Here is a 53,021-nt window from a genome sequence, read left to right on the forward strand (position 1 = left end):
GCCACATCCGCACCGGGCGCGGCCAGTCGTCGGCCGTCGGCACCGGCGCGGCACGGGCCACCGGGGTGGGGACCGTGTCGAGGCGGCGCGGCGGCGCGAGGTCGGGGTTCTTGCGGCGGCGCAGTTCGAGCGCCTCGAAGGCCATCAGCGCCGCGGCCACGTGCTTGCAGTTCAGGCCGACCGGGCATGAGCAGACGCCGCGCACTTGCAGGCCGAGCCGCCGGTCGATCGGCAACTCGATGCGCTGCTCGTACACGTGGGCACCGCTGCCGCGCATTCGCGTGAGCAGCGCCTCGCCGTCGATCTGCATCGCCAGCAGGGCCTGCTCGGGTTGGAGCGCCATCGCCCGCGTCAGCGTCACGCGGTCGAACTGCTGGCCGAAATCGAACTCGGGGGGAATGGAAAATTCGGTCATGGGCTGCGGGCCATTGTCGTTCAGCCGGCGGGCTCATCCATGCGATGCTCGCGCCCCATGCAAAGACGCGAATTCATCGCTGCGGCCGGGGCCGCGGTGTCGTCAGCTGGGTGGCCCGGGCTGGCCTTCGCCGCGCCGACTGAGACCAGCGTGCGCCCGCGTCCGCTGGTCTTCCCGGCCGACTTCGGCGCCCACCCGCAGACGCGCACCGAGTGGTGGTATGTCACCGGCTGGCTGCAGGCGCAAACGCAGGCCGCAGCCGGCGCGGCGCCCGCGCTGTACGGCTTCCAGGTGACCTTCTTCCGCTCGGCCACCGGGCTGGCGGCGTCGCCGAGCCGCTTCGGCGCGCAGCAACTGGTGTTCGCGCATGCGGTGCTCGGCGACGTGGCGGGCAAGCGCCAGCGGCACGACCAGCGCATCGCGCGCGCCGGCTTCGGCATCGCCGACACCACCGAGGGCGACACCGGCGTGCTGCTGCGCGACTGGTCCCTGCGCCGCGAGGGCGCTGCCGACGCGAGCCGCTACACGACCCGCGTGGCCAGCGAGCGCGGCGGCTTCGCCTTCGAGCTCACGTTCGCGGCCACGCAGCCGGTGCTGCTGCAGGGCGAGGCCGGCTTCTCGCGCAAGGGCCCGAAGCCCTGGCAGGCGAGCCACTACTACAGCGAGCCGCAGCTGCGCGCCAGCGGCACGCTGACGCTCGACGGCCGAGCGCTCGCGGTGCAGGGCCGCGCCTGGTTCGACCATGAATGGAGCGACCACGCGCTGGCCGAAGAGGCGGTCGGGTGGGACTGGATCGGCATCAACCTCGACGACGGCAGCGCGCTGATGGCGGTGCGGCACCGTCGCGCCGACGGCTCGCAGTTCTATGCCGGCGGCAGCTTCCGCGCAGCGGGTGGGGCGGTGCGCAACTTCGGGACCGACGAGGTGCGCTTCGTCGCCGGCCGCCGCTGGGCGAGCCCGGCGTCGCAGGCGAGCTACCCGGTCGAGTGGACGGTCGAGACGCCGGCCGGGCGCTACCGGGTGCGGGCCCTGTTCGACGAGCAGGAACTCGACAGCCGCGCCAGCACCGGCGGCTTCTACTGGGAAGGGCTCAGCGAGGTGATGGACGAGTCCGGCCGCAGGGTCGGACTCGGCTACCTCGAGATGACCGGCTACGCCGGCCGCCTGCGCACTTGAAGAAACTCAGAGTTTCTGAGCCTGCATGAAGTCGTCGAACGCGGCTTCGGCGAAGCGGAACCACAGCACCTGGTCGGCGCGGAACTTGGTGTAGTCCTCGTAGACCTTCTTCCACGCCGGGTTCTTGCCCGACAGCTCGCTGTAGTAGTCCATCGACACCTTGAAGCAGGCTTCCATCACGTCCTTCGGGAAGCGATGCAGCTTGGTGCCGGCACCGACCAGTTGCTTCAGCGCGCCCGGGTTGCGGGCGTCGTACTTGGCCTGCATGTCGACGTGCGCGTGCGACGACGCGGCTTCGACGATGGCCTTGTACTCCGGCGTCAGCGCGTCGTACGCCTTGGTGTTGATGAACAGGTCGACCTGCGGGCCGCCTTCCCACCAGCCGGGGTAGTAGTAGTGCGGCGCGACCTTGTTGAAGCCGAGCTTCTGGTCGTCGTACGGGCCGACCCATTCGGCGGCGTCGATCGTGCCCTTCTCGAGCGCGGGGTAGATGTCGCCGCCCGGCAGGTTCTGCGGCACCGCGCCCAGGCGTTCGATGATGCGGCCGGCAAAGCCGCCGATGCGGAACTTCAGGCCCTTCATGTCGGCGACGGTGTTGATCTCCTTGCGGAACCAGCCGCCCATCTGCGCACCGGTGTTGCCGCCGGGGAAGTTGATGATGTTGTAGTTGCGATAGAAATCGCGCATCAGCTTCAGGCCGTTGCCTTCGAGCATCCATGCCGTCATCTGGCGCGAGTTCAGCCCGAACGGGATCGACGCGCCGATCGCGAAGGTCTCGTCCTTGCCGAAGAAGTAGTACGGCACGGTGTGCGCCATCTCGACGGTGCCGTTCTGCACGCCGTCGACCACGCCGAAGGCCGGCATGATCTCGCCGGCCGCGTGCACCGAGATCTGGAACTTGCCGCCGGTCATCTCGCCGACCTTCTTCGCGAACACTTCGCCGCCGCCGTAGATGGTGTCGAGCGATTTCGGGAAGCTGGAGGCCAGGCGCCAGCGCAGCGCCTGCTGTGCGTGCACCACGGCCGGCGCCATGCCGGCGGCCAGCACGCCGGCGAGGCCGGTCTGACGGATGAAGGAACGGCGTTCCATGCGGTGTCTCCTTTGGAATGGGGTGATGCGGGTGATCCGGGCGATTCTAGAAGTCGCCCCGTGTCCGGAACTGCGGTGTTTCCCCGTCAGCGAAACTACGCACGCGCGCGGCGTGCCGCAGGCATCACAGGCCCGCGATCTTCATCTCGGGGATCAGCACCGAGCCGATGGTCTTGGTGCCCATCGTGTACGCATCGGAACCGACCGCGACGATGTTCTTCAGCATCTGCTTCAGGTTGCCGGCGATCGTGATCTCGTGCACCGGGTAGGCGATGCGGCCGTTCTCGACCCAGAAGCCGGCGGCACCGCGCGAGTAGTCGCCGGTCACGTAGTTCACGCCCTGCCCCATCAGCTCGATCACGAACAGCCCGCGGCCGAGCTTGCGCAGCATCTCGTCGAGGTTGTCGCCAGGCTTCGTCAGCCGGCTGCTGAAGGTGAGGTTCTGCGAGCCGCCGGCGTGGCCGGTGGTCTTCATGCCGAGCTTGCGCGCCGAGTAGCTCGACAGGAAATAGCCCTGCACGACGCCGCCCGAGACGACATCGCGCACGCGGGTGACGACGCCTTCGTCGTCGAACGGCGCGCTGCCCTTGCCGCCGCGCACGTGCGGGTTCTCGCGCAGGTCGATGTGCGGCGCGAGCACTTCCTTGCCGAGGCTGTCGAGCAGGAAGCTGGAGTTGCGGTACAGCGCGCCGCCGCTGGTGGCCTGCACGTAGCCGCCGAGCAGCCCGGTGGCGAGCGTCGACTCGAACAGCACCGGCACCACGCAGGTCTTGATCTTGCGCGACTTCAGGCGCGACAGCGCGCGCTCGGCGGCGTAGCGGCCGATGGCCTCGGGGCTCGCCAGGTCAGCGGGTGAGCGCATCGAGCTGTACCAGGCGTCGCGCTGCATGTCATCGCCGCCGCGTCCGGGCAGCGACGCGATCGGCGCCACCGACACCGAATGCCGCGAACTCGCATAGCCGCCGCGAAAGCCGCGGCTGTTGCCGGCGAAGAAGTGCGATTGCTGCGCCGACACGCCGGCGCCTTCGGAATTGGTGATGCGGCGGTCGGTGCTGATGGCCGCGCCCTCGCAGCGCTGCGCGATCTCGGCCGCCTGGGCGGCGTCGATGTCCCACGGGTGGAACAGGTCGAGGTCGCGGGTGGCGGCCTCGCCGAGCGCCAGGTCGGCGTCATCGGGCAGGCCGGCGGCCGGGTCTTCGGCGGTGAAGCGGGCGATGTCGTAGGCCGCCTTGACCGTCTGCTCGAGCGCGGCGGGCGAAAAATCGGAGGTGCTGGCGTTGCCGCGGCGCTGGCCGAGGTACACGGTGACGCCGATCGACTTGTCGCGGTTGCGCTCGACGTTCTCGATCTCGCCCTTGCGCACCGACACCGACAGGCCCGCGCCTTCGGACACCTCGACCCCCATGTCGCTCGCGCCGAGCGTCTTGCCGAGCGACAACGCGTCTTCGACGAGTTGCTGGAAGCGCTCGCGCGAGTACGCGAAACCGTGGGTGGTGAGTGCGGGCTGGGTCATGGGATGGGGGGGTTTTAGCGAGGGCTATCATACCGACGCCCTTGCCTGCGCATCCCTCGTTTCCCCTCATGGCCCCTCGAACTCCCAAGAATCACGTGCCCGACCCCGCCGCCTCCGATGAGAGCGACGACGACTACGACGGCCCGAGCAAGACGCAGCTCAAGAAGGAGATGCACGAACTGCAGACGCTGGGCGAGGCTTTCGCGGCGCTGCCCGAGAGCCGCATCGTCGGCGTGGCGATCTCCGAGACGCTGATCGACGCGGTGATGCAATACCGCCGCACCCGCTCGCACGAGGGCCGGCGCCGCCAGATGCAGTACATCGGCAAGCTGATGCGGCGCAACGACGTCGATGCGATCCGGGAGGCGGTCACCGCGATGCAGCTCGGCCAGGCCAAGGATTCGCTGGCGCTGCACGAGGCCGAGCGCTTGCGCGCCGAGCTGATCGCGAGCGACGACGCGCTGACCGCCTGGACCCAGAAGCACCCCGGCGGCGACCTGCAGCAGCTGCGCAGCCTGATCCGCGCGGCCCGCAAGGATGCCGCGGTGGCGCCGGAGCAGCGCAGCGGCCGCGCCTACCGCGAGCTGTTCCAGTTCATCAAGTCGCAGGAGCTGGCGAATGACGACCACGGCGGCGAATGACGCGACCGGCGGCGGTGGCGCGCGCGCCCCGCTCGGCACGGTGCGCATCGGCCTGGTGTCCATCAGCGACCGGGCCTCGACCGGCGTCTACGAGGACAAGGGCCTGCCGGCGCTGCAGGCCTGGCTGAGCCGGGCGCTGCGCAACCCGATCGAGTGGGAAACGCGGCTGATCCCGGATGAACAGGCGGTGATCAGCGCGGCGCTGGTCGAGCTGGTCGACCGGCGCGAATGCCACCTGGTGCTGACGACCGGCGGCACCGGCCCGTCGCCGCGCGACGTGACGCCGGAGGCCACGCTCGCGGTGGCCGACCGCGAAATGCCGGGCTTCGGCGAGCAGATGCGCCAGATCAGCCTGCGCTTCGTGCCGACGGCGATCCTGTCGCGGCAGGTCGCGGTGCTGCGCGGCAAGGCGCTGATCATCAACCTGCCGGGGCAGCCGAAGTCGATCGCCGAGACGCTGGAAGGCCTGCCGAACGCGCAGCCGCCGGCGCCGGGGATCTTTGCGGCGGTGCCGTATTGCATCGACCTGATCGGCGGGCCGTACCTGGAGACGGACGAGTCGGTGTGCCGCGCCTTCCGGCCGAAGCGGTAAACCGGGCTACTTGACCAGCTGATTCATCCGCTCGGCATCGAAGTGCTCGGTCTTCTGCGCATCCGTCGGCACGCAATCCGCCTTCGTCGGCGACAGCTTCTCGATCGCCGCCCACAGCAGCGCGATCTGGTGCTCATGCCCCGACGCGTTGTCGATCAGCCCCTTCATCGCCTGCGACACCGGGTCGTCGCCCTGCGTCACGCCGTAGGCCGAGAAGCCCTTCTTCGCCGTGCCGTCGTCGGCAGCAGCGACGTCCTTCGCGAGGATGATGCGCGCCGGGTTGCCGACCGCGGTCGCGCCCGCCGGCACCGGCTTGGTCACCACCGCGCCCGAACCGACCCGCGCGCCCTCGCCGACCGTGAAGCCGCCGAGCACGCAGGCGTTGGCGCCGAGGATCACGCCACGCCCGAGCGTCGGATGCCGCTTGGCGCCCTTCACCAGCGAGGTGCCGCCGAGCGTCACGCCCTGGTAGATCGTGCATTCGTCGCCGATCTCGGCCATCTCGCCGATCACGACGCCCATGCCATGGTCGATGAAGACGCGCCGGCCGATGGTCGCGCCGGGGTGGATCTCGATGCCGGAGAAGAAGCGCCCGAGGTGCGAGATGAAGCGCGCCGGCCAGTGCCAGCCGTGCGTCCAGCAGGCGTGCGACCAGCGGTGCATCAGCAGCGCATGCAGGCCGGGGTAACAGGTGAGGACCTCCCAGGTGCTGCGCGCGGCGGGGTCGCGCTCGAGGATGCAGGCGATGTCTTCTCGGAGGCGGTCGAACATGGGGGTGGGGGTGAGACCGGGGCGGGCCAGTTTATCTGGCAGCTTGAAAGTCGGTGGGCATCAGGGGCAAGCGCGAACGATCGAGCCGGCGCTCAGCGGCGGCGCTGCATCGCGCGGGCCATGCCGCGCAGGATGTGCACTTCTTCCGCGCTGAGCCCGGCCCGGTTGATCAGCTGGTTCAGCCGCGGCATCAGCTTCTTCGGCGCCGCCGGGTCGAGGAAGCCGATGTCGGCGAGCGCCTGCTGCCAGTGCGCGAGCAGGCCCTGCACCTGCGCACCGTCGGCGAGGGTCGGGTCGGGCACGCGCGGCACCACGTCGAAGCCGCCGAGCGCCTGGCGCCAGTCGTAGGCCAGCAGCTGCACCGCCTGCGCGAGGTTCAGCGAGCCGTAGTCGGGGTGGGTCGGGATGCTGATGCAGGCGTGGCAGCGGTAGACGTCGTCGTTCGACATGCCGAAGCGCTCGGAGCCGAACACGAAGGCCACGCGGTGCTCGCTGCGCGCCAGCTCGGCGAACAGCGGCCGCGGCGCGTGCGTCGCCGGGCCGAAATCGCGCGGCGTCATCGCGGTGGCGCAGGCGTAGCTGACACCGTCGAGCGCCTCGGCCAGGCTCGCGACCACGCGGGCGCGCACCAGCACGTCGGCCGCGCCGCTGGCCATCGCGACGGTGTCCTCGTGCACCAGCGCATCGGCAAAACGCGGCGCGACCAGCACCAGGTCCGAGAAGCCCATCGTCTTCATCGCGCGCGCGGTGGCGCCGATGTTGCCGTAGTGGCTGGTGTTGAGCAGGATGAAGCGGGTGCTGTCAGCGGGCATTGGTGACTCGGGGATTTCCCCAGGGACGAACGGCTAAAATCCGCGATTATCCGCAGCGCCCCGCGCGCCGCACGCTCTTTCTCACCTCCGTCTGCCTCTCACCCTTCAGGGCGCCTCATGTCGCAAGCACTGCATCCCATGCTCAACGTGGCCATCAAGGCCGCACGCGCCGCCGGCGCGATCATCAACCGGGCCTCGCTCGACCTCGACCTGCTGAAGGTGAACACCAAGTCGCCGAACGACTTCGTGACCGAGGTGGACCAGATGGCCGAGCAGGTCATCATCGAGACGCTGCTCACGGCCTACCCCGGCCACGGCATCCTGGCCGAAGAATCCGGCCGCACGCACGGTGCGAAGAACAGCGAATACGTCTGGATCATCGACCCGCTGGACGGCACCACCAACTTCATCCACGGCTTCCCGGTCTATGCGGTCTCGATCGCGCTGGCGTTCCGCGACCAGATCCAGCAGGCGGTGGTCTACGACCCGACCCGCAACGACCTGTTCTACGCCTCGAAGGGCCGCGGCGCGTTCCTGAACGACAAGCGGCTGCGCGTCTCCAAGCGCACGCGCATGCAGGAATCGCTGATCGGCACCGGCTTCCCGTTCCGCAAGGGCGACAACTTCAAGCGCTACGTGAAGATGTTCGAGGAGGTGATGCAGAACTGCGCCGGCCTGCGCCGCCCGGGTGCCGCGGCACTCGACCTGTGCTACGTGGCGGCCGGCTTCTACGACGGCTTCTTCGAGACCGGCCTGAACCCCTGGGACATCGCCGCCGGCTCGCTGCTGATCACCGAGGCGGGCGGGCTGATCGGCAACTTCACCGGCGAATCCGACTTCATGTACCAGCGCGAGGTGGTCGCAGGCAACCCGAAGATCTACGGGCAGATGGTCGGGATCCTGGCGCCGTACACGCGGGTGATCAAGGCGGACGGCACCGCCGCGGCGGCGGTGGCGGCAGACGGTGTGCCCGAGCATGCGCTGACGCCCGAATCGGCGCTGGCGGCGACGGCGAAGCCGGCCGAGCCGGAGAAGAAGAAGGCCGTGCGGATCCGCAAGGCCGATCTGAAGGACTGACCGGCAGTCAATCCCAGGCGGTCCACTTCGCGGTGGACCGGCTCGACTCCACCGTCTTCTCCATGAACTTCACCCCGCGCGCGCCATCGGCGAGCGTCGGGAAATCGCCTTCCAACGCTCCGAGCGCCCGCCCCTCCTCCTTCGCGAGGATCGCCTCGGCCACCCCCAGGTAAAGGTTCGCGAACGCCTCGATGAACGCCTCCGGGTGGCCGGTCGGCAGCCGCGTGGCCTTCTTCGCCGCATCGCACAGCCACGGCGACCCGCGCGTCAGCAGGCGCTTCGGCCCGTCGAGCGAGGCGTGCACCAGCAGGTTCGGATCCTCCTGGTGCCAGGCGAGCGACCCCTGCGTGCCGAACACCCGCAGCCGCAGGTCGTTCTCGCCGCCGATCTCGATCTGCGACGCGATCATCACGCCGCGCGCACCACCGCGGTAGCGCAGCAGCAGGTTGCCGTCGTCGTCCAATCGCCGCCCCGGCACGAAGGCGGTCAGGTCGGCGCACAGCGATTCGATCTCGAGCCCGCAGACGCTGGCCACCAGGTTCTCGGCGTGCGTGCCGATGTCGCCCATCGCGCCGACGATGCCGCTCCTCGCCGGGTCGACCCGCCAGTCGGCCTGCTTGTGGTCGCCGGCCTCCAGCTGCGTCGCGAGCCAGCCCTGGTTGTATTCGACGATCACCTTGCGGATCGGGCCGAGCTCGCCGCTGCGCACCATCTCGCGCGCCTGCCGCACCATCGGGTACCCGGTGTAGTTGTGCGTGACGCCGAACACCGTGCCGCTGCGCTCGCGCGCCGCGACCAGCGCCTGCGCCTGCTCGCTGGTGTGCACCAGCGGCTTGTCGCACACCACGTGGATGCCGGCCTCGGTGAAGGCCTTCGCCACCTCGAAGTGCACATGGTTGGGCGTCACGATGCTGACGAAATCGATGCGCTCGCCGCGCGGGCGTTTCAGCTCGTCATCGAGCAGCGCCTGCCAGCTGCCGTGGTTGCGTGCCTCGGCCAGGCCGAGGTCGCGCCCCGACGCGCGCGCCCGCTCGGCATCGGCCGACAGCGCGCCCGCCACCAGCTCGATCTGCCCGTCCAGCGCCATCGCCTTGCGGTGCACCGCACCGATGAACGCGCCCCGGCCGCCACCGACCATCGCATATCGCAGCTTGCGCATCAGCAGCCCCTCATTTCTCGAACGACGCGTCGAACGCACGCGCCGACGGCTTGAAATCGAGCCGGCGCGAGAACGCCGCGCTCTCGGTCGCACCGTGCACGCGGTCCATGCGGCTGTCTTCCCACTCGACGCTCAGCGGCCCGGCATAGCGGATGTCATTGAGCGCGACGATGATCCCCTCGAAGTCGATCATCCCGCGCCCGACGCTGCGGAAATCCCAGAAGCGCCGCGCATCGCCGAAGCTGGTGTGGCCGCCGAACACGCCAACCGTGCCGTCGCCCTTGCCCCACCAGACGTCCTTCATGTGCACGTTGAAGATGCGCGGCCCGAAGCTGCGCAGGAACTTGACGTAGTCGACGCCCTGGTAGCCCAGGTGGCTCGGGTCGAAGTTGAAGCCGAAGCGCGCATGGCCCTTCACCGCGTCGATCGCGCGCTGGCTGCTCGCGATGTCGAACGCGATCTCGGTCGGGTGCACCTCGAGCGCGAAGTTCACGTCGACCTCCTCGAACATGTCGAGGATCGGCGTCCAGCGCGTCGCGAAGTCCTCGAAGCCTTTGTTCCAGAACGCCTGGTTGGTGGGCGGGAAGGCATACAGCGCATGCCAGATCGACGAGCCGGTGAAGCCGGTCACCGTCTTCGCGCCGAACTTCGCGGCGGCGCGCGCGGTGTCCTGCATCTCCTTCGCGGCGCGCCGGCGCACGCCCTCGGGCTCGCCGTCGCCCCACACATGGGCCGGCAGGATCGCCTTGTGCCGCTCGTCTACAGGATCGCACACCGCCTGGCCGGTCAGGTGGTTGCCGATCGCGAAGCACTGCAGGCCGTGCTGCTCCAGCAGCCGGCGCTTGTCGGCCACGTAGCGCTCCGACTGCAGTGCCTCCTGCACGTTGAAATGGTCGCCCCAGCAGGCGAGCTCCAGCCCGTCGTAGCCCATCGCTTTCGCGAGGGGCGCCAGTTCGGCGAGCGACAGGTCGGCCCACTGGCCGGTGAACAGGGTGACGGGTCTGGCCATGGTCAGCTCTCCTTAGAAGGGGGAATCCGGCACGTAGTACTTGGCCGCGTTGTCCTTGGTGATCAGCACCGACGGGATGATGGTCGTGGCCGGCATCGCCGCGCCCTTCACGCGCGCCTCGGCCGTCATCTTCATCGCGTCGGCGATCATGCTGGGCGAGTAGGTCACGTCGGCGCTGACGATCTTGTCGCCGTCCATCACCTTCTTGATGTAGTCCTTCGAGCCGGCGCCGCCGATCACCAGCTTCACGTCGCTGCGCTTGGCCTGCTCGATGGCCTTCTGAACGCCCACCGCCATGTCGTCGTCCGAGGCCCACACCGCGTCGATCTGCTTGAAGCGGGTCAGGTAGTCCTGCATCACCTTGAACGCATCGTCGCGGTTCCAGTTGCCGTGCTTGGCGTCCAGCACCTTGATGCCCGGGTTCGCCTTCATCACCGCGTTGAACGCGTCGACGCGCTGGTTGTCGATCACCGTCGGGATGCCGCGCAGGATCACCACGTTGCCCTTGCCGCCCATCGCCTTGGCCATGTACTCGCCGGCCACCTTGCCGAAGCCGGGGTTGTCACCGGCCACGTAGGCGTTCTGCGCGCTGGTGTCGGTCAGGCCGCGGTCGACCACGGTCACGAACACGCCCTTGGCCTTGACCTGCGCGACCGGCTGCGTCAGCGGCGCCGATTCGAACGGCAGGATCACCAGCGTGTTGATCTTGTTGACGGTCTGCAGGTCCTGCACCTGGTTGGCCTGCTCCGAGGCCGAGCCGGCCGTCTTCACGATCACCTGCAGGCCGGGGTGCGCCTTTTCCAGTTCGGCCTTGGTGCGGTTGGCCCAATAGACGACGCCGCCGGCCCAGCCGTGCGTGGCGGCCGGGATGGACACGCCCATCACGACCTTGTCTTGCGCGAACGCGCCGGCGCCTGCGGCCAGCGCCGCCAGCGTCACGAGGATGCGGGGAATGAACTTCATGGAACTCGTCTCCTGTTGTGTGTCGATCGGGACTCGATCGGGGTCTCTGCGGAACATGACCGTTGCCGGCCGGGTGAAAATTTTCTAGCGCCGCCCCCTCTGGAGGAACGCGACGATGATGATCACGACGCCCTGCACGGCGGCGTTCAGGTACACGCTGATGATGCTGGTGAGGTTCAGGATGTTGCTGATCACCGAGAGCAGGATTGCGCCGATCACGGTGCCGGTGATGCGGCCTTCGCCGCCCTTCAGCGCGGTGCCGCCGACGATCACCGCGGCGATCRCCTCCAGCTCCCACAGTAGTCCGGTGGTCGGCGAGGCCGAGCCCAGCCGCGGCACGTACAGCACGGTGGCGACGCCGACGCACACGCCCAGCAGCATGTAGGTCAGCACCTTGATGCGGTCGACGTTGACCGCCGCATAGCGCGCCACCTGCTCGTTCGAGCCGATCGCCTGCACGTAGCGGCCGTAGCCGGTGCGGTTCAGGATCAGCGCGCCGATCAGCGCGACCGCGGCGAACACCCAGATCGGGAACGGCACGCCCAACAGGCTGCCGTAGTAGACCGGGCTGTAGGCGTCGGACAGCTTGCCGTCGAGCGTGATCGCGCCGCCGTTGGCCAGGTACGTGAGGTACGCGCGGAAGATACCCAGCGTGCCCAGCGTCACGATGAAGGGCTCGATGCGCCCCTTGGTGACGAGCAGCCCGTGCGCGAGGCCGAAGATCGCGCCGAGCGCGAGCGCGAACACGATGCCGATAGCGACCGTCAGCAGCGGCGAGCCGACCTGCGCGGCGATGCCGTTCATCAGCAGGATCATGCTGCCGGCGATCAGCGCCGCCATCGAGCCGACCGACAGATCGATGCCGCCGCTGATGATCACGAAGCACATGCCGACCGCGATGATGCCGATGAAGGCGGTGCGGGTCAGCACGTTCATCGCGTTGTCCCAGGTCGCGAAATCGCCGTTCAGCAGCGTGCCGGCGATGCACAGCAGCACGAGGCCGAGCCATGGGCCGGCGGCCTGCAGCTTCACGCTCCAGCGGCGGGCGCTCGTCGTGGCGGGCTTTTCCGCCGCTGCGTCAATGGGTGCCTGTGGCATGAGCGATGAGCTCCTCTTCGGAAAGTTGTTCAGCCGACAGCGTGGTCTGCAGGCGCCCTGCGCGCATCACGGCAACGCGGTGGCACAGACCGATCAGCTCGATCAGCTCGGATGAAATGACGACCACGCCGCGGCCCTGCTCGGCCAGGCGCTGGATCAGGAAATAGATGTCGCGCTTGGCGCCGACGTCGACGCCGCGCGTCGGCTCGTCGAGCACCACGACGCGCGGCTGCGGCTGCAGCACCTTCGCGATCGCGAGCTTCTGCTGGTTGCCGCCCGACAGCGACGACGCCTTGCTGCCGAGTTCGCGCGTGCGGATGCCGAAATCCGCCACCGCCTGCTCCAGCGCGCGCTGCTCCGATGCCGGGTCGAGCAGCGGGTGCGTGTGGCGCGCCAGGTCCATCAGCGTCAGGTTGTCGCGCAGCGAGAGCCGCACGTGCAGGCCCTTGCCCTTGCGGTCTTCGCTGAGGTAGGTGAGGCCGTGCTGCGCCGCCTCGCGCGGGCTGCGCAGCTGGAGCTCTTTTCCATTCAACTCGATGCGGCCGGCGCTGCGCGGGCGCAAGCCCAGCAGGCCTTCGAACATCTCGGTGCGGCCGGCGCCGACCAGGCCGGCGAAGCCGAGGATCTCGCCCGGGCGCACTTCGAAGCTCACGTCGTGCGCCCAGCCGGGCACGCTGAGGCCGTCCACCTTCAGCAGCGGTGCCGGCGCGCCGACCACCGGCAGCTTCACGGGGAACATGTCCGACAGCTCGCGGCCGACCATCAGGTTGGCCATCTGCTGGCGCGACAGCCCGGCGGTGGGGGCGCGGGTGACGAAGCGGCCGTCGCGCATCACGACGATCTCGTCGGTGATGCGCTCCACCTCGTCGAGCTTGTGCGAGATGTAGACGATGGTCACGCCGTCGGCCTTCAGCTGCGAGATCAGCGCGAACAGGCGCTGCGTCTCGCCGGGCGTCAGCGTCGCGGTCGGCTCGTCCATGATCAGCAGCCGCGCCTTGCGCGACAGCGCCTTCGCGATCTCGACCAGCTGCTTCTCGGCGACGATCAGCTCGCGCACCCGGGTGTCGGGATCGGCCTGCAGGCCCACCTGCTGCAGCACGCGGCGCGCTTCGTCGCGCATCGCCGCGTCGTCGAGCAGCCAGCCGCGCCGGCGCTCGTGGCCGAGGAAGATGTTCTGCGCGATGCTCAGGTCTTCGGCGAGGTTGAACTCCTGGTGAATCAGCACGATGCCGCAGCGCTCGGCATCGCGCGAGTTCGTGAAGCGCTGCGGCGTGCCGTCGATGCGCAGTTCGCCGTCGCTCAGGGCTTCGTAGCCGGACAGGATCTTCATCAGCGTCGACTTGCCGGCGCCGTTCTCGCCGAGCAGGCCGACGACGCGGCCGGGTTCGAGCTCGAAGCTGACGCCGTGCAGCACCCGCACCGGACCGAAGTCCTTGGTCACGTCGGCGAAGGCCACCTGGAGGCTCATGTCACGGCCTCCGGAACGCCGCCGCGTGCGCGCATCGTCTCCTGCAGCGCCAGCACGCCCGCGCCGATCACCCCGGTGCGCTCGCCGAGCGGCGCGTACTGGATGTCCAGGTGCCGCGTCGACAGCGCCAGCGACCGGTGGTACACGCTCTGCCGGATCGACGCCAGCAGCAGCGGCCCGATGCCGGTGATGCCGCCGCCGATGAACACATGCGACGGGTTGAAGAAGTTGACGATGGAGGCCAGCATCTGCCCGATCCGCGTGCCGGCCTTCTGCACGATGCCGTGCGCGGCCGCATCGCCGGCGCGGCTCGCCTGGCCCACGTCGACCGGCGAGATGCTGCCTTGCGTCTTCAGCACCTCGGCCAGCAAGGCGCTCTGCCCCGACTGCGCCGCCTCGACCGCCATGCGCGAGATCGCCGGCCCGGCCGCCATCGCCTCGACGCAGCCGAGGTTGCCGCAGTGGCAGCGCGGGCCGTCGGGGTCGACGCAGATGTGGCCGACGTCGCCGGCCGAGCCGTCGGCACCGCGGTAGACCTCGCCATGGCAGACGATGCCGCAGCCGATGCCGGTGCCGATCTTGACCACCAGGAAGTTCGGCAGCTGCCGGTGCAGCCGCCACAGCTCGCCGAGCGCCATCACGTTGACGTCGTTGTCGATGAAGACCGGCGCGGCGTAGTCCTCGCCCAGCACGTCGCGGATCGACAAACCTTCCCAGCCCGGCATCAGCGGCGGGTTGACGAGCAGGCCGCTGCTGAACGCGACCGGCCCGGGCACGCCCATGCCGATGCCGATCACCTCCTTGCGGGTCGCGCCGCAGCGCTGCAGCAGCTCGCGCAGCAGGTCGCGGATGCGCGACAGCAGCACCGCGGGGCTGGCCCGCACGTCGGCCGGCTCGGCATGGTGGGCCAGCACGCCCATGTCGGGCGACAGGATCGCCACGTCGAGGCTGGTCGCACCGAGGTCGATGCAGGCCAGCACGCCGACCGACCGGCTCATGCGCAGCGCCTCGGGCCGGCGCCCGCCGGACGAGGCCTGCAGGCCGATCTCTTCCAGCAGCCCGCGCTCGACCAGGCCGGCGACGGCCGCGTTGGCCTTGCTCTTCGAGAAGGTGGATGCGGCGGCCAGCGCACTGCGCGAGCTGCTGGCCGACCAGAACACGGTCTCCAGCACAGCCAGTTCACCCGGCGACAGATCGTCCCAGCGGATCACCTTGCTTGTCTCCTTGCGGCCGTGGTCGGCCTGCCTGTGGTCGTCTTCGAGCCGGAACGTCCGGGCCGAGCGCCTTGGAGCGGATGCTAAGAACAGCACTTCGGCGCCGCAAGCGCGATCTTTGACCAAATTCAGGCCGAAGGCGCCAGGATCTTGCGCACCAGCCGCAGCAACTCCTCCATCGTGTTCTGCTTGCGCATCAGGCCGCGCACGCCGGCAGCGGCGGCCTGGGCCTGCAGTTCCTCGGTGATGTAGCCGGAGCTGATCACCACCGGCAGGTCGGCGCGGACCTCGTGCAGTGCCAGCGCGACGTCCAGGCCCGAGTAGCCGGGCATGTTGAAGTCGGTGATCACCAGGTCGAAGTCGAACGGCCGGCCGGCGATGGCCGCCACCGCCTCGTGCCCCTCGCGGAACGCGGTGACGCGGTAGCCGGCCTGCTGCAGCAGCCGCTCCACCATCAGCACGATGACCTCGTCGTCGTCGACATAGGCCACGTGCTGCCCGGCGCCCTGCAGCGCACCGGGCGCGGTGACCGGCGCAGCCTCCTCGACGGGTGCCGCATCGGTGGTCGGCAGGTAGAGGTGCATCGTCGTGCCCAAGCCGGGCTGGCTGTCGACGCGGATCGCGCCGTGGTGCGCCGCGACGATGCCGTGCACCACCGACAAGCCGAGCCCGGTGCCCTGCCCGGTCGGCTTGGTGGTGAAGAACGGCTCGAAGATGCGCGCCTGCGTGGCCGCGTCCATGCCGCAGCCCTGGTCCTGCACCCAGAGGTGCGCATAGTGGCCGGCGGCCAGCGGCGGCGTGGTGCCGACGGCGCGCTCTTCGCCCGGCGCCACCTCGTGCGGCTCCAGCCCGACCTCGATGCGCCCCGGCCGCCCCTGCAGCGCATGCCAGGCGTTGGTGCACAGGTTCATCAACACCTGCTGCACCTGGGTGCCGTCGGCGTTGACGTGCAGCGGCTGCGCCGCGACCCGGCATTCCAGCGACACCGCGGCCGGCAGCGTGGAGCGCAGCAGCCGCACCGATTCCTCCACCAGCGGCTGCAGCGGCTGGTTGACCAGCGCCTGCGGCTGGCGGCGGCCGAACGCGAGGATCTGCTGCACCAGGTCGCGGGCGCGCACGCTGGCCTTGTGGATCTGCTCGATGCTCGCGAGCGCCGGGTGGCCGGCGCCAATGTCCTCGCGCGCCAGCGCCACGTTGCCGAGGATCGCCGCCAGGATGTTGTTGAAATCGTGCGCGATGCCGCCGGCCAGCGTGCCGATCGATTCGATGCGCTGCGACTCGCGCAGCTGCGCCTCGAGCGAGCGGCGCTCGCGGTCGCTGCGCCACAGCCGGCGGAACATCACGATGATCAGCACGTGCAGCAGCAGCCAGGCCAGCGTGGTGAACAGCGCCAGGCGGCGCCAGCTGGCGAGCACGTCGTCGTGGCTGAGCGCCACCGTCAGGAAGAACGGGTAGCCCTTCACGACGACGGTGCCCGAGATGCGCCGCACGCCGTCGGTGAAGGCGACGTACTCGTTCACCGCCTCCTGCTGCCCCGAGCGAACCGCCAGCAGGATCGGCTGGCTCGGCGGCATCGGCTTGTTGACCTCGGCGTCGATCTGCGGCCAGCGCAGCACCAGTTGCCCGGCCTCCACGCGGCGCAGGAACACCGTGCCGTTGCGGCCGATGTCGAGCTTGCGGAACTGCTGCTGGAAGTAGCTGAGGTCCAGCGGCGCCAGCGCGGCGCCGACGAACCGGCCTTGCGCATCGCGCAGCGGGCGCGTCATCACGATCGTCTGGCGTTGGCTGACGCGGCCGGTCACCACATCGGTGAACAGCAGTTCCGCCTGAGCGTCGCGCTGGTAGGCCTTGAAGAACGAGCGGTCGGCGTAGTTCGCCATCGGCGTGCTGGCCGACGCAGTCACGTAGCGCTGGTCGCCGCGAGCATCGATGATGCGCAGCGCGATCAGCTCGTCGAAATCGCGCAGCATCGCGTCGAGCTCGCCGTTGACCTGTTTGGCGTAGGCCAGCTCGCCCTGCGGCGCGAGCGCCTCGGGCGGCACCAGCTGCGTCAGCGTGCGCAGCACGGCATCGGTGCGGCGGAAGGTGCCGTCCATGCGCACCTCCAGCGTGCGGGCGTAGTTCAACGCGGTGGTCTGGGCGGACTGGATGGCGTCCTGCCGTGCCGTCCACAGCAGCCAGCCGATCAGCACCGAGGCGGCCAGCGCGGCGCCGGCCAGCAAGGCGGCGAACTTGCGGCGCGGCGGATGCAGGGCGGCGTTCGCCGGCGGGGTGGTGGGCATGGGATGGCTTGTAGCCCGGCGCGGCGGGCGGCGCAATTGGGGGGACCCGATCCAACAAATGAAACCCCGTTGTGCCGCGCTGAAGTGGGCGCGAAGCACGGCCGCCCCACAGTGGCGGTCCCTCTCCGAAACCACCCGCCATGCCCTCGTTCCGCGCACTGCGCCCTGCCCTGTCCCTGGCCCGACTCACCCTTGCCGGCCTGCACCGCCTGCTGCCCGCCCCGCCCCGGCGCGACGACCTCCTGGCCGAGGCCACGGACATGGTCGACCTGGAACGGCGCTTGCACCACCTGGATCGCCTTGCCACCCTGGACGCGCACGTCCGGCTGAACTTCCTGCGCCATCGCCACTGACGCACCGGCCGCTTCCGGCACTTTCCAACGCATCCGACGCCAGCCCTCAAGGCACCGTCACCACGGCCGATAAGCACCGGATACCCTGCTCCCCCGGTTTGTCCACGCCGCGACATTCCGCACACATTCAAGCCTTCGGCTCTCCCGTGACGAAAGACCGAGCGTGATCAAGAAGATTTCCGTTGGACAGCTGCGCATGGGCATGCACGTCCACGAGTTCTGCGGCTCGTGGATGGATCACCCGTTCTGGCGTTCCAAATTCACGCTGAAGAGCGACGCCGACTTCGAACGCATCAAGTCCGGCGGCGTGGCCGAGCTCTGGATCGACACCGACAAGGGCCTGGATGTCGAAGGGCCCGCGGCCACGGTACGGGCCATCACCCAGGAAGCGGTCGCCGACGAGGTCGAGCGCGAGCTGGAATTCGTCGCGTCGATGCCGATGGAGTTCGACGCGCTCGACAGCGGCGACGCCGCGATGGCCAAGGCCGCTGCGCTGTACCGCCGCTCGGTGCCGAAGATCGCGTCGATGTTCGGCGAAGCCCGCCTCGGCAAGGCGATCGACGCCGGCCAGTGCGAGGAACTCGTCGAGGAAATCTCCGAATCGGTGCTGCGCAACCCTGGCGCGCTGATCAGCGTCGCACGGCTCAAGCGCGCCGACGAATACACCTACATGCATTCGGTGGCGGTGTGCGCGCTGATGGTGTCGCTCGGCCGCCAGCTCGGCCTGCAGGGCGAGCAGCTGAAGAAGGCGGGCCTCGCCGGCATGCTGCACGACCTGGGCAAGGCGGTGATGCCGCTGGACGTGCTGAACAAGCCCGGCAAGCTCACCGACGCCGAGTTCGACATCATGAAGAGCCACCCCGAGCGCGGCCACGAGATGCTGCTCGAAGGCGGCAGCGCCGGCGCGGTGGTGCTCGACGTGTGCCTGCACCACCATGAGAAGGTCGACGGCAGCGGCTACCCGCACAAGCTCTCGGGCCAGCAGATCAGCCTGTTCGCGAAGATGGGCGCGGTGTGCGACGTGTACGACGCGGTCACCTCGGTGCGGCCGTACAAGAGCGGCTGGGATCCGGGCGAAGCGCTGCGCCGCATGGCGCAGTGGAAGGGCCACTTCGAGCCGCGCGTGTTCCAGGCCTTCGTCAAGACGGTGGGCATCTACCCGGTCGGCTCGTTGCTGCGGCTGCAGTCCGGCAAGCTCGCGGTGGTGACGGCGCAGAACGCGCAGAACCTGCTGCAGCCGAAGGTGAAGGCCTTCTTCAGCACCAAGTCCAACATGCGCATCGAGCCGCTGGAGATGGACCTGGGCAGCGCTTACTGCCAGGACAAGGTGCTGCGCTGCGAATCGCCGGACGAGTGGCAGTTCAAGGATCTGGACATCCTGGCGGGCGTGAAACGCAATGGATGACCCACCCCCGAGGCGCTGACGCGCCTCCCCCTCGAGGGGGCGCCTCCAGTGGCCCGGCAAAGCCGGTTCCACGGAGGCTGCTGGATCGGGGACAACGCATCAAGGACAGCCGCTGCTTGATGCCCGCTACGCCGCTCCGGCGTGGTTGGCCAAGCGCGCGGTTGGCTCATACCGGGAGAGCCTCCGCGAGCACGCTGGCGCGCAAACGCTGCGGCAGATCCGCCGGCGTCAGCAGGTCAACGCGGACACCGAGCAATTCCTCGAGTTCGGCGTGTAATCCCCCCAGATCGAAGAGTGTCGCCCCCGGCAGCGCATCCACCAGAAGATCGAGATCACTTCCCTCCTCATCGGTCCCCAACAGCACCGAGCCGAATACCCTCGGATTGGTCGCACGGAACTTGCCGACAGTCGCTCGAACGGCACCTCGCTGGCGGTCCAGGGCAATCGATGGTCGCATCTTGCTGGCATGAGTAAGCGGTGAGTGTTGCCGTTCTATCACAGCGACCCATTCTCATGCGATCTGCAGCGCCGGTCACGGCCGGTTGAAGAACTCCCACATCAGCGCGTTGGCCGACACCGCCTGGCTCGGCGCCTCGCCGCGTGCCTTCTGCCCGCCCGGCCAGGAGTGGCCGCCGGTCTCGGTGACGCACAGCTGCACCTGCGCACCGCCGCTGCACGACGGGTAGGCCTCGCAGTGGGCGCCCGGCACCGCAAGCACCGTCTGCGGCGTGGCGGAGCAGGCGTCATGGCGGACCCAGCGCGCCATCGTGTCGGACACCGACGTGAACTCGGAGGTCGCCGCGCGCAGCCGCGTGTTGCTGCTGAACCCACCGTCGAACGGCACCATCGGGTCGTTGCGCGCGTGGATGTGCAGCACTCGCACCGGCCGCGCCGGCGCGCAGCGGCGCGTGTTGTCGGTGCCGGCCACCGCGGCGATCGCGCTGAACACGTCGCTCGCCTCGCACGCGAGGCGGTAGGCCATCATCGCGCCGTTGGACATGCCGGTCGCGAAGATGCGGCTGCGGTCGACCACCATCTGCTGCTGCAGGTTCGCGACCACCTGCCGGATGAAGCCGACATCATCGACATCACGGTCGCGTGCGGTGCCGCAGCAGGTGCCGGCGTTCCAGGTGGCGAGCGTGCCGCGGCGCAGCCGGCTGAAACCGTTCGGGAACACCAGCACCACGCCTTCGCGCTCCGACAGGCTGATCAGCCCGTAGTTCGCGTCGTCGGCCTGGTAGTCCATGCTGCCGCCGCCACCGTGCAGCGCGACGATCAGCGTCTGCGGCTTCGCGGCATCGAAGCCCTTCGGCACGTGCACGCGAACCATGCGGTCGAGCCCGCCGTGGCGGATCGTGTAGCGGTAGTCGCCCGGCGCGGCGATGCGGGCCGTCATGTCGTCCTGCGCGTGGCACAGGCTGTTGCACAACAGCAGCCCCAGGGCCACGGCAAAGCGGGTCAGGCAGCGCATAGTTTCCCTTCGCTGAAAGATCTCGCGCCGAGCTTACGACCCTGGCCCGGGCGCGGATCGCCGCATCTGCTAGGTTCCACATCAAATTCGTCACAGGAGAGACTCCCATGTTCAAGCTCACGTCCTGCCTCGGCGCCATCGCACTGGCCGCCTGCGCCTCGCAACCGGCCAGCGTCGCGGTGCCGTCCAACCTGGTGCCGAGCGGCGAACGGGCCGTCGAACGGCTGGCCGCCCGCGGCGTGCAGATCTACGAATGCCGCAACAAGGTGGGCGGCACCGGCACCGAATGGGTGTTCGTCGCGCCCGAGGCCGAGCTGTTCGACACGCAGGGCGCGCCCGCCGGCAGGCACTACGCCGGCCCGCACTGGGAAGTGGCCGACGGCAGCCGCATCGTCGGCACCGTGAAGGCCCGCGCCGATGCACCGCTGGCCGGCGCGATCCCGTGGCTGCTGCTGTCGGCACGCTCGGTGGGCGGGCCGGGCCGCCTGACGAAGATCACCAGCGTTCAGCGCGTCAACACCGCCGGTGGCGCGGCGCCTGCAACCGGCTGCGATGCCACGAGCCTGGGCCGCACCGAGCGGGTGCAGTACACCGCGGACTACATCCTGCTGGCGCCCTGAGGAAGCTCGCGGATGTGTGGCTGAAAAGGTCAGGCTGAAAAGGTCAGGCTGAACTCGGCCCCGCCCTGCGCATTCGCGGCCGCCAGCGTCCACCCATGCGCCCGCGCGATCTCGCGGCAGATCGACAGCCCGAGCCCCGCCCCCTGGTGCGCGCTGCCGTTGCCGCGCCAGAAGCGCTCGAACAGCCGCGGCAGGTCGGCCGCGGCGATGCCCGGGCCCTGGTCGCGCACGCGCAGCCCCTGCGCATCGACGGCGAGCGTCACCACCGCGCCCGGCGGTGAATGCAGGATCGCGTTCTCGGCCAGGTTCTTCACCAGGATGAACAAGGCCCCGGCATCGGCCTGCATCCGCACCGCCGCGGCCGGCCGCTCCACCTGCAATGCCACCGCGTGCCGTCCGGCCAGCCGCTCCAGCTGCCCGGCCGCATCGGCCACGGTGCTGCCCACGTCGGTGGTCTCGAAGATGTAGTTCTGCGCTTCGCTGACCTCGGCCAGGTGCAGCAGCTGGTGCACCTGGCGGGCCATGAAATCCAGGTCCTTCAGCAGCAGCTCACGGCGCGCACCGCCTTCGTCGTCCAGCTCCACCTCGGCGCGGATCAGTGCCAGCGGCGTCTTCAACTCGTGTGCCGCCGCGGCCAGGAATTCCTGCTGCACGCGGTAGCCGGTCTCCAGCCGCGCGAGCGCCTGGTTGAAAGCCTCGATCAGCGGCGACAGCTCGCACGGCAGCCGGGCACCGTCGAGCCGCGCCTTCAGGTTGTGCGGGCCGATGCGCGCCGCCGCAAGCGACGCGGCCCGCACCGGCTCCAGCAGCCGGCGCAGCGTCAACAGCACCACGCCGGTGAAGACGCCCACCGCCAGCACCGCGACCACCACCCCGCCTTTCACGAAGATGCTGCCGCCGACGCGGCGCAGTGCGGTCTCGAGCCGGTCACTGCGCGCCACCTGGATCACGTAGTCCTGCCCGCCATGCCGGATCCGCCGGTTCAGGATGTACAGCGTGACCTCGCCCGACCAGGCGGCCGTGACCTGCTCGTCCTGCGTCACCGGCTGCGTCGCCAGCACGTGTGCGGCCGGGCCGTCGGCACCCGCCAGCAGCACACGACCCTGCGCGTCGAGCACGCGGTAGCTGAAGTCCTTCGGCAGCCCGTCGACCATCGCCTGGTGCTTCTCGCTCAATTGCATCTGCGCCGGCCGGCCCTGCGCGTCGTAGCGCAAACCATCTTCGATGTGGCCGGCGGTGTCCTCCAGGCCCGGCCGCGGCACCCACAGCATGAAAGCGGCCAGCACCGCGCCGGCCAGCAGCATCACGACCAGCAGCCCGCCGATCGCGGCCAGCAGCAGCTGCGCCGTGAGGCTAGATGGGACCCGGATCGCGAAGCGCATAGCCGTGCCCCCTGACGTTGACGATCTCCAGCGCCGAGCCGATCGCCGGCAGCTTCTTGCGCAGCCGGTGCAGCGCCACGTCGAGCGCGTTCGGCGTCACCGCCTCGTCGACGCCCCAGGCCGCGCGCTCCATGGCCGTGCGGCGCACCGTCTGCCCGGCCGCGCGCACCAGGCTGAGCATGATCTGCAGCTCGGCCGGCGGCAGCGTCACCGATTCGGCGCCACAGTTCATGCAGCCAGCCTCCGGCCGCAGCTGCAGGTCGCCGAAGGCCGGTGACAGGCTTTGCAACTGGGCCGGGCGGCGCATCAGCGCGCGCACGCGGGCCACCAGTTCTTCCATCGCGAACGGCTTGGCCAGGTAGTCGTCGGCGCCCGCCTCCAGCCCGGCCACGCGGTCGTGCAGCGCGTCGCGCGCCGTCAGCATCAGGCAGGGCACGCGCTGCCCGGCGGCGCGCAGGCGGCGCACCAGGTCGAGCCCGTCGCCGTCGGGCAGGCCGCGGTCGACGATCAGCGCGGCGTAGTCGGCCTCCGCGAGCGCATGCCAGGCCGGCTCGATGCGCTCGAAGGCATCGACCTCGATGCCCGCGCCGGACAGCGCCTTGCCGACCAGCGCGGCCAGGCGGGTGTGGTCTTCGACCAGCACGACACGGTTCATCGTCGGGGGATGTCAGCTCAGAAGCGGTAAAGGTAACCCAGGCGCACCGCCGGCAGGATGCGGCGGTCGACCAGCGGGCTGTCCTTGATGCTCGAGCCGAGCGCGGTGGCACTCACGTCGAGGAACGCGCCGTCGCGCGGCGACAGGCCGTAGAACGTGCGCAGGCCGAGCTCGGCGTTGGTGGTGGCGCGACCTTCATAGGCCGGCCGGAATGCAGTGGCTTCCTCCGGCCGCACGCCGTAGTAGTAGTCGACGTACTTCGCGTCGCGCCAGACCGCGGCGACACGCGGCGTGAACATGAAGCGCCCGAAGCGGAAGTCGCGCTCCACCCCCAGGCGCGCCTCGGTGCCCTTGCTGTGCGAAGAAGCATCACCGGCCAGCTCGGCCGACAACTTCGCGTACTCGGTGCGCCATTGCACCGCGCCGCCCAGCCAGAAGCTCGGCTTGCGCTCTTCCATGCCGTTGAGGATGGGGGCGTCGTCCGACTCGTAGCCGTCGCCCAGCGCATAGCGCGCGCGCAGCGCGAACGACACCGGGCCGGCAGAGGGCAGCTTCAGGTCGGCGCCGAGGCCCAGCACGCGCACGTACTCGTTCTCGAAGCTGATCAGCGGCAGCACGCGGGTCTTGTTCTCGGCACCGGCGTACACCGGGCGCTGCCAGCCGGCACCGATGCCCAGGCCCCAGCCCGAGGGCGGCGGCGCGGGTTGATCCTCTCCCGGCTGCGGCTGTGCCATCACCAGCGGGGCGGCGGACAGGGCGAGCATCGAGAGCACGAGGGAACGGAGCACGGTGGGGTTCAGCATGGTGAGGTCGATCCAGTGACGAAGCCGCGATGGTTCTTTCGGTCGACTTACAGGCGACTTACCCACGGCGGCGCGATACATCATGTGACCACAAATCACAGCAGTGGCCGCAGCGCCTGGGCCGCCTCGTGCAGCAGTGGCAGCAGCTGCGAGCGCATCTGCTCCGGCGTGTACGCGACCGACTGCAGCGTCATGCCGACCGCGCCCTTGCAGACGCCCTTGCGGTCGCGCAGCGCGGTGGCGATGCCCGACAGGCCCAGGTCGCGCTGCTGCGCGGTGATCCAGTGGTCGGCCGCCCGCGCCGCGCGCACGTGCTCGCGGAACACCTCGGCGGTGCTCACCGTGTGGGCCGTGAACGCATGGAAGTCGTGCTCGGCGAGCCAGGCCTCGAGCTCCGCATCGCCCAGCGCCGACACCATCACGATGCCCGGCGTCGCCACATGCGCCGGCGCACGCGCACCGACGTGGTAGCCGATCGACACCACGCGTGGCGCATTGCTGCGCGCGACGTAGACCACCTCGTGGCCGTCCAGCACGCTGACGTTGACCGTCTCGCCGCATTGCATCGACACCCGCTGGATGAAGGGCTGCACCAGCCGCGGCAGCCGCGCCGCGCCGATGTAGCTCTGGCCCAGGCGCAGCACGCGCGGCGCCAGCCAGAAGCGCTTGCCGTCGGTGCCGGCATAGCCGAAGTGCACCAGGCTCAGCAGGTAGCGGCGCGCGGCGGTGCGCGTCAGGCCGGCCAGTTGCGCAGCCTCGCTCGGCGTCAGGCGTGGGTGGTCGTCGTCGAAGGCCTCGATCACGCGCAGGCCCTTGCCCAGGCCGTCGATGAGGTCCTTCCTGTCGATCTGGAACGGGGTGTCGTCCATGCAGTGGCGGGTTCACGACCCGAGTTAACCCGAAAACGCGCGATCATCGCGCTGCCAGAGCGACTATCGCGCATTTCCGGGTCACCACGCTTGTGGCCGGCCCGGGGCCTGCCTACCCTCGCGCCGATGACCCTTTCCGGCAGCACGCGCGTTTTCCTGATCCTCGGCGACCCGGTGGCGCAGGTGCGTGCGCCGGAGGTGTTCAACCACCTGTTCGCGCGCCACGGGGCCGATGCGGTGCTGGTGCCGGCGCAGGTCGCGGCGGCCGACTTGGCGGGCTTCGCGCGGCAGGCGCTGAAGGCCCGCAACATCGACGGGCTGTGGCTCGCGATCCCGCACAAGACCGCGATGGTCGACCTGCTGGACCGCTGCGACCGGCTCGGCCGCAGCGCCGGCGCGGTGAACGCGGCGCGGCGCAACGCCGACGGCACGCTCGAAGGCGCGCTGTTCGATGGCGTCGGCTTCACGAAAGCGCTGGTGCATGTCGGCGTGCCGGTGCAGGGCCGCAGCGCGCTGGTGGTCGGCGTGGGCGGCGGCGGCGTGGCGATCGCGACCTCGCTGGCCGCGGCGGGTGCGGCGCGCATCGCGCTGTTCGACACCACGCCGGGCCGCACCGAGGCCATCGCCAGGCGATTGGCCGCCGAGTTCGGCGTCGACGTGGTGTCGCTCGATCGACCGGACCCGGCCGGCTTCGACCTGGTCGTCAACGCGACGCCGCTCGGCTTGCGCGCCGACGACCCGCTGCCCTTCGATCCCGCGCAACTCGACCCCGGCACGGTCGTCGTCGACATCCTGATGAAGAACCAGCCGACGCCGCTGCTGCGCGCCTGCCACGCGCGCGGCATCGTGGCCCACCCCGGCTTCGAGATGCTGGTGCAGCAGGTGCCCGAGTACCTGTCGTTCTTCGGCTTCGACCGCATCGCGCAGGCGGTGCAGGAAGATGCTTCCGAGGTGCGCGCACTGTTCCAACCCCAAGGAGACAAAAAATGAACTCACCCCTCCGCTGCGCGCTGCTGGCGGCGATCGTCGGTGCCGCCACCGTCGCCGCGCAGGCCCAGACCGTCAAGCTGGCCGTGATCCAGGAACTCTCCGGCACCGGTGCCACCGCCGGCACCAACGCGAAGAACGGCATCGAGCTCGCGGTGAAGGAGATCAACGCGGCCGGCGGCATCCTCGGGCGCAAGCTCGAGACGCTGGTCAACGACACGCAGTCGAACCCGGGCGTCGCGAAGGGCCTGGCCACCAAGGCGGTCGACGACGAGGTGTTCGCGGTGCTCGGGCCCACCTTCTCCGGCTCGGTGCTGGTCAGCATGGCCGAGACGCGGCGTGCCGAGGTGCCCAACTTCACCGGCGGCGAGGCCACCTCGATCACGCAGCAAGGCAACCCGTACATCTTCCGCACCAGCTTCACGCAGGCCTCGTCGATGCCGAAGGTCACGCGCTACATCGCGACCACGCTGAAGGCGAAGACGGTGGCGGTGATGTTCGTCAACAACGACTTCGGCAAGGGCGGGCGCGATGCCTTCGTCAAGTCGGCCGACGCGAGCGGGCTGAAGGTGGCGGCCGACATCTCCACCGAATCGGGCCAGGTCGATTTCGCGGCGCCGGTGCTGCGCGCGAAGCAGAGCAATGCCGACGTGCTGTTCGTCTACACGAACGAGGAAGAGTCAGCGCGCGCGCTGCGCGAGCTGCGCAAGCAGGGCTGGAGCAAGCCGGTGATCGGCGAGACCACGCTGACCGGCCAGAAGGTGATCGACCTGGCGGGCGAGGCCGCGAACGGCGCGATCGCGCACGTCGGCCTGACGGTGGATGCGCCGACGCCGGCGATGCGCGCCTTCCGCACCCGGTTCGAGAAGGAATACAAGTACGTCTCGGACCACAACGGCATCAAGGGCTACACCAGCGTCTACATGCTGAAGGCCGCGATCGAGAAGGTCGGCAAGTTCGACCGCGTCGCGGTCGCGAAGGCGCTGCACGGGCTGAGCATCACGGTGGCCAAGGAGCCGGGCGTGCTGATGGACGTGAGCATCGACGCCAACGGCGACCTCGACCGCGAGAGCTTCATCGTCGAGGTGAAGAACGGCAAGCAGGAGGTCAGGGAGACGCTGCCGGCGCTCGGCAAGAAGTCGTGACGTGACCGCCATGACATGACCGATTTCCTGCAACTCGTGCTGTCGGGCATGGCCACCGGCAGCATCTACGCGCTGGCCGCGCTCGGCTTCACGCTGCTGTGGCAGGCCTGCGGCACCATCAACTTCGCGCAGGGCGAGTTCGTGATGCTGCCGGCGTTCGCGATGCTCGGCTTCATGAGCGCCGGCCTGCCGCTGTGGGCCGGCTTCGTGCTGACCTGCGTGCTGGCGGTGGGCGTGCTCGGCTGGGCCTTCAAGCGCGGCATCGCCGACCCGCTGCTGCGCTTCGGTCTGATGCCGGTGGTGGTCGCGACCATCGGCCTCGCGATCGCGATGCGCAACGGCGTGCGCGCCGGTTTCACCGCCGAGGCGCATCCGTTCCCGAGCCTGTTCGCCGACAGGCTGTTCCACCTGGGCGGCGTCACGGTGACGCTGATCGACCTGGGCACGCTCGCGATGGCGCTGGTGCTGGTGCTCGGCACGCAGGCCTTCCTCGCGAAGACGGTGACCGGCCGCGCGATGCAGGCCGTGGCCCAGAACACCGAGAGCGCCACCGTGCTCGGCATCGACGTGCCGCGCATGGTGTTCTACACGTTCGCGATCAACGCGCTGCTGGCCTGCGCCGCGGCGCTGCTGATCACGCCCACGTACCTCGCCAAGTTCGACATGGGCGAGCCGCTGGGCACCAAGGCCTTCTTCGCGGCGATCATCGGCGGCTTCAACAACTCGCGCGGCGCGCTGCTCGGCGGGCTGATCGTCGGCGTGGCCGAAAACCTGGCGTCGGCCTACATCTCGGCGGCCTACAAGGACGCCGTCGCGCTGGTGGTCTTCATGCTGGTGATCCTGTTCAAGCCGCAGGGGCTGCTGGGGCGCCGCGAGGAGCGCAAGGTATGAGCCCGGGCAAGCCCCGGATGCCGGTGCTGATCGGCGTGGCAGGCCTCGTGCTGCTGGTCGCGGTGCCACCTTTCCTGAAGAGCTACGGGGTGTACCTGCTGAGCTACTGGCTGGTGTTCGTGATCGCCACGATGGGGCTGAACCTGACGGTGGGTTACGCCGGCCAGAAGTCGCTCGGCCATGCCGCCTTCTTCGGCATCGGCGCGTACACGCTGGCGATCGCGATGAAGGCAGGCTTCAGCTTCTGGCTGGGGCTGCCGCTCGCGATGGCGGGCTGCTTCGCGGTGGGGCTCGCGCTCGGCTTCCCGGCGCTGCGGGTGCAGGCCATCTACCTGGCGTTCGCGACGCTCGGCTTCAACACCGCGGTGTGGCTGGTGATGCGCAACGAAGAGTGGCTGACCGGCGGCACCTTCGGCATCAACAACATCGCGCGGCCGTCGCTGGCCGGGTGGTCGCTCGAGCGCAAGCTGCCGTACTACTACTTCATCCTCGGCTGCACGCTGGTGCTGGGCGCGCTGCTGTGGAAGCTGCTGCGCTCGCCGTGGGGCAAGGCCTTCACGGCGCTGCGCGACAACCCGATCCGCGCCGAGAGCCTGGGCATCCACATCCAGGCCTACACGCTGCTGTCGTTCGCGATCGGCGCGGCGTATGCCGGCGCGGCGGGCGCGCTGTTCGCCTCGCTGGTGCAGTTCATCGAGCCGGCGCCGTTCACCGTGGGCGCGTCGATCATGATGTACCTGATGGTGGTGGTGGGCGGCTCGGGCCGCTTCTTCGGACCGGTGATCGGCTCGGCGGTCGGCGTGCTGCTGCCCGAGTGGCTGCGCTTCGCGCAGGGCTGGTACCTGTTCGTGTTCGGCAGCGCGGTGGTGTTGCTGATGCTGTGGCTGCCGGACGGCTTGCTGAGCATCCCCGAGCGGATCCGGGCGCGGCGTGCGGCGCGCGCGGCCTCGGCAGCACGAGCGGCCGCGGCGGCGTCGATCGGCGCACCGTCATGAGCACGCCGTTGCTGAAGGTGTGCGACCTGCGCAAGTCGTATGGCGCGATCGCCGCGGTCGCCGGGGTGTCGTTCGAGGTGATGCCGGGCGAGATCTTCGGCGTGATCGGGCCGAACGGTTCGGGCAAGACCACGATGTTCAACAGTGTGCTCGGGCAGATTCAGCCGAACGGCGGGCGGGTCGAGCTGAAGGGGCGTGACATCACCGGCCTGTCGCCCTTGCAGCTGAGCCGGCGCGGCGTGGGCCGCACCTTCCAGACGCTGCAGGTGTTCGGCAAGATGAGCGTGCGCGACAACCTGCTGGTGGCCGCGCAGGAGCACCACGGCAGCATGGCGGGGCGCCTGTTCGCGCCGGGCGATTCGGGGCGCGGCGCGCAGGCCGATGCGTTGATCGAGAAGTTCCGCATCGGCCACGTGGCCCACCAACTGGCCGGCGAGCTGAGCTACGGCCAGCAGAAACTGGTCGACATCGCGATGGCCTTCATGAGCGAGCCCGACCTGGTGCTGCTCGACGAGCCGTGTGCCGGCGTCAACCCGAGCCTGGTGGGCGGCATCGGCGTGCTGCTGAAGGAGCTCAACCGCGAGCGGGGCGGCAGCTTCATCGTGATCGAGCACAACATGGATTTCGTGATGGACCTGTGCCACCGCATCATGGTGATGGTCGAGGGGACGGTGATGGCGATCGGCACGCCGGACGAGATTCGCGCCAACCGGGAGGTGCTCGATGCTTATCTTGGCAACTGAGTCGGCAACCGAGCATCCGCGCCCATGACCGACACAGCCATCGAGTTCGAGGACGTCGTCGCCGGCTATGGCGAGTTCATGATCCTCAACAACCTCAGCCTGCAGGCGAAGCGCGGCCAGATCACGCTGCTGCTCGGCCCGAACGGTGCCGGCAAGTCGACCGTGTTGAAGACGCTGTTCGGCCTGCTGAAGGTGCGCCAGGGCCGCATCCGGCTCGACGGCGCCGACATCACCGGCACCGCCCCGAAGGACCTGCTGCTGAAACACGGCATCGCCTTCGTGCCGCAGGGCCGCAACCTGTTCGGCCAGCTCACCGTGTGGCAGAACCTGGAGCTCGGCGGCATCACGCTCGGCATGAAGACCACGCATGCGCGCATCCTCGAGGTGCTGGCGCGCTTTCCGCGCGTGCAGGCGCGCATCGACAGCCAGGCGTCCGCGCTGTCGGGCGGCGAGCAGAAGCAGCTCGAGATCGCGCGGGCGATGCTGCTGCGCCCGCGCGTGCTGCTGATCGACGAACCGTCGATCGGGCTGTCGCCGATCGTGGTGGCCGACGTGTTCAAGCTGCTGCGCGACCTGGCGCAGCAGGGCACCACCGTGCTGATGGTCGAGCAGAACGTGAAGAGCGCGCTGAAGATCGCCGACGAGGCGATCGCGCTCGAATCGGGCCGCACGGTGCTGCACCGCCCGGCCGGCGAGCTGCTGGCCGATCCGCACATCGAGCGGCTGTTCCTCGGTGGCGCGCACGCGATCGGCACGCAGGCGGCTTGACGCGAGCAGCGCTCAGAACGACACGCCGACGAACGCCTTGACGCTCCTGCCCTGGGGGTCGTTGACGATCGACAGCCCGCCCTGGGCGGTGAAGTTGTCGTTCGTGAACTTGGCGCTCACGTCGAGCTGGCGCTGCGTGCCGTTCTGCGTGTACTTGACCAGGATGCTCTGGTTCTTCGAGACGAACGACAGCGCGGTGGCCACCGTCACGCTGCTCTGCCCGCCCGACGTGGCCTTGCGGTACGCGAAGCTCCAGTCGAGCTGCCCGTTCTTCAGCTTCGCGCTGAGCGCGCCGCCGACCTCCAGCACCTGCGACTGCGCCGTGCGCTCGCGGCCGACGAACAGCTGCAGGTTGCCGCGCACCACGTCGAACGCGAAGCTGGTCTCGACCTCGATGCGCGACTTGCGCAAGCCGCTGTCCTTCACGTCGTCGATGCGGAAGCTCAGCGTGAAATCCGGGCGGATCTCGAAGCTGCCCATGAACTGCAGCCGGTGCGTGCCGCTGCTCTTCGACTCGTAGACCAGCGCCAGGTGGTTGCGCAGCGGGTCGACGCGCACCTCGGTGGGCAGGGTCATCGGCGTGCCTGCGATCTCGAGCGCCGGATCCTCGAGCACGAAATGCAGGTGGATCGCGGTGGTGGCCGTGGCCACGCGCTCCCACTGCCCGGCGAACACCAGGCTGTTCGGGAAGGTGCTGGTGTCCTTGTCGTCGAACTGGAAACGCAGGCGCGACTTCGTGTCTTCGATGAAGCCGTCGATCACCGATTCCTTGCCGTCGATCGACAGCACCAGGTTGCCGTCGCCGTTCAGTCCCCACAGGCAGTCCAGCGTGAACGTGAAGTCACGGTCGCCGTCGGGGTCGACCACCAACCGGTTCTTGTCGAGATGGAAGCCGGGCAGGCCATCGGTGCCGCTCATGATGGTGAACACCGTCTGGCCGCCCTGCACCAGCGTGAGCTGGTTGCGGTCGTTGAACGACCACTCGACATCGACGAGGTCGCTGCCGCCGCCCGCGTTGCGGATCTTGATGCGGTTGCCTTCGGTGGTCCAATCGCCCAACTTGTTGGCGGCGCTGTCGTGCACGCTGCCGTTGGTGTCGAGGGTCAGGATGCCGTTGCCGACCATCAGCGGGAACTGTCTCATCGGGGATTCTCCTGTGGGTGGATTCCTGTGGGTGGATGTCAGAGCGTGCGCAGCGTGGCGACGCCGAATTGGAGGCGCAGCCGGCCCTCGCCGGGCGGCACCGAGCCGACCGGCCGCGCGGCATCGAGCTGCAGTGTCAACGCGTTGCCGTAGCGCCAGCGCAGGCCCAGCCCGAGCGCGGCCTTGGTGCCGCTGAAACCGGTCGGCGAATCGGCCACCGCGCCGACGTCGGCAAACACCGCCATCGACAGGCTGCGGCGCAACAGGCGTGCCAGGCCTTCGTCGGCAGGCTGCCACGGCAGCGGTCGCCAGTATTCGCCCTGTACGCTCCAGATGCGGCGGCCGACGGCAGCTTCTTCGCGGTAACCCCGCACGCTGTCGGCGCCGCCGAACGGCAGGTACTCGGTCAGCGGGGCCTGCGCCGTCACGCGGGCCCATCGGCTGTGCAGCGCCCAGAACTCCAGCCGGCCGAACAGGCCCCGGGCCGACGCCTCGGCGCGCAGCTTGCCGAAGCCCTCGCCCTCGGTGCGGCCGCGCGCGGCGCCGAGTTCCGCCTCGGTGTACGGCGACGACGGCGTGCCCGGCTGCGAGCGTTGCAGCACCAGGCTGGTGTCGACCAGCGTGGTCTGCGACGTGTCGTCGCCCGCGCCCCCGTCGTGATGCAGTTCGGCGCGGCTGCGCGCGATGCCGAATTCGGCCTGGCCGAAGCTGCCGCCGCGGTCTCGCCACAGGTCGAGCACACCCCGCAGGTCCACGCCCTTGCGGCGCTCGTCGGGCCGCGTGCTGTCGGTGGCGCGGTCGGGCGTGAAGTCGGAATACACGCGGCTGTTTAACTGCAGGCGCCGCCCCAGCAGTGCGAAGCCGACGAAGTCGCTGTCGTACGACACGCTGCCCGAGGCTTCGCGCTGCTGGCCCACGCCGAGCCCCATCGAATCGCCCGGCGCGAGGCCGTCGCGGCGGTAGTCGGCCGACAGCCGGACCGGCTTGCCCGAGCGGAACTCGGCGCCTGCTTCCACATGATTGCGCGCCGGGCGCATCGCCTCGCGCTGGCGCGGTGTCGCGGGCACCGGGCCGGGATCGACCTGTGTCGCCTCGATGGCCTCGGCCTGGCGCGTGCAGGCGGGCACCGCAGCGGTCGAAGCGGCTGCGCTCTGGGTGCCGGCACATTCGGGCGTGGCTTTCGGCAGGTCGCGCGGCGTGGCGCAGGGGGGCAGGTCGGCGGGAGGTGGTGTGTCCGCCGCTTCGGCAACGGGCTCGACGATCAGCAGCGCCAGGCGCTGCATCGGGCTTTCGCCGCGCGCCTTCAGCGCGTCGGCGTCCGGCGCCAGCCGCTCGTGGAACATCGCCAGCCGGGCCTGGTAGCCGATCGCGCTCAATCGCTGCAGGCGCTCGGCCAGCACACCCCGCGTGTAGTACTGGTGGGCGATCTGCAGCGCGCTGCCTTCGATGCCCGGCATGGCGTCGTCCAGCGGCAACTGGATCGCCGCGGGTTGCGGCGACTGCGGAAGCCAGACGGCCTTGGCCGCGCACAGATGCTCGCGCGGGTGGTCGTGCACGCGCGCGAAATCGCTGCTGGGCAACAGCATGTAGAGGGCCTGTTCGACCGACGCGAAGGAACCGCGCAGGTAGACGGCGGCGATCATCGGATCGGGCTCCAGCAGGATGCGGCCGCCCACGCCCCGCGGCTGGCCGCGGGCGACCGGCTGCGTGTCGAGCCAGTGGGGCCGGGCGACGCGGATGTTGGCGTGCTCGCGAGGCGCGTTCGACACCCCGCCCAGCTCGCGCGCGCCCGCCTGGTCCTTGGCCTGCAGCTGGGTCGAGGTCGTCAGGCCGCGCACCTCCAGGTAGTCCTGCATCGCGTCCTGGACGCGCGGGCGGTACCACAGCCTGCACTGGAAGTCCGCCAGCGCGGCCTCTGCCAGCCCGCCGCGCAAGGTCTCCCATTGCACGACATTGGCGGTGGGCCTCAGCTTGAGGTCGCGCAGCGGCGGCGCGATCTCGAAGTCCATCAGGCCCTGGCGCGGGCGCGCGGGCGAATCGACATCCACCTTCGGCATCAGCGGCCCGTCGGCCAGCGCCGCGTTGTTCTCGTGCAGCGCGGTGAAGACCGAGGCGAGGTCCTGCACCACCAGTGGTGAGCCCTGGCTGCGCAGGGCCTGCGACCAACGGCCGACCTTCACGGTCGCCTCGCCCCAGGGCATCGAGCCCTGCCACAGCTCGGCCGCGAGCGGGTCCGTTTGCACGAGCGATTCGAGTTCGCGCTGGCGTGCCGGGCTGTCGGCGGTCTGCAGCAATTGCGCCAGCACTTTCGGCCGCGCGGCGAAGAGGGTTTGCAGGTAGCCGGTCAATTCCGCCGTGACCGCCTCGGCGCTGAGCCGGCAACCGTCGAACACCGGCCGGGCGCTGCCGTCATGCCAATCGATGCGTGCGGAGCCCGCGGCGATGGCGAGGTGCCCCTCGCGCAACTCGACCTGCACGGTGAAGGTGGGGGGCTGCACCGGCTCGGTCGCGGCGCTCTGCGCGGCTACGGGCCGGCATGCCAGCAGCATCGGCAGCATCAGGGCCGCGACGGCCAGGTACGACAGCTTCTTCACGCGATCCTGGCCTCCCATTGTGGGAACCAGCATAGCGGCGCGCCGGCTCGCGGGCCTCGTCTGAATTGAGGATGCGGCGATGGGTGGTCGAATGTGCTGCGCAGGCTGGTCCGACGTGCGCGAACTCATGCACGATGGCTTCCCCACCGTTTGCGTTCAGGATGCCCCGTTCGCCTGCGTCGGCATCTTCAGATCGCATGTCAACGTGGGCTTCTTTCAAGGAGCGTCACTGCCGGACCCCGCGGGCTTGCTCGAGGGCACGGGCAAGAACATGCGCCATGTGAAGCTGAGGCTCGGCCGCACCATCGATGCGACTGCGCTCGAGGCGCTTGTCGATGCCGCCCATCGGGACATCGTCGCGCGGTTGAACGCCGCCGAGTGAAGACGGCGCGGCGAGACCGATCGGTGATCCACCAGTCGTTCTTTCAGGACAGCCGCGGGCAGGTACGAAGAGCCCCCGTTGACGTGCCCCCCTGCCGCTAGAATCCGCAGCCTCGCTCGCCGTAGTTCAATGGATAGAACGGCCGCCTCCTAAGCGGCAAATACAGGTTCGATTCCTGTCGGCGGGACCAGTGCACAGTCGCCCGGTTCTGCGCTCGCTGTACAGCTCGATCGCGCGCCTGTCATCCCTGGCTGACATCGATCCTGCTGATCGCTACGGACGGTGCCGCCGCGGGGCGACACCGAACGAGGCGCCTCATCGGTGAATGGAGCGCGGGCGGGTTAGTCGCGCGTTGACGATCAGCCCGCCGTCACCTCGATGCGACGCGGCTGCGCATGCGCCTGCTTCGGAATGCGCAGCGTGAGCACCCCATCCTTCAGGTTGGCTTCGATCCGCGCCGTGTCGAGCTCGCGGCTGAGCGTGAAGCTGCGACGGTAGCGCGGCACACGCACCTCGGCGTACACCGCTTCCAATCCGTCTGGCGTCAGCGGCTGCACGCCGCCTTCGATCAGCAGGGCATCGCCTTCGACCTTCAGCTCCAGCTGCTCCTTCGGAACGCCGGGCATGTCCGCCAGCAACGTGATGCCGTTCGCATCCTCGAACACGTCGACGGCGGGCGGCACGGCGCGCAGCGTGTCAGGTTCGGCACCGGTTCGGGTCACTTGCTTGTTGTCGCTCATGATCTTTCTCCTGAGGGTTGCGCGCGTCACTGCACCGTGATGCGCTTCGGTTGGGCAGATTCGCGGCGCGCGACGCTCACGCGGAGCACGCCGTCGCGGTAGGTGGCGTTCACCTGGCCGGGGTCGATGTCGTCGGGCAACGAGACGGCCCGCATGAAACTGCCGGCACCGCGCTCCCGGGTGTAGACGTTCACCTTTCCGGCCGCGTCCGGGATGCCGGACGAGCGCTCACCCGCGATGCGCAGCACGCCGCGGTCGATCGTCACCTCGATCTTCGAGGCATCCAGCCCCGGTGCGAACGCATAGACCTCGACGCTGCTCGGCGTGCGGCCGACATTGATGGCCGGGACCGTGCCCGGTGCCACCGACCGGATGCTGCCGGGAAGACCCGAGACGCCAAACACGTCATCGAGTTCACGACGCAGGCGTTCGAACTGACCGAACAGGCTGCCCGGATGATTCAGGATCGATTCGTACATGGTGTGACCTCCGATTCAATGGTGGACGCCGGCCGGGGACCAGGACCAGCCGGCACGGAAAACCAGATAGGAGTCCCCCTGGTCGTTTCAAGAGGAGACGCTGCCCGCTACCGGTCGCTACCACTTGTCCTCGTCGAAGAGGTCCTCGGCCAGCCACGTCCAGCGCTGCTGGCGTGGCAGCGCCTGGCCTCTGGGTAGCGCCGCGTAGACCCACGCAGGCCGCTGCGGGTGGCGTGCTTCGCTGCCCTGGCGCGGGCCGGTGGCCCCGATCGCCAGCGAGCAGGTTCGGCTGCTTGTTGTGTCCTCGGCCGTCGGCCCGGGACACGACGATCTTGCTTCGTCCATGGGTGTCCTCCTGGTCATCAGGCGTCGACCAACAAGGGCTGCCGGCCGACTCGCGACAAAAATAGTGGCTGCTGCTCGCGGATTCAAGGGGTCGATCCCGCACCCTGCGACCGACGTAGATACCGGCGTCAGATCGTTGTGTGGCGCGGGCTGCAGAGCCAATCTACATCGCAACAGGCTGATTCGGTCCCAGCGACGCTCTGTCGACGCGTCAGCCCGTACGCAACGCCACGAGCACGTACGGGCGAGCGACTGGACCTCAGGCACCCATGACACCGGACTACGTCGACACGGTCAGGCTGCTGCTCGCGATTGAGGCCGGGCCCCGCGGCGGCACTACGCTCCAATCTCCCCATACGTCGGCTTCCCATCGCGCTCCAACCGGTGGTACGTCGCCCCCTTGCTGCTGGTGGCCGACGCCACCTGCTTGAATGCCGCCGGCACCGTGCCACTGCCGAAGAGCCGCTTGCCCGAGCCGAGTACCACCGGAAAGATGAACAACCGGTACTCGTCGATCAAGTCGTTCTTCAGCAGCGTCTGCATCAGGTCGGTGCTGCCCCAGGTCTGCACGCTCTGGCCCGGCTGCTCTCGCAGCTTGCGGAGTTCGGCGACCACGTCGCCCCGGACCAGGTTGGAATTGTTCCAGCTGACACGCTCCAGGCTGCGCGACACCACGTGCTTCGGCCGCGAGTTGAGCGCGGTCGCGATCGCATTGCCCGGGTCGGTGATCTTCGGCCAGTAGTTGGAGAAGATGCCGTAGGTCTTGCGGCCGAGCAGGAAACCGTCGGCGTCCGCGAACCCCTCGATGATCAGCCGCCCCATGACGTCGTCCGAATAGGGGCCCTGCCAGCCTCCATGCAGGAAGCCACCCTCGCGGTCCTCGTCGGGGCCGCCGGGAGCCTGCATGACGCCGTCCAGGGTCAGGAATGCATTCACGATGATCTTGGGCATGATGAGTTTGTCCTTTCATCATCACGACGAGCCACGCCGGCCCGAATCGACACGACCTGACTCTTTCCGGTTGCCGCTACGACAGCGCGGTCTCCAGGTCGTGCTCAGGCCGCACACCCAGCGGCAACACCGACAGCGTGACGCCGTCCAGCGTGAGCACCAGCCCCAGTTGCCCGCCCACCTGCATCACACCGCAGGCGCTCGCATGCGGTGATGACGATGTTTCGGCCACCACCGCGGACGTCCCCGCCAACGCACTGATCGGCGGCTGGCGAAGCATCGCCCACAGCGCCTGTGGATCACGCAGCTGCAGCGACTGCAGGTACCGCCGGAAGACGGTCTCTTCGCCCGGATCCAGCTCGGGAGGGGGCCGGCGCCCGGGTACCCCGCCCGCCTCCCGCAGCCGCGACAGCGCCCGCCGCAACTGCTGTCGGCTGCCGGCTTCGGACCTGCGGCTGGCCTGTGCGATCTCGGCATGGCCGACCTCGAACACCGCGTGCAGCAGCACCGCGGCGCCGTCCGCCGGTGTCAGATGGGCCGCGAGCAGCCGCAAGGCTCGGGCGGCCTCTTCCGCGAGCGCCGCATCCATCTCGGCCGAGGGCGAGGCCCGCGCCGTGTCGTCGTCGGACTCCATCTCGGCCACCCATTGCTGCATCCACTGGCGGCGCCGCAGGCGGTCGATGGCCAGATGCCGCACCACGGTGAGCAGCCAGGCCTGCGCGGCGTTCAGCTCGAGCGCGTCGGCCTCCAGCGCCCGGACGTAGGCGTCCTGCACGGCATCCTCGGCGTCCGCCGGGCCCAGCAGGCGGGTGGCCGCACGCACCAGGCGGCGGCGGTCGGCGTGGATCAGGGCCAGCGTGCGGTCGTCATGCATCGGCGCAGCTTGCCACAGCCGGCACCGGCGCGGTGTCACGCCAGCCGCGTCTCGTTCGTCAAGGCAGTTCAATCACCAGAACGCCACCAGGACCCACCATGGACACTCCCGACACCACCCCGCCGTCGAGCGCCACCGAGCCGCGCACCTCCTACCTGGAGGAGAAGGCCTTCAAGGCGCGCACGCTGCTGATCTTCGGCACCGTCACCGACGTGACCGCCGCCGACGTGACGCGCCGCCTCATCGCACTCGACGCCGAGAGCGCCGACCCCATCGACGTGCTGGTGAGCTCGCCGGGCGGCCACCTGGAATCGGGCGACGCCATCCACGACATCCTGCGCTTCATCGCCGCGCCGGTGAACATGATCGGCACCGGCTGGGTCGGCAGCGCCGCCACCCATCTCTACCTGGCGGTGCCCCGCGAGCGCCGCTACTGCCTGCCCAACACGCGCTTCCTGATCCACCAGCCCAGCGGCGGCGCCGGCGGGCAGGCCAGCGACATCGCGATCCAGGCGATCGAGATCATCAAGGCCCGCGAGCGCATCGCGCGCACGATCGCACGCGAGACCGGCAAGTCGCTCGAGGTGGTGTTGAGCGACATCGAACGCGACCGCTGGATGTCGGCCGAGGAAGCGGTCGAGTACGGGCTGGTGTCGCGGATCATCGAGCGCAAGACCCAGCTCCGGGGCGCCTGAGCCTCAGGCCGGCGAAAGACCCGGCCGATGTTCGTTGACTGAACCGCCCTCGGGAGAACCCCGGGGTGGCGGATCCCGCGCGCCGCTATGCTCGTCCCGAGCCGGGGAGCCCCGCCGGAAGCGGCGGTCCGAGCGAGGTCACCGATGACATCCAAAGAACCTGCGTCGGGTTCCGCGCCCCAGCGGCGCGGCTGGCTGGCCTCCGTGGCGCGGATTCCGGGCGGTGGCATCGCGATCGCGCTGCTCATCCGCGTGCTGCTGTTCAGCACCGCGGTCACACTGCTGCTGACCATCCTGCAGCTGACGCTCAGCTACCGCAGCGAGCGTGCGCGCCTGGAAAGCCGCTTCGGCGAGATCGACCAGGCCAGCTCGCGCAGCCTCAGCGAGAGCCTGTGGGCGCTGGACTCCAAGCAGCTCGAGGAGCAGCTCGAAGGCATCGTGCGCCTGCCGTCCATCCGCGCGGCCGAGGTGCACGAGACGGCGTCGTCCTCCCACGCGCTGACGGTCCTGCGCGGCGAGCGGCAGACCGCCCGCTCGGTGGTGAAGGAATTCCCGCTCGCCTGCTGCGGCGACCATCCGCAGGTCATCGGCGTGCTCCACATCGAGGCCACGCTGGCCGACATCTACCGCGACCTGGCGGCACAGGCCGTCGTCATCCTGCTCAGCAATGCCGCCAAGACCTTCCTCGTCGCGCTCTTCATCCTGTTCGTCGTGCACCGGCTCGCGACCCGCCACCTGCTGGACATCGTCGCGTCGATCGGCAACGTCACGCCGCAGGCCCAGGCACCGCCGCTGCAACTGCGGCGCCAGCAGTCCCGTGGCGATGAACTCGACCAGCTGGTCGATGCCCTGAACGCGATGCGCGAGCGGCTGGCCCAGCATGCGGCGGAGCTGGGCAACGCCAATGCCCGCATGGCGATCATCCTCGACAACATCCCGGACCTCGCCTGGGTGAAGGACGCCGACGGGCACTACGTCGCGGTCAACCGCGCCCTCGCCACCACGCTCGGCTTCGACAACCCGGGCCAGATGATCGGCAAGACCGATCTCGACGTCCATCCGCCGGAACTCAGCCGCTCGTACCTGCTCGACGATGCCGAGGTGATGGCGTCGAGCACCAGCAAGCGCATCGAGGAGCAGCACGTGCGCGCCGACGGCAGCAGCGCGCTGGTGGAAACCATCAAGACGGCACTGCGCGACCGCGACGGCCGCGTGACCGGCACGGTCGGCATTGCCCGCGACATCAGCGGGCGCCAGCAGGCCGAAGCCGACCGGGTGGCCCGCCACGCCGCCGAAGCGGCCAACCAGGCCAAGAGCGAGTTCCTGGCCAACATGAGCCACGAGATCCGCACGCCGATGAACGCCATCCTCGGCATGTCGTACCTGGCCCTGCAAAGCGGGCTCGACCCGCAGCAGCTCAACCAGGTCCAGAAGATCCACGGCGCCGCCGAATCGCTGCTCGGGATCATCAACGACATCCTCGACTTCTCGAAGATCGAAGCCGGCAAGCTCGACATCGAGGCGATCGACTTCGACCTCGGCGACGTGCTGGAAGGCCTGGGCCACCTGGTCGGCATGAACGCCGAGGAGAAGGGGCTGGAGCTGCTGATCGCGTTGCCGCCGCAGCTGCCCCGCGCGCTGGTGGGCGACCCGTCGCGGCTGCGCCAGGTGCTGCTGAACCTGGGCTACAACGCCGTCAAGTTCACCGAACGCGGCGAGGTGGTCATCGCGATCGCGATCGCCGGGCGCGAGGCCGGCGCGATCGACCTGCGCTTCGAGGTGCGCGACACCGGCATCGGCATGACGCCCGACGAACAGCAGCGCCTGTTCCAGCCGTTCACGCAGGGCGACGCGTCGACCAGCCGGCGCTACGGCGGCACCGGCCTGGGCCTGTCGATCAGCCGGCGCCTGGTGGAACTGATGGGCGGCACGATCGGCGTCGACAGCACGCCGGGCCGGGGCAGCATCTTCCGCTTCACGCTGCGCTTCGGCCTGCAGCCGCAGCCGAGCGACACGCCGGTGTCGCACGAAGCCGAGCTGCGCGGCCGGCGCGCGCTGGTGGTCGACGACAACGCCTGCGCGCGCGAGCTGCTGGCCGGCATGTGCAGCTCGCTCGGCCTCGACATCGACACCGCCGCCGACGGCCAAGCTGCCTTGCGCATGGCGCGGCGGGCGGACGCGGCCGGTACGCCCTACCACCTGGTGCTGCTCGACTGGAAGATGCCCGGGCTCGACGGCGTCGAATGCGCGCGCCTGCTGAGCCTTGATGAAAGCCGGCGCCATGCGGCGCCGACCGTGCTGATGGTGACGGCGTTCGGCCGCGACGAAGCGCAACGGCAGCTGGCGCAGCGGCAGGTCCGCGTCGGCGCCTTGCTGACGAAGCCGGTCTCGCCATCGACGCTGTTCGATGCCTGCGGCGAGGCGCTCGGCCTGGCGCGGCCCCGTGCACCGCGCGCGATGCAGCGCCAGGAGGCCTTGCACGGGCACCAGGCGCAGTTGCGCGGCGCGCAGATCCTGCTGGTGGAAGACAACCCGATCAACCGCGAGATCGCGCTCAGCATCCTGGGCCGTGCCGACATCGCCGTCAGCGTGGCCTGCGACGGCCGCGAGGCGCTGCAGATGCTGGCGGGCCAGCGTTTCGACGGCGTGCTGATGGACTGCCAGATGCCGGTGATGGACGGTTACGAGGCCACGCGCGCACTGCGACTGCAGCCGCAATGGCGCGAGCTGCCGGTGATCGCGATGACCGCCAACGCGCTGGTCGGCGACCGCGACAAGGTGCTGGCGGCCGGCATGAACGACCACGTCGCCAAGCCGATCAACGTGGACCAATTGTTCGCCACCCTCGCCCGCTGGATCCATCCGGCCGCGGCGGCGCCCGACGACGCACCGGCGATCGACCGCGAGGCCGGCATCGCCGCGACGATGGGCGACGAAGACCTGTACCGGCGCCTGATGCGCATGTTCCGCGACCGCGAGACGGACTTCGCGCAGCGCTTCCGGGCCGCCCGTGCGGCGGGCGACACGTCAACGGCGATGCGCATGGCGCACGACCTGAAGAATGTCGCCGGCACGCTGGCCGTGCGCGCCGTGCACCAGGCGGCGTCCGAGCTCGAACGGGCCTGCATCGACGAGATCGACGACGCCGGTGTCGAGCCGCTGCTGCGCAAGGTCGAGCGGCTGCTGGGGCCGGTCATGGCCGAGCTGGTCGCACTCGGTTGAACGCCCGCGTCAGCGGCCGCGCTTGGCGTCGTACCAGAGCTCCGGCCGATCGGAGGGCGTCCCCGGCGTCAGCAGCGGGTTGGTCAACTCGATCACCGTGCGCGTCTCGAGGCGCGCCTTGCGCAGCCACTCGCCGAAGTACTGCCGGAACAGCTTGTCGAACGAACCGTCGGCGATGGCCTTTTCGAGGCCCGCGCGGATGTCTTGCGCGAGCCGGGTGTTCTTGCGGTTCACCATGAAGTAGGCGTCGTAGAAGTAGTGCAGGGCGAGGTGCGGCTCGACGTCCAGCGTGTCGGCATTGAGGGCCTGCTCCTCCCAGATCTCCATCATGCTGCGCGGGAAGTAGTCGAAACGCTTGCCGGTGAGCATCTTGAACAGGCCCTCGTAGCGCGGCGCGGTGATCACGTCGATGCCGTTGGCCCGCAGGATCTGCGTGTCCGGCCACTCCTGGCCCTGCGCGAGCCGCAGGCGCTTCAGGTCGGCCAGCGTGTCGACGCCGGCGACCAGGCCCTGGTCGCCCTTGCGGATCAGGCCCAGGCGCCAGCCGAGCAGGCCCTTGTTGATCGGGATGTAGATCGGCAGCAGGCGCGCCTCGCGCTCGGCGGAACTGGGGATCGGCCCGACGTCGATGCTGCGGCCGGCCTCGATCTCCAGCACCTGCCGCTCCTGGTTCATCGCGGTCTCGGCCGGCTGGAGGCGGTAGTCGGTCCCGACCTTCGACAACGCGAGCTGCAGCAGTTGCAGCGCATAGTCGTAGCGGTGGTCGCCTTCGAATTCGGGTTTCGGAACGCGGACGATCTCGACCGCGGAAGCAGCCAGGTGGGCTGCGAACAGCACGCATGCCAGCAGGCGAGACACCATTCGCATGATCATCTCCTCGACGTCCGGGGGACGCGGCGATCATACGGCGCGGGCGCGTTCGGTGGCTCCAATTCACGCGTCGGGCGCGGTCGCGATCAGCCGGATGCCCAGCCCGAACAGCACGACACCCGCGCTGCGGTCGACCCAGGTCTTGCAGCCGAGGTAGACCTTGCGCGGCCCCTGCGACGACAGCAACAGCGCGACGAACGCGTACCAGCTGGCCTCGATCGCGAACACCGCGGCGACGAGCGCGACGCCGAAGCCGGCCGAGAAGCTGTGCGGCAGGAAGGCCGCGAACACGCTGCCGTAGACGATCGCCGTCTTCGGGTTGCTGAGCTGGGTGGCCAGCCCGCGCCACAGCGAGCGCCCGAACTGCCGGGGCTCGTCCGCGCCGCCGGACTGCAGCGTCAGCGGTTCGCGCGCGCCGCGGAAGATCAGGAAGCCGAGGTAGCAGAGGTAGAGCCCGCCGCCGAGCTTCAGCGCGAAGTACAGGGTGGGCACCGCCACCAGCACCGCCTGCAGCCCGAGCAAGGCCATCGTGGCGAACGCCATGCCGCCGAGCCCCATGCCGAGCGCCGCCGCGACGCCCTGCGAGCGGGAGCCGGCGACCGACATGCGCGCCACCATCACGAAACTGGGCCCCGGGCTGACGACGCCGACGGACAGCGCGGCGACGATGCCCGCCAAGGCGATGAGTTCCTGCACGATTCGATCTCCTGTTGAAGTGGCGGCGAGGATACCCCTCGACGCCGGGTTGCCGCGACCCACAACGGGTCACGTGCGATGGATCAGCGCTTGCGATTGGTCAGCATCACGCCGAGCACGCTCAGCGCGCCGCCGATGCCCATCGACGCCGTGATGGTCTCGCCGAGCAACAGCGACGCGAGCGCGACGCCGAACACCGGCACCAGGTTGTTGAACACCACCGTGCGCGACGGGCCGATGGCCTTCACGCCTTCGCCGTACCAGACGAAGCCGAGCACCGTGCCGAATGCGCCGAGGTAGATCACGGCCGCCCAGACCGGCCACGCCACCTGCCGCCACGCGACATCGGCCCATTCGCCGGCCGACCCGAGCAGCAGGAACGACAGGCCCCACAGCGCGGCCCAGGTGGTCGCGACCAGCGGGCTCAGCCCGGCGAACGCGACGCGGCCGATCACCGTGTAGGCGGCCCAGCTCAGCACCGCGCCGAACATCAGCAGCTCGCCGGTACCGATCGATCGGCTGATGTCGTGCAGGGCCGCGAACGGGCTGCCACGCGTGATCACGACGACGGCGCCGGTCAATGCCAACGCAATGCCCCACCACTGCAGCGGTCTCAACCGCTCGCGGAACACCAGGCTCGCAGCCACCGCCGTCACGACCGGGTTCAGTGCGACGAACAGCGCGGTGCGGCCGGCCGGCATGCGTGCCAGCGCCGAGAAGAAGCACAGGTTGTAGAGAAAGATGCCGGTGAGCCCGAGGCCCGCGGTGGCCGCGCATTGGCGCCAGCTCAGCCGCGGTAGGCCGCCGGCCGAGCGCCAGGCCAGCGGCAGCAACAGCAGCACCGCGACGCCGAAGCGCAGCACGGCCGCCACCGCCGGCGGCATCGCCTGCGCGAGCTCCTTGCCGGCGATGAAGGTGCCGCCCCAGAACAGCGCGACCATCACGAGCTTGGCGTAGACGATGCTGAGGTTCGGCCGATCCCACGGGGGCGAAGCGGCGATGGTGGCGGTCATGAAGGCGTGTGGATCGTTGGTCGGCGCCGGATGCTAGTTTTCATGGGTTGTCATGGTCAAATGAACAAACGCTCATACCTCGCGCACGGCCGCCCATGGCCTTCTCGTGACCCCGCCATGACCTTCACCCAGCTGGAAATCTTCGCGCTCGTCGCCGAGCTCGGTGGCTTCACCGCGGCAGCCGCGCGCCTCGGGATCGGCCAGTCGGCCGCTTCGCACGCGCTGAAGGCGCTCGAGAAGGAACTGCGCGTGTCGCTGATCTCGCGCCACCCGACGGCGTTGAAGCCGACCGAGATCGGTCAGCAGGTGCTGCTGCGTGCGCGCGAGATCCTGAACCTGGCCGAGGCCCTGAAGCAGGAAGCCGCCGCGGTGGGCGGACTGAGCCAGGGCGTGCTGCGCATCGGCTCGTTCGGGCCCACCTCGTCGGTCCGGCTGCTGCCCGGCATCCTGGCCGAGTTCCGCCGCGGCTTTCCGGGCATCGAGGTCTATGTCGACGAAGGCGAAGACAGTGCGGTGACGCGCTGGATCCTCGAAGGCCGCGTCGATGTCGGCTTCGTGGTGCTGCCCGACGAGCGCTTCGACACCACGCCGCTGCTGGTCGACGAGCTGATGGCGCTGGTGCCCGCGGCCCACCCGCTGTCGAAGGCGCGCAGCATTGCGCCGGCCGATCTGATCGGCATGCCGTTCATCCTCACGCAGGCGGGCAGTTCCTCGCTGGTCGAGAGTCGCTTCAGCGCGCTGGGCCTGCACCCCGACATCCGCTACCGCGTCTCGCAGATGGTCACGATCCTGGCGATGGTCGACCGCGGCGAAGGTGTGTCCATCGTTGCCGAGCACGCCCTGCCCGAGCAGCTCGAGACGCACTACCCGGGCATCCTCGCGCGACCGCTGCGCCCGGTCGCACGCCGCCAGATCGGCCTGGCGGTGCGCAGCCTGCGGCAGGCCTCGCCGGCCGCGCGGGAGTTCCTGAAGATCGCGGCGCGTGTGTGCCGCCCGAAGCCCACGGCGAAGAAGGCCTCCGTATGACCACCCCCCGCGGCGGCGCGGGGCCGGTCAGCGGCGCAGCCGCCCGCTCGCGTCGACGATCGACAGGTCGACGAAATCGAGCCCGGTGTGGTCGCTCGGGCTGTAGTTGATGCGCATGCCGCCGAGGTCGTAGGCGGACATGCCGTTCAGCGCAGCCAGCACCGATGTTCGGTTCGGCGCGCGGCCGGCGCGGCGGATCGCCTCGACCAGCACCTTCGCGTCGGCAAAGCCCTCGACGAGCGCCGGCGTGATGTCCTCGACGTGCGCCGCCTTTGCGAACTCGAGCACCTCCTTGATCAGCGGCGACGCGATGGCCCGCTCGTTCGGGAACACCTGCGCGATGATCGTGCCGTGCGCGTTGGACTTCATCAGGTCGATGAAGCCCTTCGATGCGTTGTTCGACAAGGTGACGATCTGCGATTGCAGGCCTGCGGCGCGGATCAGCGCCGTGCCGCCGGACACCGCCTGCGCCGAGCCGACGAACAGGATCGCCTGTGGCTCGGCCTTCTTCAAGGCCTCGACCGTCGGCCCGAATTCGGGCTTCTGCTGGTTGAACTGGCCGGCGAACACCGGCGTGATGTGGCCCGTCTCGAAGCCGGCGCGCGCACCGGCCATCGCATCGAGACCCGACGAATCCTCCGGGTACACGACCGCGATGCGGCTCACGCCCACGCTCATCAGGTGCTCGATCGCACGCTGGGCCTCGCGCGACGACGACGCGCGGACGTTGAACACATAGGGCTGCACCGGCTTGCGCAGCACGGCGGCGCCGGTCAGCGGCGCCACCAGCGCGATCTTCGACTGCTCCAGCACCGGCAGCATCGCCTGGGTCTGCGGCGTGCCGCGGCTCAGGAACAGCGCGACCACCTTCGGGTCGGCCGCCAGCGTCTTCGCGTTCTTCGCGGCGAGCGGGGCCTCGAAGTGGTCGTCGAGCGACACCAGTTCGAGGCGCTGGCCGTCGATGCCGCCACGGGCGTTGATCGTGTCGAAGTACAGCGTCGCGCCGGCCGTCATGTCGCGCACGCCAGCCGCGACGGGGCCGGTGAAACCAGCCGTCTGGCCGATCCGGATCTGGCCTTGGGCAGGCGCCAACACCATCAGGCTGGCGCTCAGCGCCAGCAGACTCTTCCACATGTGCATTCAAGCTCCCTGGGCGTGGAAAGGTTCCACTTGTCGTACAAGTCTAGTGATCGACGTCACGAATCCGGTGGATGCCTCTGCAAATTCGACGGCAAGAAGTCACGGTTTGCGCGGCAAGGTCATCGCTTGACATTCCCACGCGGTCAGCCCCTAGACTCCGCCCGAGCTTGAAATCTCCATCCGCCTTGAGAACCGTCCGCGCCCTCTTCGTGATCTTCCTTGCGCTGCTGATGCCCCTGCGGGCAGCAGTCGCCGGGGCGATGCTGTGCCCGACCGGTGGCGCTGCTGTAGCTCACCAGCAGCACCAGGGGATGTCCGACGACTCGGCCGCCGCGCATGCGCATCACGAGGGCATGCACCACAACGAGGCAGAGCCGTCCCCCGCGCCCCATGCGCACGACACCGGCTGCAACCTCTGCGCGGCGTTCTGCTCGATGACCCCGATGCCGAGCACCGCGCCGACGATCGAGCCGTCGATGCTCGCCGCCACGCTGAGCTTCCCGGCGCTGCACGCGCCGGCCCCCAGCTTCCAGTCCGACGGCCAGGACCGTCCACCCCGAAGCCGCTGACCCCGCAAGGGCCCGGTGACCGGGCCCGAGGGTGCCCGCGCGTCCCTGCGCGGGCTGTTGCCGACCCCGCCCTGCGGGCGCCGGCGATTCAACCGACTTCGAACCATGAACCTGAACCTGTCGAAGGTGGCCGGCGCCTTGTCGCTGCTGGCGCTGACCGGCTGCGCGTCCTTCTCGGCGGACGGCGGCTTCGACCGCGTCGCGTCGCTGACGCGCGAACGCACCGGCATCGCGCCGGACTCGTTGCGCACCCCCGCGGCGTCCGACGCGGCACGCACCCGCAGCACCGAGCTGCTGCAACAACCACTGACGCCTGACGCCGCGGTCGAGCTCGCGCTGCTCAACCACCGCGGCCTGCGCGCGAGCTTCGCCGAACTCGGCATCGCCGAAGCCGACCTCGTGCGCGCCGGCCGCCTGCACAACCCGTCGCTGCGCTTCGGCCGGCTGGCCGGCGGCGGCAGCGTCGAGATCGACCGCGCAGTGATCTTCGACGTGCTGGGGCTGCTGGCGATGCCGACCGCGTCGCGCATCGAGCGCGATCGCTTCGAGTTGGCCCAGCTGCAGGCCGCGGCCGATGCGGTGAGCCTCGCCGCCGAGGCCCGGCGCGCCTTCTTCGACGCGGTCGCCGCGCAGCAGCTGCTGGGCTATGCCGAGCAGGTGAAGGAGGCCGCCGACGCCTCGGGCGAGCTCGCACGGCGCATGGCGGTCGCCGGCAACTTCAGCAAGCTGGAGCAGATGCGCGAGCAGGCGTTCCAGTCCGATGCGCTGGCGCAGTGGCTGCGTGCGCGCCACCAGGCGGTGGCCGGGCGCGAACGGCTGGTGCGCGCGCTCGGCGTGGCCGACGACCTGCCCGCGTTCACGCTGCCCGAACGCCTGCCCGAGCTGCCGCCCGCGCCGGTCGACTCGCAGAACGCCGAGCAGACCGCGATGGACAAGCGCCTCGACCTGCTGATGGCGCGGCGCAACGCCGAATCGACCGCCGCCTCGCTCGGCCTGACGAAGGCGACGCGCTTCATCAACGTGCTCGACGCCGGCTACCAGAACCAGAGCAGCCGCAGCGACCAAGGCAGCGAGCCGCGCCGCAACGGCTACGAGATCACGTTCGAACTCCCGCTGTTCGATTTCGGAAGCGCCCGCGTGGCGCGCGCCGAGGCCACCTACCGGCAATCGGTGGACCGTGCCGCGCAGCTCGCGCTGCAGGCGCGCTCCGAGGTGCGCGAGTCGTACTCGGCCTACCTCGGCGCGTACGAGCTGGCGAAGCACTACCGCGACGAGGTCGTGCCGCTGCGCAAGCGCATCTCCGACGAGCAGCTGCTTCGCTACAACGGCATGCTCGGCAGCGTCTTCGAGCTGCTGGCCGATGCGCGCTCGCAGATCGCCGGCGTGACCGGCGCGGTCGAGTCGCTGCGCGACCACTGGATCGCCGAGAGCGCGCTGCAGACGGCGCTCGCCGGCCGCTCGCCTGTCAACGCGCCCACCGCTGCCTCCCCCGACATGCCCCGCTGACGGAGCCCCCCATGACCCACCGCAGAACCTTCTTCAAGGCCGCCGGCGCGACGCTGCTCGGCGCCGCCACCGTCAGCCGCGTCGGCRCAGCCTCGCTGCCCGAAGCGGCCACGCAATCGAGCGCGACGATGCAGCCGCCCCCGCCACCGCCCAACGGCCGCCCCTTCAACCCGATCGTCACGCTGAACGGCTGGTCGCTGCCGTGGCGCATGAAGGACGGCGTCAAGGAGTTCCACCTGCTGGCCGAGCCGGTGGTGCGCGAGATCGCGCCCGGCATGAAGGCCAGGCTGTGGGGCTACAACGGCCAGAGCCCGGGCCCGACCATCGAGGCGGTCGAGGGCGACCGCGTGCGCATCTTCGTGACGAACAAGCTGCCCGAGGTCACCAGCGTGCACTGGCACGGCATCCTGCTGCCGTCGGGCATGGACGGCGTGACGGGCCTGACCCAGCCGCCGATCGAGGTCGGCAAGACCTTCGTCTACGAGTTCGTGCTGCAGCGCTCGGGCACCTTCATGTACCACCCGCACGCCGACGAGATGACGCAGATGGCGATGGGGATGATGGGCCTGTTCATCGTCCACCCGAAGGATGCGCGGCAGCTGCGCGTCGACCGCGACTACGGCTTCATCCTGAACGCCTACGACGTGGAGCCGGGGGCGGCGATGCCGCGCGTCAACACGATGCTCGATTTCAATTTGTGGACCTGGAACAGCCGCGCGTTCCCCGGCATCGACCCGATCGTCGCGCGCACCGGCGAGCGGGTGCGCATCCGCGTCGGCAACCTGACGATGACCAACCACCCGATCCACATGCACGGGCCGCACTTCGAAGTGACCGGCACCGACGGCGGCTGGGTGCCGAAATCGGCCCGCTGGCCCGAGGTGACGACCGACATCGGCGTCGGCCAGATGCGTGCGTTCGAGTTCGATGCGCTGGCGGGCGACTGGGCGATCCATTGCCACAAGTCGCACCACACGATGAACGCGATGGGACATGGGGTGCCGACGATGATCGGCGTCGACCACCGCGAGGTCGCGCAGAAGATCGCGAAGCTGGTGCCCGACTACATGGTGATGGGCGACAAGGGCATGCACGACATGGCGGTGATGGAGATGCCGCTGCCCGACAACACGCTGCCGATGATGAGCGGCACCGGACCGTTCGGGCCGATCGGCATGGGCGGCATGTTCAGCGTGGTGAAGGTGCGCGACGACCTGCAGCGCGGCGACTTCCGCGACCCCGGGCCGTACCGCCACCCGCCCGGCACGCAGGCGCATGAATTCACCGGCGAGGTCGGCGCCGCGGTGCGCGCGCCGTCCGCGCCACCCGATGGCAGCACGCTGCAGATCCGCAAGCCGCAGGGCCACGCCGGCCACTGATCACTGTTGACCACCCCTTGAACACGACACGAAGGAATTCCAGAATGAACACCCGATCCCTGATGACCCTGGTGGCCGCCGCGCTGGCCCTGCACGTCGCCTCCGCGTCGGCCCACGGCGATGAAGACCACGCGACGCCGCGACGCTACGACGCCGCCAAGGTCGAGGAGACCGCCTTCGGCCACGAGGGCGACCCGGCGAAGGCGCGCCGCGTGATCCCGCTCGGCATGAGCGACGCGATGCGCTTCACCCCCGCCGACATCAGCGTGCGGCGCGGCGAGACGGTGAAGTTCGTCGTGCGCAACGACGGCCGGCTGCTGCACGAGATGGTGCTCGGCACGCCGGCGGACCTGAAGGCGCATGCGGCGCTGATGCAGAAGTTTCCGGAGATGGAGCATGCGAGCCCGAACATGGCGCATGTGAAGCCGGGGGCCAGCGGCGAGATCGTCTGGCAGTTCACCCAGGCCGGTGAATTCCAGTTCGCCTGCCTGCAGCCCGGGCATTTCGAAGCCGGCATGCTGGGCCGCGTGGTGGTGACGGGCGACCCCGCCGCGATGACGGACGGCGAGGTGCGCCGCATCGACAAGGCCCAGGGCAAGCTCACGCTGCGGCACGGGCCGATCGCCAACCTCGACATGCCGGGCATGACGATGGTGTTCCGGGTGGCCGACCCGCGGATGCTGGACACCCTGCGCGAGGGCGACAAGCTGCGGTTCAGCGCCGAGCGGGTGAACGGCTCGATCACCGTGACGGCGATCGAGGCCGTGAAATGAAGCGAACTCAGCGCGTCGACACCGCCCCGCCGCCCGACCGGCCCGACGCCGCGGCCAGGCACAGCAGCCCGAGCGTCGCGCTGCAGTCGTCGGCGGTCGCGATGCACTCCAGCCCCTCGCGCTCGACGTGCGCCGGCAGCTGCAGCCAGGCGGCCGGCGCCTCCAGCATCACCTGCGCACGCTCGGTGCGGACCCAGCCTGCGTCGGCCAGCTGGCCGAGGTAGATCCAGGTCTGCCGCCGCGACAGCCCGGCGAGCTGCCCCATGAAGGCCTGCGACACCGGCAGCCCGATGTGCAGCCCGCGCGCACCCTGCGTCGGCGCAAAGGCCGCCGCGAAGGTCGCCAGCACGTTCACCAGCCGCTGGAAGCCGCTGCCCGCGAGCCGCAGAGCGAGCTGCTCCTGCATGCGCAGCGCGGTCGCGGAGTGCAGGCGGCCGATGTCGTCGCCCGGCCCGCGGTCACCGGCGTCGCGCGCCGCCCGCACGGTGGCCACCGGCACCTTGACGGCCACGACATCGATCAATGCCGTCACGTCATACAGCGCGCGATCCTGCCCGAGCGGCGACCCCCAGCCGATCACGTCGCCGCCCCACAGCACCGCCACGCCCACCTCGGTGCCCGCGGCGACGCGGATGTGCAGGCTCACCGCCCCCTGGCGGATCGCCATCCAGTCGGCCAGTTCGCCGCCGGCCCGCACGATGGCCTGCCCGCGGCGGAAGACCTGCTCCACCGCCTCGTCGATCCAGTGCGCCCGCATCACCACACCGACAAGGTCTTGGCCAGCACGCGCTGCAGCCAGCTGCGCGAGGCGGCCTCGGACACGTCGCCGCTGCCGGCGCTCTCGAGCGAGGCATTGGCCACGTCGCGCGAGTTGACGACGTTGCCCAGCCGGATGTCCTGCGGGTTCACGACGCCGGAAAAGCGCAGCGCGCTCGCGCCGCCGTTGACGCCGATGCGGCGCTCGCCGGCCACCACCAGGTGGCCGTTGGGCAGCACGTTGATCACCGAGACCGCCAGCTGCGCGGTGAACTCGGTCGCGACCTCGGTGTTGCCGCTGCCCTTGAACGAATCGCTGCTGCCGGCGCTCGCGTCGACGTTCAGGATCTTGTCGAACAGCCCGCCGTTCTTGTCGCCGTTGCCGGGACCCTTGACCGCCTGCTTGTTGTCGCGGCTGGTGTCGGTGGCGCGCTTCTGCGAGGCCTTCAGGCTCTCGGAGATGTCGACCTTCATCGTGTCGCCCACTGCCTGCGGCCGGCGTTCGCCGGAGAACAGCGAGGCCGATTCGAGCTGCGGCTGCCAGATGGCGCCGTTGCTGCGGCGCTCGATGAACATCGGCGCGAGCGGCGGCGCGGCGCTCACCGGGCCGGGCACCAGGCTCGGCGGCGGGCTGGCACAGGCACCCAGCGCCAGCACACACACCGCTGCCGCACCACGTACCGCGTACTTCGGGGGTTTCATTCGAATCCTTGGATGAGTGCCCGCACCACCGGTGCGAGCTTGGTTCTTGTCGTGGCCCACTTGCTGGCCCCGAAGCCGGCGTCGTCGACGCTGTAGCCGCTGCTCGCGAGCAGCGCGCCGCCCGATCGCTGCAGGCTCATCGAGGCGGCGCTCAGGTAGGGCCGGGTCGTGTCGCCGAACGGCGGCGTGTCCCAGTCGACCGTGGCCGCATAGCGCAGCCAGACCTCGCAGTCATCGGCACCGGCACCGGCCTCGTAGACGCGGCTCGCGACGCCGATGCCGCGCAGCTCGGCCTGCAGCGCCGGCACCAGGTCGGGCAAGGGCGCGTTGCGGTTGAACTCGATGCACAGCCGCTTCACCGGCGCGTCGCCGAAGTGGACGGTGTTGGTCGCATGCGACGGCGAACGGCCGATCGCCAGCGAGGTCGCGCTGCCGGTCGCCTTCACCAGCTCCCAGGTGGGCACGGGGCTCAGCAGCGAACAGGCGCTCAGGGTCAGGCAGGCAGCCGACAACGCGGCAAGGCGCAGGTGCATCACGGCCTCAGACGATCTCGTCGATGCGGCCGGCCAGGCCGAGCCCGGCCTGCGCGGCGTAGCCCGCCGCCACCTGCACCACGTCGCCGACCAGCCCGTCAGGCGCACCGAGCGCGGCGAGCGCGAGGTGGGCGGCCAGCAGCACCGGGTCCGGTCCGTCGCCGCCATCGCTGTCGGCTCGGGCCTGGCCTTCGTGGCTGATCGAGACGGCGGTGCCGACGGTGTGGCCGGCCGGCGCCGCGGCTGCCCGGGCCGACGGCCCCGCCG

54 protein-coding genes and 1 tRNA gene are annotated in these 53,021 nt (G+C 69.7%); 22 read left to right on the forward strand and 33 right to left on the reverse strand.

The genetic code is table 11. The features are described from left to right. Nucleotides 1-415 (reverse strand): SWIM zinc finger family protein (locus tag ACXJLU_RS17910; RefSeq protein WP_457333222.1); only part of this gene is annotated, 415 nt, incomplete at its 3' end. A 57-nt stretch (nucleotides 416-472) separates the two neighbouring features. Here ACXJLU_RS17910 and ACXJLU_RS17915 point away from each other — a divergent pair. Continuing rightward, a complete protein-coding gene (locus ACXJLU_RS17915; protein WP_457333224.1) occupies nucleotides 473-1,591 on the forward strand; it encodes a lipocalin-like domain-containing protein in 1,119 nt (372 codons plus the stop codon). Between the two features lie 6 nt (nucleotides 1,592-1,597). Here the strand turns inward: ACXJLU_RS17915 and ACXJLU_RS17920 are convergent, their stop codons facing one another. Next, nucleotides 1,598-2,680 (reverse strand): TRAP transporter substrate-binding protein, encoded by a 1,083-nt coding sequence (locus tag ACXJLU_RS17920; RefSeq protein ID WP_073463458.1) that lies wholly within the window; start codon nucleotides 2,678-2,680, stop codon nucleotides 1,598-1,600. 124 nt (nucleotides 2,681-2,804) lie between these two features. After that, the gene (gene pmbA, locus ACXJLU_RS17925) at nucleotides 2,805-4,193 is read right to left on the reverse strand and encodes a metalloprotease PmbA (protein ID WP_457333227.1); all 1,389 of its coding nucleotides are present in this window, start codon (nucleotides 4,191-4,193) and stop codon (nucleotides 2,805-2,807) included. A gap of 95 nt (nucleotides 4,194-4,288) precedes the next feature. Between pmbA and yjgA the strand changes: the two genes are divergently transcribed. Both yjgA and mog read left to right on the forward strand, forming a co-directional pair. Further along, the gene (yjgA, locus tag ACXJLU_RS17930; protein ID WP_457333229.1) at nucleotides 4,289-4,834 is read left to right on the forward strand and encodes a ribosome biogenesis factor YjgA; all 546 of its coding nucleotides are present in this window, start codon (nucleotides 4,289-4,291) and stop codon (nucleotides 4,832-4,834) included. Next, nucleotides 4,812-5,426, forward strand: a complete 615-nt coding sequence (mog, locus tag ACXJLU_RS17935) for a molybdopterin adenylyltransferase (protein ID WP_457333231.1) — start codon at nucleotides 4,812-4,814, stop codon at nucleotides 5,424-5,426. Before yjgA ends, mog begins: the two co-directional genes overlap by 23 nt. A 6-nt stretch (nucleotides 5,427-5,432) precedes the next feature. On the opposite strand, the gene cysE is transcribed toward mog, so the two are convergent. Both cysE and ACXJLU_RS17945 read right to left on the reverse strand, forming a co-directional pair. Continuing rightward, nucleotides 5,433-6,197 carry a serine O-acetyltransferase gene (gene cysE / locus ACXJLU_RS17940; RefSeq protein WP_457333233.1) on the reverse strand — a complete coding sequence of 255 codons (765 nt, stop codon included), beginning with the start codon at nucleotides 6,195-6,197 and terminating at the stop codon, nucleotides 5,433-5,435. A gap of 92 nt (nucleotides 6,198-6,289) precedes the next feature. Next, nucleotides 6,290-7,009: an RNA methyltransferase gene (locus ACXJLU_RS17945; protein ID WP_457333235.1), complete on the reverse strand. Its 720-nt coding sequence runs from the start codon at nucleotides 7,007-7,009 to the stop codon at nucleotides 6,290-6,292. Nucleotides 7,010-7,126: 117 nt separating this feature from the next. Here ACXJLU_RS17945 and ACXJLU_RS17950 point away from each other — a divergent pair, with 117 nt between their 5' ends. Beyond that, nucleotides 7,127-8,086: an inositol monophosphatase family protein gene (locus ACXJLU_RS17950; protein WP_073463470.1), complete on the forward strand. Its 960-nt coding sequence runs from the start codon at nucleotides 7,127-7,129 to the stop codon at nucleotides 8,084-8,086. A gap of 7 nt (nucleotides 8,087-8,093) precedes the next feature. On the opposite strand, the gene ACXJLU_RS17955 is transcribed toward ACXJLU_RS17950, so the two are convergent. The 7 genes from ACXJLU_RS17955 to ACXJLU_RS17985 form a co-directional block, all read right to left on the reverse strand. Continuing rightward, complete coding sequence (locus ACXJLU_RS17955; RefSeq protein ID WP_457333237.1) at nucleotides 8,094-9,245, reverse strand: Gfo/Idh/MocA family protein; 1,152 nt, start codon at nucleotides 9,243-9,245, stop codon at nucleotides 8,094-8,096. Between the two features lie 10 nt (nucleotides 9,246-9,255). Next, nucleotides 9,256-10,254 carry a sugar phosphate isomerase/epimerase family protein gene (locus ACXJLU_RS17960; RefSeq protein WP_457333239.1) on the reverse strand — a complete coding sequence of 333 codons (999 nt, stop codon included), beginning with the start codon at nucleotides 10,252-10,254 and terminating at the stop codon, nucleotides 9,256-9,258. Between the two features lie 12 nt (nucleotides 10,255-10,266). Next, entirely contained in the window at nucleotides 10,267-11,217 is a 951-nt protein-coding gene (locus ACXJLU_RS17965) for a substrate-binding domain-containing protein (protein WP_073463476.1), read from the reverse strand. Nucleotides 11,218-11,301: 84 nt separating this feature from the next. Beyond that, nucleotides 11,302-12,315 carry an ABC transporter permease gene (locus tag ACXJLU_RS17970; protein WP_457333241.1) on the reverse strand — a complete coding sequence of 338 codons (1,014 nt, stop codon included), beginning with the start codon at nucleotides 12,313-12,315 and terminating at the stop codon, nucleotides 11,302-11,304. Continuing rightward, the gene (locus ACXJLU_RS17975) at nucleotides 12,296-13,783 is read right to left on the reverse strand and encodes a sugar ABC transporter ATP-binding protein (protein ID WP_457333243.1); all 1,488 of its coding nucleotides are present in this window, start codon (nucleotides 13,781-13,783) and stop codon (nucleotides 12,296-12,298) included. Before ACXJLU_RS17975 ends, ACXJLU_RS17970 begins: the two co-directional genes overlap by 20 nt. Beyond that, entirely contained in the window at nucleotides 13,780-14,961 is a 1,182-nt protein-coding gene (locus ACXJLU_RS17980) for an ROK family protein (RefSeq protein ID WP_073463845.1), read from the reverse strand. Before ACXJLU_RS17980 ends, ACXJLU_RS17975 begins: the two co-directional genes overlap by 4 nt. 164 nt (nucleotides 14,962-15,125) lie before the next feature. Beyond that, nucleotides 15,126-17,279, reverse strand: coding sequence for an ATP-binding protein (locus ACXJLU_RS17985; RefSeq protein WP_457333245.1), 2,154 nt, complete (start codon nucleotides 17,277-17,279; stop codon nucleotides 15,126-15,128). A gap of 140 nt (nucleotides 17,280-17,419) precedes the next feature. Here ACXJLU_RS17985 and ACXJLU_RS17990 point away from each other — a divergent pair, with 140 nt between their 5' ends. Beyond that, nucleotides 17,420-17,632, forward strand: a complete 213-nt coding sequence (locus ACXJLU_RS17990) for a hypothetical protein (RefSeq protein WP_457333247.1) — start codon at nucleotides 17,420-17,422, stop codon at nucleotides 17,630-17,632. Between the two features lie 163 nt (nucleotides 17,633-17,795). After that, nucleotides 17,796-19,037 (forward strand): HD-GYP domain-containing protein, encoded by a 1,242-nt coding sequence (locus tag ACXJLU_RS17995; RefSeq protein ID WP_457333249.1) that lies wholly within the window; start codon nucleotides 17,796-17,798, stop codon nucleotides 19,035-19,037. A 166-nt stretch (nucleotides 19,038-19,203) separates the two neighbouring features. Here the strand turns inward: ACXJLU_RS17995 and ACXJLU_RS18000 are convergent, their stop codons facing one another. Then, nucleotides 19,204-19,494: a nucleotidyltransferase family protein gene (locus ACXJLU_RS18000; protein WP_457333251.1), complete on the reverse strand. Its 291-nt coding sequence runs from the start codon at nucleotides 19,492-19,494 to the stop codon at nucleotides 19,204-19,206. 75 nt (nucleotides 19,495-19,569) lie between these two features. Continuing rightward, nucleotides 19,570-20,508, reverse strand: a complete 939-nt coding sequence (locus ACXJLU_RS18005) for an extracellular catalytic domain type 1 short-chain-length polyhydroxyalkanoate depolymerase (RefSeq protein ID WP_457333253.1) — start codon at nucleotides 20,506-20,508, stop codon at nucleotides 19,570-19,572. 107 nt (nucleotides 20,509-20,615) lie between these two features. On the opposite strand from ACXJLU_RS18005, the gene ACXJLU_RS18010 reads away from it, so the two are divergent. Beyond that, the gene (locus tag ACXJLU_RS18010; protein ID WP_457333255.1) at nucleotides 20,616-21,128 is read left to right on the forward strand and encodes a DUF3455 domain-containing protein; all 513 of its coding nucleotides are present in this window, start codon (nucleotides 20,616-20,618) and stop codon (nucleotides 21,126-21,128) included. Between the two features lie 29 nt (nucleotides 21,129-21,157). Here the strand turns inward: ACXJLU_RS18010 and ACXJLU_RS18015 are convergent, their stop codons facing one another. The 4 genes from ACXJLU_RS18015 to ACXJLU_RS18030 form a co-directional block, all read right to left on the reverse strand. Next, a complete protein-coding gene (locus tag ACXJLU_RS18015; RefSeq protein WP_457333257.1) occupies nucleotides 21,158-22,510 on the reverse strand; it encodes a sensor histidine kinase in 1,353 nt (450 codons plus the stop codon). Then, on the reverse strand, nucleotides 22,482-23,165 hold the full coding sequence (locus tag ACXJLU_RS18020; protein WP_457333259.1) for a response regulator transcription factor: 684 nt from the start codon (nucleotides 23,163-23,165) through the stop codon (nucleotides 22,482-22,484). Before ACXJLU_RS18020 ends, ACXJLU_RS18015 begins: the two co-directional genes overlap by 29 nt. 17 nt (nucleotides 23,166-23,182) lie before the next feature. Continuing rightward, the gene (locus tag ACXJLU_RS18025; protein WP_457333261.1) at nucleotides 23,183-23,953 is read right to left on the reverse strand and encodes a MipA/OmpV family protein; all 771 of its coding nucleotides are present in this window, start codon (nucleotides 23,951-23,953) and stop codon (nucleotides 23,183-23,185) included. Between the two features lie 110 nt (nucleotides 23,954-24,063). Beyond that, nucleotides 24,064-24,837 carry an IclR family transcriptional regulator domain-containing protein gene (locus ACXJLU_RS18030; protein ID WP_457333263.1) on the reverse strand — a complete coding sequence of 258 codons (774 nt, stop codon included), beginning with the start codon at nucleotides 24,835-24,837 and terminating at the stop codon, nucleotides 24,064-24,066. Nucleotides 24,838-24,963: 126 nt separating this feature from the next. On the opposite strand from ACXJLU_RS18030, the gene ACXJLU_RS18035 reads away from it, so the two are divergent. The 6 genes from ACXJLU_RS18035 to ACXJLU_RS18060 are packed head-to-tail and all read left to right on the forward strand — an operon-like array spanning nucleotide 24,964 to nucleotide 30,366. Then, the gene (locus ACXJLU_RS18035; protein ID WP_457333265.1) at nucleotides 24,964-25,827 is read left to right on the forward strand and encodes a shikimate dehydrogenase family protein; all 864 of its coding nucleotides are present in this window, start codon (nucleotides 24,964-24,966) and stop codon (nucleotides 25,825-25,827) included. After that, on the forward strand, nucleotides 25,824-26,969 hold the full coding sequence (locus ACXJLU_RS18040; RefSeq protein WP_457333267.1) for an ABC transporter substrate-binding protein: 1,146 nt from the start codon (nucleotides 25,824-25,826) through the stop codon (nucleotides 26,967-26,969). The genes ACXJLU_RS18035 and ACXJLU_RS18040 overlap by 4 nt, the downstream gene beginning before the upstream one ends. A gap of 15 nt (nucleotides 26,970-26,984) precedes the next feature. Next, on the forward strand, nucleotides 26,985-27,860 hold the full coding sequence (locus ACXJLU_RS18045; protein WP_457333269.1) for a branched-chain amino acid ABC transporter permease: 876 nt from the start codon (nucleotides 26,985-26,987) through the stop codon (nucleotides 27,858-27,860). Beyond that, nucleotides 27,857-28,855: a branched-chain amino acid ABC transporter permease gene (locus ACXJLU_RS18050; RefSeq protein ID WP_457333271.1), complete on the forward strand. Its 999-nt coding sequence runs from the start codon at nucleotides 27,857-27,859 to the stop codon at nucleotides 28,853-28,855. Before ACXJLU_RS18045 ends, ACXJLU_RS18050 begins: the two co-directional genes overlap by 4 nt. After that, entirely contained in the window at nucleotides 28,852-29,598 is a 747-nt protein-coding gene (locus ACXJLU_RS18055) for an ABC transporter ATP-binding protein (RefSeq protein WP_457333273.1), read from the forward strand. The genes ACXJLU_RS18050 and ACXJLU_RS18055 overlap by 4 nt, the downstream gene beginning before the upstream one ends. 24 nt (nucleotides 29,599-29,622) lie before the next feature. Beyond that, the gene (locus ACXJLU_RS18060) at nucleotides 29,623-30,366 is read left to right on the forward strand and encodes an ABC transporter ATP-binding protein (protein WP_457333275.1); all 744 of its coding nucleotides are present in this window, start codon (nucleotides 29,623-29,625) and stop codon (nucleotides 30,364-30,366) included. Between the two features lie 12 nt (nucleotides 30,367-30,378). Here ACXJLU_RS18060 and ACXJLU_RS18065 read toward each other — a convergent pair whose 3' ends face one another. Both ACXJLU_RS18065 and ACXJLU_RS18070 read right to left on the reverse strand, forming a co-directional pair. After that, the gene (locus ACXJLU_RS18065; protein ID WP_457333277.1) at nucleotides 30,379-31,509 is read right to left on the reverse strand and encodes a hypothetical protein; all 1,131 of its coding nucleotides are present in this window, start codon (nucleotides 31,507-31,509) and stop codon (nucleotides 30,379-30,381) included. 38 nt (nucleotides 31,510-31,547) lie between these two features. Next, nucleotides 31,548-34,121: a BamA/TamA family outer membrane protein gene (locus ACXJLU_RS18070; protein WP_457333279.1), complete on the reverse strand. Its 2,574-nt coding sequence runs from the start codon at nucleotides 34,119-34,121 to the stop codon at nucleotides 31,548-31,550. 97 nt (nucleotides 34,122-34,218) lie between these two features. Between ACXJLU_RS18070 and ACXJLU_RS18075 the strand changes: the two genes are divergently transcribed. Together ACXJLU_RS18075 and ACXJLU_RS18080 are read left to right on the forward strand one after the other, a co-directional pair. Next, a complete protein-coding gene (locus ACXJLU_RS18075) occupies nucleotides 34,219-34,485 on the forward strand; it encodes a DUF1801 domain-containing protein (protein WP_457333281.1) in 267 nt (88 codons plus the stop codon). Nucleotides 34,486-34,600: 115 nt separating this feature from the next. Further along, nucleotides 34,601-34,675 (forward strand) — tRNA-Arg (locus ACXJLU_RS18080). 169 nt (nucleotides 34,676-34,844) lie between these two features. Here ACXJLU_RS18080 and ACXJLU_RS18085 read toward each other — a convergent pair. The 5 genes from ACXJLU_RS18085 to ACXJLU_RS18105 form a co-directional block, all read right to left on the reverse strand. Continuing rightward, nucleotides 34,845-35,225, reverse strand: coding sequence for an Hsp20/alpha crystallin family protein (locus ACXJLU_RS18085; RefSeq protein ID WP_073463518.1), 381 nt, complete (start codon nucleotides 35,223-35,225; stop codon nucleotides 34,845-34,847). A gap of 26 nt (nucleotides 35,226-35,251) precedes the next feature. Continuing rightward, a complete protein-coding gene (locus ACXJLU_RS18090) occupies nucleotides 35,252-35,704 on the reverse strand; it encodes an Hsp20/alpha crystallin family protein (protein WP_457333283.1) in 453 nt (150 codons plus the stop codon). A gap of 117 nt (nucleotides 35,705-35,821) precedes the next feature. Continuing rightward, nucleotides 35,822-36,049 (reverse strand): hypothetical protein, encoded by a 228-nt coding sequence (locus tag ACXJLU_RS18095; protein ID WP_457333285.1) that lies wholly within the window; start codon nucleotides 36,047-36,049, stop codon nucleotides 35,822-35,824. 336 nt (nucleotides 36,050-36,385) lie between these two features. Beyond that, nucleotides 36,386-37,000, reverse strand: a complete 615-nt coding sequence (locus ACXJLU_RS18100) for a dihydrofolate reductase family protein (RefSeq protein WP_457333287.1) — start codon at nucleotides 36,998-37,000, stop codon at nucleotides 36,386-36,388. Nucleotides 37,001-37,076: 76 nt separating this feature from the next. Beyond that, complete coding sequence (locus ACXJLU_RS18105) at nucleotides 37,077-37,874, reverse strand: sigma-70 family RNA polymerase sigma factor (protein ID WP_457333289.1); 798 nt, start codon at nucleotides 37,872-37,874, stop codon at nucleotides 37,077-37,079. Nucleotides 37,875-37,972: 98 nt separating this feature from the next. Between ACXJLU_RS18105 and ACXJLU_RS18110 the strand changes: the two genes are divergently transcribed. Continuing rightward, nucleotides 37,973-38,569 (forward strand): ATP-dependent Clp protease proteolytic subunit, encoded by a 597-nt coding sequence (locus ACXJLU_RS18110; RefSeq protein ID WP_457333291.1) that lies wholly within the window; start codon nucleotides 37,973-37,975, stop codon nucleotides 38,567-38,569. Between the two features lie 144 nt (nucleotides 38,570-38,713). Continuing rightward, a complete protein-coding gene (locus ACXJLU_RS18115) occupies nucleotides 38,714-41,791 on the forward strand; it encodes a response regulator (RefSeq protein ID WP_457333293.1) in 3,078 nt (1,025 codons plus the stop codon). 9 nt (nucleotides 41,792-41,800) lie between these two features. On the opposite strand, the gene ACXJLU_RS18120 is transcribed toward ACXJLU_RS18115, so the two are convergent. The 3 genes from ACXJLU_RS18120 to ACXJLU_RS18130 all read right to left on the reverse strand — a co-directional run bounded on the left by ACXJLU_RS18120 (nucleotide 41,801) and on the right by ACXJLU_RS18130 (nucleotide 44,370). Next, complete coding sequence (locus ACXJLU_RS18120) at nucleotides 41,801-42,658, reverse strand: substrate-binding periplasmic protein (RefSeq protein WP_457333295.1); 858 nt, start codon at nucleotides 42,656-42,658, stop codon at nucleotides 41,801-41,803. 66 nt (nucleotides 42,659-42,724) lie between these two features. Then, nucleotides 42,725-43,357, reverse strand: coding sequence for a LysE family translocator (locus tag ACXJLU_RS18125; RefSeq protein ID WP_457333297.1), 633 nt, complete (start codon nucleotides 43,355-43,357; stop codon nucleotides 42,725-42,727). An 83-nt stretch (nucleotides 43,358-43,440) separates the two neighbouring features. Then, entirely contained in the window at nucleotides 43,441-44,370 is a 930-nt protein-coding gene (locus ACXJLU_RS18130) for a DMT family transporter (RefSeq protein ID WP_457333299.1), read from the reverse strand. Nucleotides 44,371-44,487: 117 nt separating this feature from the next. On the opposite strand from ACXJLU_RS18130, the gene ACXJLU_RS18135 reads away from it, so the two are divergent. After that, complete coding sequence (locus ACXJLU_RS18135) at nucleotides 44,488-45,396, forward strand: LysR family transcriptional regulator (RefSeq protein ID WP_457333301.1); 909 nt, start codon at nucleotides 44,488-44,490, stop codon at nucleotides 45,394-45,396. Between the two features lie 27 nt (nucleotides 45,397-45,423). Here the strand turns inward: ACXJLU_RS18135 and ACXJLU_RS18140 are convergent, their stop codons facing one another. Then, nucleotides 45,424-46,536: an ABC transporter substrate-binding protein gene (locus tag ACXJLU_RS18140; protein WP_457333303.1), complete on the reverse strand. Its 1,113-nt coding sequence runs from the start codon at nucleotides 46,534-46,536 to the stop codon at nucleotides 45,424-45,426. 185 nt (nucleotides 46,537-46,721) lie between these two features. Between ACXJLU_RS18140 and ACXJLU_RS18145 the strand changes: the two genes are divergently transcribed. From ACXJLU_RS18145 to ACXJLU_RS18160, 4 genes are all read left to right on the forward strand, one after another. Next, nucleotides 46,722-47,105: a hypothetical protein gene (locus ACXJLU_RS18145; protein ID WP_457333305.1), complete on the forward strand. Its 384-nt coding sequence runs from the start codon at nucleotides 46,722-46,724 to the stop codon at nucleotides 47,103-47,105. A gap of 105 nt (nucleotides 47,106-47,210) precedes the next feature. After that, nucleotides 47,211-48,611, forward strand: a complete 1,401-nt coding sequence (locus ACXJLU_RS18150; protein WP_457333307.1) for a TolC family protein — start codon at nucleotides 47,211-47,213, stop codon at nucleotides 48,609-48,611. Between the two features lie 11 nt (nucleotides 48,612-48,622). Further along, complete coding sequence (locus tag ACXJLU_RS18155) at nucleotides 48,623-49,990, forward strand: multicopper oxidase family protein (protein WP_457333309.1); 1,368 nt, start codon at nucleotides 48,623-48,625, stop codon at nucleotides 49,988-49,990. Nucleotides 49,991-50,034: 44 nt separating this feature from the next. Then, nucleotides 50,035-50,763 carry a copper-binding protein gene (locus ACXJLU_RS18160; protein WP_457333311.1) on the forward strand — a complete coding sequence of 243 codons (729 nt, stop codon included), beginning with the start codon at nucleotides 50,035-50,037 and terminating at the stop codon, nucleotides 50,761-50,763. A 7-nt stretch (nucleotides 50,764-50,770) separates the two neighbouring features. Here the strand turns inward: ACXJLU_RS18160 and ACXJLU_RS18165 are convergent, their stop codons facing one another. The 4 genes from ACXJLU_RS18165 to ACXJLU_RS18180 all read right to left on the reverse strand — a co-directional run. Beyond that, nucleotides 50,771-51,520, reverse strand: coding sequence for a Crp/Fnr family transcriptional regulator (locus ACXJLU_RS18165; RefSeq protein WP_457333313.1), 750 nt, complete (start codon nucleotides 51,518-51,520; stop codon nucleotides 50,771-50,773). Beyond that, the gene (locus ACXJLU_RS18170; protein WP_457333315.1) at nucleotides 51,520-52,221 is read right to left on the reverse strand and encodes a flagellar basal body L-ring protein FlgH; all 702 of its coding nucleotides are present in this window, start codon (nucleotides 52,219-52,221) and stop codon (nucleotides 51,520-51,522) included. The genes ACXJLU_RS18165 and ACXJLU_RS18170 overlap by 1 nt, the downstream gene beginning before the upstream one ends. After that, a complete protein-coding gene (locus tag ACXJLU_RS18175; protein ID WP_457333317.1) occupies nucleotides 52,218-52,754 on the reverse strand; it encodes a cell division protein FtsI in 537 nt (178 codons plus the stop codon). Before ACXJLU_RS18175 ends, ACXJLU_RS18170 begins: the two co-directional genes overlap by 4 nt. A gap of 7 nt (nucleotides 52,755-52,761) precedes the next feature. Beyond that, nucleotides 52,762-53,021, reverse strand: a 260-nt coding sequence (locus ACXJLU_RS18180; protein WP_457333319.1) for a hypothetical protein, incomplete at its 5' end; no start/stop codon positions are given.

It is taken from the genome of Rhizobacter sp. P5_C2 (assembly GCF_054049715.1).

Bases quoted from the DNA above. Each gene is read 5' to 3' on its own strand.
- ACXJLU_RS17915 (WP_457333224.1), top strand. From the start codon at position 473: ATGCAAAGACGCGAATTCATCGCTGCGGCCGGGGCCGCGGTGTCGTCA.
- ACXJLU_RS17920 (WP_073463458.1), bottom strand. From the start codon at position 2,680: ATGGAACGCCGTTCCTTCATCCGTCAGACCGGCCTCGCCGGCGTGCTG.
- pmbA (WP_457333227.1), bottom strand. From the start codon at position 4,193: ATGACCCAGCCCGCACTCACCACCCACGGTTTCGCGTACTCGCGCGAG.
- mog (WP_457333231.1), top strand. From the start codon at position 4,812: ATGACGACCACGGCGGCGAATGACGCGACCGGCGGCGGTGGCGCGCGC.
- cysE (WP_457333233.1), bottom strand. From the start codon at position 6,197: ATGTTCGACCGCCTCCGAGAAGACATCGCCTGCATCCTCGAGCGCGAC.
- ACXJLU_RS17945 (WP_457333235.1), bottom strand. From the start codon at position 7,009: ATGCCCGCTGACAGCACCCGCTTCATCCTGCTCAACACCAGCCACTAC.
- ACXJLU_RS17950 (WP_073463470.1), top strand. From the start codon at position 7,127: ATGTCGCAAGCACTGCATCCCATGCTCAACGTGGCCATCAAGGCCGCA.
- ACXJLU_RS17955 (WP_457333237.1), bottom strand. From the start codon at position 9,245: ATGCGCAAGCTGCGATATGCGATGGTCGGTGGCGGCCGGGGCGCGTTC.
- ACXJLU_RS17960 (WP_457333239.1), bottom strand. From the start codon at position 10,254: ATGGCCAGACCCGTCACCCTGTTCACCGGCCAGTGGGCCGACCTGTCG.
- ACXJLU_RS17965 (WP_073463476.1), bottom strand. From the start codon at position 11,217: ATGAAGTTCATTCCCCGCATCCTCGTGACGCTGGCGGCGCTGGCCGCA.
- ACXJLU_RS17975 (WP_457333243.1), bottom strand. From the start codon at position 13,783: ATGAGCCTCCAGGTGGCCTTCGCCGACGTGACCAAGGACTTCGGTCCG.
- ACXJLU_RS17985 (WP_457333245.1), bottom strand. From the start codon at position 17,279: ATGCCCACCACCCCGCCGGCGAACGCCGCCCTGCATCCGCCGCGCCGC.
- ACXJLU_RS17990 (WP_457333247.1), top strand. From the start codon at position 17,420: ATGCCCTCGTTCCGCGCACTGCGCCCTGCCCTGTCCCTGGCCCGACTC.
- ACXJLU_RS18000 (WP_457333251.1), bottom strand. From the start codon at position 19,494: ATGCGACCATCGATTGCCCTGGACCGCCAGCGAGGTGCCGTTCGAGCG.
- ACXJLU_RS18005 (WP_457333253.1), bottom strand. From the start codon at position 20,508: ATGCGCTGCCTGACCCGCTTTGCCGTGGCCCTGGGGCTGCTGTTGTGC.
- ACXJLU_RS18010 (WP_457333255.1), top strand. From the start codon at position 20,616: ATGTTCAAGCTCACGTCCTGCCTCGGCGCCATCGCACTGGCCGCCTGC.
- ACXJLU_RS18015 (WP_457333257.1), bottom strand. From the start codon at position 22,510: ATGCGCTTCGCGATCCGGGTCCCATCTAGCCTCACGGCGCAGCTGCTG.
- ACXJLU_RS18020 (WP_457333259.1), bottom strand. From the start codon at position 23,165: ATGAACCGTGTCGTGCTGGTCGAAGACCACACCCGCCTGGCCGCGCTG.
- ACXJLU_RS18030 (WP_457333263.1), bottom strand. From the start codon at position 24,837: ATGGACGACACCCCGTTCCAGATCGACAGGAAGGACCTCATCGACGGC.
- ACXJLU_RS18035 (WP_457333265.1), top strand. From the start codon at position 24,964: ATGACCCTTTCCGGCAGCACGCGCGTTTTCCTGATCCTCGGCGACCCG.
- ACXJLU_RS18040 (WP_457333267.1), top strand. From the start codon at position 25,824: ATGAACTCACCCCTCCGCTGCGCGCTGCTGGCGGCGATCGTCGGTGCC.
- ACXJLU_RS18045 (WP_457333269.1), top strand. From the start codon at position 26,985: ATGACCGATTTCCTGCAACTCGTGCTGTCGGGCATGGCCACCGGCAGC.
- ACXJLU_RS18050 (WP_457333271.1), top strand. From the start codon at position 27,857: ATGAGCCCGGGCAAGCCCCGGATGCCGGTGCTGATCGGCGTGGCAGGC.
- ACXJLU_RS18055 (WP_457333273.1), top strand. From the start codon at position 28,852: ATGAGCACGCCGTTGCTGAAGGTGTGCGACCTGCGCAAGTCGTATGGC.
- ACXJLU_RS18060 (WP_457333275.1), top strand. From the start codon at position 29,623: ATGACCGACACAGCCATCGAGTTCGAGGACGTCGTCGCCGGCTATGGC.
- ACXJLU_RS18065 (WP_457333277.1), bottom strand. From the start codon at position 31,509: ATGAGACAGTTCCCGCTGATGGTCGGCAACGGCATCCTGACCCTCGAC.
- ACXJLU_RS18070 (WP_457333279.1), bottom strand. From the start codon at position 34,121: ATGGGAGGCCAGGATCGCGTGAAGAAGCTGTCGTACCTGGCCGTCGCG.
- ACXJLU_RS18085 (WP_073463518.1), bottom strand. From the start codon at position 35,225: ATGAGCGACAACAAGCAAGTGACCCGAACCGGTGCCGAACCTGACACG.
- ACXJLU_RS18090 (WP_457333283.1), bottom strand. From the start codon at position 35,704: ATGTACGAATCGATCCTGAATCATCCGGGCAGCCTGTTCGGTCAGTTC.
- ACXJLU_RS18095 (WP_457333285.1), bottom strand. From the start codon at position 36,049: ATGGACGAAGCAAGATCGTCGTGTCCCGGGCCGACGGCCGAGGACACA.
- ACXJLU_RS18100 (WP_457333287.1), bottom strand. From the start codon at position 37,000: ATGCCCAAGATCATCGTGAATGCATTCCTGACCCTGGACGGCGTCATG.
- ACXJLU_RS18105 (WP_457333289.1), bottom strand. From the start codon at position 37,874: ATGCATGACGACCGCACGCTGGCCCTGATCCACGCCGACCGCCGCCGC.
- ACXJLU_RS18110 (WP_457333291.1), top strand. From the start codon at position 37,973: ATGGACACTCCCGACACCACCCCGCCGTCGAGCGCCACCGAGCCGCGC.
- ACXJLU_RS18115 (WP_457333293.1), top strand. From the start codon at position 38,714: ATGACATCCAAAGAACCTGCGTCGGGTTCCGCGCCCCAGCGGCGCGGC.
- ACXJLU_RS18120 (WP_457333295.1), bottom strand. From the start codon at position 42,658: ATGCGAATGGTGTCTCGCCTGCTGGCATGCGTGCTGTTCGCAGCCCAC.
- ACXJLU_RS18130 (WP_457333299.1), bottom strand. From the start codon at position 44,370: ATGACCGCCACCATCGCCGCTTCGCCCCCGTGGGATCGGCCGAACCTC.
- ACXJLU_RS18135 (WP_457333301.1), top strand. From the start codon at position 44,488: ATGACCTTCACCCAGCTGGAAATCTTCGCGCTCGTCGCCGAGCTCGGT.
- ACXJLU_RS18140 (WP_457333303.1), bottom strand. From the start codon at position 46,536: ATGCACATGTGGAAGAGTCTGCTGGCGCTGAGCGCCAGCCTGATGGTG.
- ACXJLU_RS18150 (WP_457333307.1), top strand. From the start codon at position 47,211: ATGAACCTGAACCTGTCGAAGGTGGCCGGCGCCTTGTCGCTGCTGGCG.
- ACXJLU_RS18160 (WP_457333311.1), top strand. From the start codon at position 50,035: ATGAACACCCGATCCCTGATGACCCTGGTGGCCGCCGCGCTGGCCCTG.
- ACXJLU_RS18165 (WP_457333313.1), bottom strand. From the start codon at position 51,520: ATGCGGGCGCACTGGATCGACGAGGCGGTGGAGCAGGTCTTCCGCCGC.
- ACXJLU_RS18170 (WP_457333315.1), bottom strand. From the start codon at position 52,221: ATGAAACCCCCGAAGTACGCGGTACGTGGTGCGGCAGCGGTGTGTGTG.
- ACXJLU_RS18175 (WP_457333317.1), bottom strand. From the start codon at position 52,754: ATGCACCTGCGCCTTGCCGCGTTGTCGGCTGCCTGCCTGACCCTGAGC.